This is a genomic window from Blastococcus sp. KM273129 (assembly GCF_021698995.1).
Taxonomy (GTDB): Bacteria; Actinomycetota; Actinomycetes; order Mycobacteriales; family Geodermatophilaceae; genus Blastococcus.
This window is the reverse complement of sequence record NZ_SSXB01000029.1, coordinates 1-43,189: the sequence shown is the minus strand read 5'-3', so window position 1 is coordinate 43,189 and position 43,189 is coordinate 1. Positions and strand designations below refer to the sequence as shown.

Sequence of the window (43,189 nt, the reverse complement as noted above, 5' to 3'; positions counted from 1 at the left end):
GGACGGGCGGGGTGGAGGCGGGCACGCCCCCCATTGTGGCTGACGGCCGGCCCGGCGTCTCCGACCGCACCGCCGCACCGGTGCGGCACCATGGGCGGCGTGCGCTCCTCGCCCCGCCCCGCCGGTGCTCGCCGCTGGCCGCGGACGGGCGGGCAGGAGCCGGCGCCGTCGGTGGACACGACCCCGCTCGGCGTCCCCCGGCCGCAGACGCGGCCGCTGCCCGCGCCAGGGCCCGGGCCGGCGCCCGCACCTGCCCCGCCGAGGGTCACCGTCACCCGGGTCGCCGCCGCCCGCAGCCGCGAGCTGACGGTCGCGGCCGCGCGCCGGGTCCGCACGGCGAGCCGGGCCGACGGCGCCGGCGACAGCGGGCTGACCCACCTGCTGTGGGTGAACGCCCTGCACATGGCCGGCGACGCGATGATCGCCGTCTCCCTGGCCGGGACGCTGTTCTTCGCCGCCACCGCCGACGCCCAGCGCGGCAACGTCGCGCTCTACCTGCTGGTCACCATGGCGCCGTTCGCACTGCTGGCCCCGGTCATCGGCCCGGCGCTGGACCGGCTCCAGCGCGGCCGCCGGTGGGCGCTGGCGGTCTCGCTGGGCGGGCGGGCGGTGCTCGCGCTGGTCATGGCCCGGCACTTCGACGACCTGTGGCTCTACCCGGCGGCGCTGGGCGTGCTGGTGCTCTCCAAGGCGCACAACGTGCTGCGGGCCGCGGTCGTCCCGCGCGTGCTGCCCGGGCCGATGTCGCTGACGTCGGCGAACGCCCGGCTGTCGGTGTTCGGCCTGGTCACGGCCGGCGTCGCCGGGGGGCTGGGCGCCGGGGTGGCCGCGCTGCTCGGCTTCGACTGGGAGCTGTGGGCGACGGCGGCGGTCTTCGTGGCCGGCGCGGTGCTCGCCGTGCGGCTCCCCCGGCACGTCGACGTCCCCACCGGCGAGGAGCCGGCCGACGTGCTCACCACCGCCGAGATCCCGCTGCCCGGCCGCCGGCGGCGGGTCTCCCCGCACGTGGTGCTGGCGCTGCGGGCCAACGCGGCGCTGCGCGGGCTGGGCGGGTTCCTCACCATCTTCGCCGCGTTCCTCGTGCAGGCGACGTTCGCCGACGGGTGGTCGGCGACCCTCGCCCTGGGCGCGCTGGCCGCCGCGGCGGGGCTGGGCAGCTTCACGGGGACCGCGGTCGGGTCGCGGATGCACTCCGCCGCCCCCGACCGGCTGGTGCTGCACGCCGCGTCCGCCGCCGCGGTGGTGACGGTGCTGGCCGCGGTCTTCTACGGGTTCGGCATGGCGGTGCTGGTCGCCGGCGTCTCCGCCGTGGCCAACGCGCTGGGCAAGGTCTCGCTCGACGCGATCATCCAGCGCGAGGTGCCCGAGAGCCTGCGCGCCTCGGCGTTCGCCCGCTCCGAGACGGTGCTGCAGCTGGCCTGGGTCGCCGGCGGGGCGCTGGGCATCGCGCTGCCGCCCACCGGCTGGATCGGGTTCACCGTCGCCGCGGCGCTGCTCGTGCTGGCGGTGGCGCTGATCCTGTGGAGCCTCTACCGCAGCCGCCCCGCGCCGGGGACGGCGGGGGCCCCGGACGCACCGACGACGCCGGTGGGACCGTCGTGGTCGTGAGAACGCCCCGCACCGCCCTGCTGCTCGCCCTCTGCACCGCCGGGTCGCTGACCGCCTGCGCCGGTGAGCCCGCGACCCCGCAGGACCTGCGGGTGCAGGCCGGCAGCCAGGACGTCACCGCCGCGCCGACCCAGTACTGCCTGGACGGCGAGGGGCAGCGCTACAGCACCCGTCCCCCGGTCGTCGAGGTCTCCCCGGACACCACGATCGCGCTGACCGTGCCGGAGGCGATCGCCGAGCGCGGGTGGCAGGTGCAGGTGTTCGACGAGTCGCTGGAGCAGCTGATCGGCGAGGTCGACGTCCCCACGGGCACCGAGACCTTCGAGGGGATCAGCTCCTCCGACGTCGTCCCACCCGCCTTCTACCTGGTGGTCGTCGAGGACGCCGGCGGCGACTGCGGCGAGTTCACCGCGGCCTGGCCGGTCGGCTTCCTGCGCGCCGGCGGCGACCTGGGGAGCTGAGCGGCGCTCAGCCCTCCAGGTCGGTGGCGACCGCGCGCAGCACGGCGGCCACCTTCCGGGCATGGCCCCGGTCGGGGTAGCGGCCGTGCCGCAGCCCCTCGGAGACGTCGTCGAGCAGCTTGATCAGGTCCTCGACGATCGGGACCAGCTCGTCGGGCTTCTTCCGCGCGGCCGCGGCGACGGTGGCCGCCACCGACGGCAGCGGGTCGAGCAGGCGCACCTGCAGCGCCTGGTCGCCGCGGCGGCCGGCGACGATCCCGAACTCCACCCGCTGGCCGGGCTTGAGGTCGGTGCCGGCCGGGAGCGCGTCCTTGTGCACGAAGACGTCGGGACCGTCCTCGCGGGACAGGAAGCCGAAGCCCTTCTCCGCGTTGAACCACTTCACTCTGCCGGTGGGCACGGTGGATCCCTCAGTTCCTCGCTGTGGCGCGGCGCGCTGGCCGGACGGTCGACGCGGCGGGACGCCGCTGCTGGACAGGTTAGCCGCCGCGGCGCCGCCCCGACCTGCCGATTCCGGGCGGGTCCCTACGCTGGGCCGGTGCCCGACCACCCCGACTACCGCTTCACGCTCGCCAACGAGCGCACGCTGCTGGCCTGGCTGCGGACGGGGCTGGCGCTGGTCGCCGGCGGGGTGGCCGTCGCCACCTACGCCCCCGACCTCGGGGTGCGCTGGGGCAGCGCCGCGGTCGCGCTCGCGCTGGTCCTCATCGGGCTGGGCATCGCGCTGGCCGGCTACCGCCGCTGGCAGGCCAACGAGGCGGCGATCGGGGCCGGGCGCGCCCTGCCGGCCAGCCGGCTCGTCCCTGCCGCGGTCGCGGCCGTGGCGGCGGTGGTGGTCGTCGTCGGCGTGCTCGTGGGCGTGGAGGTGCTGCGCGGGTGAGCGGGCCGGTGGAGACCCAGCCCGAGCGCACGGTGCTGGCCTGGCAGCGCACCGGCCTGGGGCTGCTGGCCGTGGCCGGCCTGGTCGGGCACCGGGCGGTCCACCTCGGCCGACCGGCCCTGCTGGTCGTCGCGGGCGTCGCCGCGCTCCTCGGCATCGGGGTGCTCGGCGGGCTGGGGCCGGCCCGCTACCACCGGGTGCAGCAGCGGGTCGCCACCGGGCGCCCCGTCGGGGACCGGGCGGCCGCGCTGGCCGCGACGGCGGCCGTCGTCCTCACCGCCCTCGCCGCGGCGGTCGCGGTGCTCATCCCCGGCTGATGCCCGGCACGATCCCCAGCCGGTCCAGCAGGTGCAGGAAGGCGACGGCGAAGTCGTTCCCCGCCACCTCGCCGGCCACCCGGGCCCAGTCGACCTGCTCGCGCAGCGCCCGGGCCACCGGCAGCAGCCGCGCGAAGTCGCAGTAGTGCTCGTCCAGCGCCATGAGCTTGGAGACGACGATGTCGGTCGGCGCCATGACCGGCATCTGCACCGACAGCACCGGCAGCACCTCCGCCCGGTCGACCAGGTCGGTCTCCACCGGCCGCCCGCAGGTGCGCCAGATGACGTCGACGAAGACGTCGTCCCGTTCCACCTTCAGCAGCCAGTCCTCCGCCGGGTCGACGACCTGCAGACCGGCGTCGGCCAGCGCCTTCGCCGCCCGCTCCGCCTCAGCCGCCGGCACCAGGAAGTCGGCGTCGTGGTCGGGCTCGGGGGCGCCGCGCACCCAGGCGGCGTAACCGCCGCAGAGCGCGAACGGCACGTCGGCCTGCTTCAGCGCGACGGCGGTGCGCTTGAGCAGGTCGCGCACCTGCTCGCGGGGGGACGTCTGCACCCAGCGCCTGCTACCCGCGCGCGCCGCGGGCACACGGAGGGGTAGATCCCCGGGGCAGCGGGGCACAGGGACCGGGTGCGCATCGCGACCTTCAACATCCTGCACGGACGCTCGCTCGACGACGGCCGGGTCGACGTCGACCGGCTGGCCGCGGCGGTGAAGACCCTGGACGCCGATGTGCTCGGCCTGCAGGAGGTCGACCGCGACCAGCCGCGCTCGCTCGGCGCGGACCTGACCGCCGTCGCCGCCGAGGCGATGGGGGCGGTCGACTCGCAGTTCGTCGCGGCCCTCGACGGGACCCCCGGCGGCACCTGGATGGCGGCGACCGGCGAGGAGCAGCCCGGCTCGGCGAGCTACGGGATCTCGCTCCTGTCGCGCCACCCCGTCGTCTCCTGGCGGGTGGTGCGGATGGCCCCCCTGCGGGTGAGCGTGCCGCTGTGGTCCCCGCAGTCCCGGCGTCCCTTCCTGGCCCGCGACGAGCCGCGGGTCGCCGTCGCCGCCGTCGTCGACGGCCCGGCCGGGCGGTTCACCGTGTGCAACACCCACCTGTCGTTCATCCCGCGGTGGAACGGCCACCAGTTGCGGAGCCTGGTGCGGTCGCTCGAGGGCACCGTGGAGCCGCTGGTGCTCATGGGCGACCTGAACATGCCGCCGCGGGCCGCCGCCCGGCACAGCGGGCTCACCCCGATCGCGGAGGCCCCCACCTTCCCGGCACCGCGGCCGTCGCGGCAGCTGGACCACGTCCTGGTGCGCGGCGGCCTGCGCGCGGACGGCCCGGCCGAGGCCGTGCGGCTGCCCCTGTCGGACCACCGGGCGCTCGTCGTCCGGGTCGCGGCCGCCTGAGCGGGGAGCGGTCGCGGTGGCGCACCGTGCAGTGGATCATGACCGCATGCCCGGAGCCGGTCGCATCCTGACGCTGGTCGCCTCGATCGTGCGCACGGTGTTCGCGGTGATCGCCGCGGTCATCGTCGTCCACGCGGTCTTCGTGCTGTTCGAGGCCAACCCGGGCAACGTCCTCGTGCAGTTCGCGGCCGACTGGCGCGAGACGTTCGGCTGGTTCACCCGCGACCTGTTCACGCCGTCGGACCCGGAGGTCGCCGAGGCGGTCAACGCGGCGCTCGCCGCGCTGATCTGGGTGGTCGCGGGCTCGCTGCTGTCGAAGCTGGTCGTCCGGCTGGCGCCCAGCAGCACCGCCGGCGTCTAGGCGTTCCGCACCGCGGCGGCGGACTCCAGTCCCAGCTCGGCGACGGCGACCCGGCGCATCTCCACCTTGCGCACCTTGCCGGTGACCGTCATCGGGAACTCGTCGACGACCTTCACGTACCGCGGCACCTTGAAGTGGGCGAGCCGGCCGGCGCAGAACTCCCGCAGCGCCTCGGCGGTGAGCGGCTCGGCGCCCTCGCGCAGCCGCACCCAGGCCATGAGCTCCTCGCCGTACCGCTCGTCGGGGACGCCGATGACCTGGGCGTCGACGACGTCGGGGTGGGTGTAGAGGAACTCCTCGATCTCCCGCGGGTACACGTTCTCCCCGCCGCGGATGACCATGTCCTTGATGCGGCCGACGATGTTCAGGTAGCCGGCGTCGTCCATGACCGCGAGGTCGCCGGTGTGCATCCAGCGCGCGGCGTCGATCGCCTCCGCTGTCTTCTCCGGCTCGTCCCAGTAGCCGAGCATCACCGAGTAGCCGCGGGTGCAGAACTCCCCGGGCGTGCCGCGTGGGACGGTGAGCCCGGTGACCGGGTCCACGACCTTGACCTCGAGGTGCGGGTGCACCCGGCCGACCGTGGAGGTGCGGCGGTCGAGGTCGTCGTCGGCGCCGGTCTGGGTGGAGACCGGCGAGGTCTCGGTCATGCCGTAGCAGATGGTCACCTCGGTCATGCCCATCTCGGCGACGACCCGCTTCATCACCTCCACCGGGCACGGGGAGCCGGCCATGATGCCGGTGCGCAGGGTGGAGAGGTCGTAGCTCGCGAAGTCGGGCAGCGCGAGCTCCGCGATGAACATCGTCGGGACGCCGTACAGCGAGGTGCAGCGCTCCTCCTGGACCGCGCGCAGGGTCAGCGCGGGGTCGAAGCCGGGCGCGGGGATGACCATCGTCGCGCCGTGGCTGGTGGCCGCCAGGTTGCCCATGCCCATGCCGAAGCAGTGGTAGTAGGGCACCGGGATGCAGATGCGGTCGGCCTCGGTGTAGCCGCAGCCCTCGCCCACGAAGAACCCGTTGTTGAGCAGGTTGTGGTGGGTGAGCGTGGCGCCCTTGGGGAAGCCCGTCGTCCCCGAGGTGTACTGGATGTTGATCGGGTCGTCGGCCGAGAGCTCGGCGGCCCGCTGGGCCAGCCGGCCCCGGTCGCCGGCGCGACCGGCGTCCACCAGCCGCTCCCACTCGGGGGAGCCCAGGAAGACCACCTCGCGCAGCGCCGGGCAGTCGCCCCGGACCTCGGCGACCATCGCGCGGTAGTCGCTGGTCCTGAACTCCGGTGCGCTCACCAGCACCGAGATGCCGGCCTGCTGCAGCACGTAGGCGAGCTCGTGGGTGCGGTAGGCCGGGTTGATGTTGACCAGGATCGCGCCGAGCTTCGCCGTGGCGTACTGGACGAAGACCCACTCGGCGCAGTTGGGCGCCCAGATGCCGACCCGGTCACCCTTGCCGACGCCGAGGGCGTCGAGCCCGAGGGCGCAGGCGTCGACGTCGTCGACGAGCTGCGGGTAGGTCCAGCGGCGGCCCGAGGCGCACTCGACGAGCGCTTCGTGGTCGCCCACCCGCGCTGCCGTCCGATCCAGGTTCGCCCCGATCGTGTCGCCCAGCAGGGGGACCGTGGAGGTCCCGCTGCTGTAGGACGGCAGCGCGGGCGCGGTCACCGCCGCCGGCCCTCGGGGGTCTGGACGCCGGCCCGGTTGGGCTTGTCCGTCGGGTGGGCGTAGCGCAGCCGGTCGGCCGGGAGCGGGAAGCCGTGGTCCTCGCCGAACGGCGACAGGCCGCCGGCGACCGAGGCGGAGAGCTCGGTGATCGGCGGGCCGCCGCCGTCGGACTCGCCCCAGGTGGGTTCCACCAGGTGGGCGTGCTTCTCGTTGCGCTTGGCCATGACGCCTCCGTGTGCGGTAGCGGGTGCACCGCGCGGTGCACTCTTGCCGACATCTTCCCCCGACCGCCCCGCCGGCCGCGCGCCACCGCCCCCCGTGGCGGCGGTGGTGTCGCGGTCAGCGCCCCCGGGTGACGGCCCGGGCCCCGTAGAGGGTGCCCGCTCCCTCCGCGGTGAACACCCACTGCCCCGACCCCACCGGGGCGGCGAGCACGGCGGCACCGTCGAGGGCCTGCACCGCGCGGGTGCGCCAGATCGCTGTGCTCAGCAGCCGCAGCTGCACCGCCTCGTCCCCGCCGTCGGGCTCGAAGGCCAGCACCGCGGGCCCGGCGACGTAGAGCCGCCCGGGGCGCCACGTCGTGCCGGCCAGCGCGCGCCGCCAGCGGCTGGTGCGCAGCAGCGCCCCGCCGCCGACGACGACGGCGGCCAGCCCGCCCAGGACGAGCGCGAGGACGACGAGCCCGGCGCCGGGTACCCGACGGCCCTCCTCCCCGGCCATCGACACGGTGGCGGCGCCGAGCAGGACCCCGAGGACGACGGCGATGGCGCCGCCGCCCAGCCAGCGCAGCGCCCCGACCTGGAGGGCGGCCAGGGCGGTCCGGGTGCCGGGGTCGTCACTCGCCGGGTGCATGGGCACATGCTGGCAGCAGCGTCCGCCGGGACGGCGACGTAGCGTGGACCGGATGTCCACGGAAGCCCCCGCGACGCTCGCCGCCTGGTTGCGCACCCGCAGCGACGAGCAGCTGCGCGCGTTGCTGGCGGCCCGGCCCGACGTCGCCCGCCCCGCACCCTCCGACGTCGTCGCGCTGGCCAGCCGGCTGGCCGTGCCGGTGTCGGTCGACCGCGCCCTCGACGAGCTCGACGCCGCCACCCTGCAGGTGCTCGACGTGGTCCTGCTGGCGCCCACCGACGGGCTGCCGCCCGACGCGCTGGTGGCCGCGCTGCCCGAGGTGCCCGACGAGGTGGTCGAGGCCGCGGTGGAGGCGCTGACCACGCGGGCGCTGCTGTGGGGCGACGACGTCCTGCACGCCCCCGACCCGGTGCGCCGCGCCGTCCGCCACCCCGCCGGGCTGGGCCGCCGGGCGGTCGACCTGCGGCTGCAGCTACCCGCGGACCTGCCGGCCGCCGTCGGCGAGCTCGACCCCGAGGAGCGCGCCGTCCTGGAGCGGCTGGCCGGCGACCGCCCGGTCGGCCACCTCCCGGAGGCGCCCAACGGCGGCGCCACCCCGGCGCGGCGGCTGCTGCAGCGGGGCCTGCTGGCCCGCATCGACGCGCTGAACGTCGAGCTGCCCCGCGAGCTGGGGCTGCTGCTGCGCGGCGACCGCCCCTACGGCCCGCCGCGGCGGCGCCCCGAGCCCGCCGTCGTCGCCCGTGACCCGCAGGTGGTGGACCGGCAGGCCGCCGGTGCGGCGCTGGAGCAGGTCGGGCGGGTCGGCGAGCTGCTGGCGCTGCTGGAGGAGGAGCCGGCCGGGCTGCTGCGCAGCGGCGGGGTGGGGGTCCGTGACCAGAAGCGGCTGGCGAAGGCGCTCAAGGTGGCCGAGCCGGACGCCGCCTGGCTGCTGGAGCTGGCGCACGCGGCGGGGCTGCTCGACGTCGGCGGCCCGCACCGCGACGAGTGGCTGCCCACCCGCGCCTACGACGTCTGGCGGGAGCAGGACCTCGCCGACCGGTGGGCGGTGCTGGCGGCCGGGTGGCTGGGCGCCGTCCGCCTCCCCTCCCTGGTGGGCGTGCGCGACATGGCCGGCAAGGCCGCCAACCCGCTCTCCCCCGACCTCGTGCGGCACACCGCGCCGGCCATCCGCCGGTCGGCGCTGGCGGTGCTCACCGAGCAGCCGCCCGGGTCCGGGCTGGGGGCCGACGAGCTGACCGCGCTGCTGCGCTGGCGCACCCCGCGCCGGGCCGACCGGCTGGCGCCGGTGCCGGACGTGCTGGCCGAGGCCGCCCGGCTGGGCGTGGTCGTGGGCGGGGTGCTCTCCACCGGTGGCCGCGGCCTGCTCGCCGCCGGGGAGGACGGCGCCGCCGACGGCGTGCGCGGGCTGCTGCCCGAGCCGGTCGACCACGTCCTCGCCCAGCCGGACCTGTCGCTGATCGCCCCGGGGCCGCTGGTGGCCGAGCTGGCCGACACCCTGTCGGTCGTCGCCGACGTCGAGTCCTCCGGTGGCGCGACGGTGTTCCGGGTGTCGGACTCCTCGGTCCGGCGGGCGCTGGACGCCGGCTGGTCGGCCGCCGACCTGCACGACTTCTTCGCGAAGGCGTCCCGCACCCCGGTCCCCCAGGCGCTGGACTACCTGGTCGACGACGTCGCCCGGCAGCACGGGCGGCTGCGGGTGGGGGCGATCGAGTCCTACGTCCGCTCGAACGACCACGGGCTGCTCTCCCAGGTGCTGAGCGACCGGCGCACCGCCGCCGCCGAACTGCGCCGGCTGGCCCCGGGCGTGCTGGTGAGCGGGCTGGGGGCCGACGAGGTGCTCACCGTGCTGCGCGAGGCCGGCTACGCCCCGGCCGGCGAGCACCCGGGCGGTGCGGTGCTCACCCGGCCCCCGGCCCGGCCACGCGCCGCCGGCCGCCGCGGGACCGAGCCGGCGGCCGCGCCCCGTCCGCTGACCGCGGCCGACCTGGAGACGACGGTGCGGGAGATCCGCGCCGGGGATGCGGCGCTGGCCGCGCGCCGCGGCGAGGCGGTGCGCCAGGTGCCGGGGGTGACGACGGCGTCGACGCTGGAACTGCTGTCGCGCGCGGTCCGGGAGGGCGTGCCGGTGTGGTTGGGCTACGTGGACGCCCAGGGCAGCGGCAGCCAGCGCGTGGTGCAGCCGGTCTCGCTGGCCGGGGGCTTCCTGCAGGGGTACGACGAGCGACGCGGGGAGAGCCGCACCTTCGCCGTCCACCGGATCACGTCGGTGGCGCTGGTGGAGGACGACGGCGACTGACCCGCGCCGTTCCGTCGGGGGGGGGGGGCGGCCTACCGTGCCGCCGTGACCGAGACGTTCACCGCCGTCCTCTGGGTGCACGACGGCCCGGCCGGGTGGCACTTCCTCACCCTGCCGCCCGAGGTCGCCGACGACGTGCGCGAGGCCGGCGCGGCCGTCCGCGCCGGGTTCGGGTCGGTGCGGGTCACCGCCACGGTGGGCGGCACCTCGTGGCGGACGTCGGTGTTCCCGGACGCGCGCAGCGGCTCCTACCTGCTGCCGGTGAAGAGGCCGGTGCGGGCGGCGGAGGGGCTGCGCGCCGGTGACCGGGTGGTGGTCCAGCTCGCCGTCAGCCGGGATCCGGCACCGCGACGCGGCGGGTGAGCATCCGGCCCAGGACGACCTACCTGTCGGCGCCGGCCCCTGGATCGGGGCGCGGCTGCGGGCCGGGCATGCTGCCCGGGTGATCGACGGCCCCCCGAGCATCCAGGAACGACTGGTCCCCACGCTGACGTGCTTCGGCTGCGGCCCGGCCAACGAGCGCGGCCTCGGGCTGCGCAGCCACCCCGGCGGGGACGCCGTCACCGCGACCTTCACGCCGTGGCCCGAGCACGACAACGGCCTGGGGTACCTCACGGCGGCATCATCTCCACGCTCCTGGACTGCCACAGCGCCGCTGCCGTGCTGCACGAGGCCGACGTGCGCGGCTGGGGGCCGCTGCCGGGAGCGGCGCTCGCGTACGTGACCGCGGGGCTGGACGTGCGGTACCTGCGCCCGGCCCCGCTCACCGAGCCGGTGGAGCTGCGGGCGGTGGTCACCGAGGCGGGCCAGGGGCAGATGACCGTCGACGTCGGGCTGCACTGGGACGGCAAGCCGCGGGCCACCGCGGTCGCGCTGTGGAAGCGCTGGCGGCTCCGCGCCTGAGCGCCGGCGTCTCCGTGCCGCCGTCGTCTCGATCCGGGACGGAAGGACCCGTCGTCCCCCGGCGTTACCGTGGAGAGTCCGGCGCGCCCGCCCGCGCCGCAGTTCCCGAGCGAAGGATGCGTGCGCGTGCCTGACGGCCCCCTGATCGTCCAGTCGGACAAGACGCTGCTGCTGGAGGTCGACCACCCGCTGGCCCGCGACTGCCGCGCCGCGATCGCCCCGTTCGCGGAGCTGGAGCGCTCCCCGGAGCACGTGCACACCTACCGGGTGACGCCGCTGGCGCTGTGGAACGCGCGCGCCGCCGGGCACGACGCCGAGCAGGTCGTCGACGCGCTGGTGCGCTACTCGCGCTACCCGGTGCCGCACGCGCTGCTGGTCGACGTCGCCGACACGATGGACCGCTTCGGCCGGCTGACCCTGCAGAACAACCCGGTCCACGGCCTGGTGCTCACCAGCTCCGACCGCGCGGTGCTGGAGGAGGTCATCCGCTCGAAGAAGGTCGCCCCGATGCTGGGCGCCCGGCTCGACGCCGACAGCGTCGTCGTCCACCCCTCGGAGCGGGGCCGGCTGAAGCAGGCGCTGCTCAAGGTGGGCTGGCCGGCGGAGGACCTGGCCGGCTACGTCGACGGGCAGGCGCACCCGATCTTCCTGGAGCAGGACGGCTGGCACCTGCGTGACTACCAGCAGGAGGCGGTCGACGGCTTCTGGGCCGGCGGCTCGGGCGTCGTCGTCCTCCCCTGCGGCGCCGGCAAGACGCTGGTGGGCGCCGCGGCGATGGCCGAGGCGAAGGCGACCACGCTGATCCTGGTGACCAACACCGTCTCCGGGCGGCAGTGGAAGCGCGAGCTGCTGGCCCGCACCACGCTGACCGAGGACGAGATCGGCGAGTACTCCGGCGAGCGCAAGGAGATCCGGCCGGTCACGATCGCGACCTACCAGGTGATCACCACCCGCCGGAAGGGCGAGTACCGGCACCTGGACCTGTTCGACGCGCAGGACTGGGGCCTGATCGTCTACGACGAGGTGCACCTGCTGCCGGCGCCGATCTTCCGGCTGACCGCCGACCTGCAGTCCCGGCGCCGGCTGGGGCTGACCGCGACGCTGGTGCGCGAGGACGGGCGGGAGGACGACGTCTTCTCGCTCATCGGGCCCAAGCGCTACGACGCCCCGTGGAAGGACATCGAGTCCCAGGGCTACATCGCGCCGGCCGAGTGCGTCGAGGTGCGGGTCGCGCTCGACGACGAGGAGCGGATGACCTACGCCGTCGCCGAGCCCGAGGAGCGGTACCGGATCGCGGCGACGGCGAAGTCCAAGCTGCCGGTGATCCGCCGGGTGCTGGACCGGCACCCCGACGAGCAGAAGCTCGTGATCGGCGCCTACCTCGACCAGCTCGAGGAGCTGGGTCAGGCGCTGGACGCCCCGGTGATCCAGGGCTCGACGACCAACCGGGAGCGGGAGAAGCTGTTCGACGCCTTCCGCGCCGGCGAGGTGAAGACGCTGGTGGTCTCGAAGGTCGCGAACTTCTCCATCGACCTGCCCGAGGCTGCCGTCGCGGTGCAGGTGTCGGGCACGTTCGGGTCGCGCCAGGAGGAGGCGCAGCGTCTCGGCCGGGTGCTGCGGCCCAAGGCCGACGGGCGGCAGGCGCACTTCTACACCGTGGTCAGCCGCGACACCCTCGACAGCGAGTACGCCGCCCACCGGCAGCGCTTCCTCGCCGAGCAGGGCTACGCGTACACGATCGTCGACGCCGGTGACCTGGCCGGCCCGGGCGAGGTCAACGGCCCCGACTGGGTGGACGAACCGGCCGACTGAGCGCTGAGCACCGGCCGACCTGCCGACCCGCACCCGAGACGTCAGTACGGCGGTGGCGTCGTCGAGGCCGCCAGACCGCTGGGCGTGGTCACGGTGAGGGTGCCGTCGGGAGCGAGGTGGTGCTGGCAGCCCGGGGCCTGGTGCTTGCCCCGGTGGTGCGGGGTGCAGTAGCCGACCAGGTTGGCCGCGCTCGTCTCGCCCTCGGGCCAGGGGCGATCGTGGTCCAGTTCGCCGCGCCTGGGGACCGGTCGACGGCAGCCGGGTTGCCGGCACCGGCGGTCGCGGGCGCGCAGGAACCGGTCGAGCCGCGCGCCGGGCCGATAGCCGTCGGTCGGCGGCGGAGCGCCCAGGCCCGGTAGGCCGCTCAGGTCGTGGGTGCAGCTCGCCCCGGCCCGCCGGCACGCGCTGTCGCCGCACCGGGAGCGCCGACGGAGCTCGTCGGCGTCGGTGAGCGCCACCAGCGCGCCGGTCAACTCGTCGACCAGGGCGATCCGCGGGCGGTCGACCAGTCCCCCGCCACCGGTCCGGTCGAGCAGCTCGGCAAGCGCGCGCCGCTGGGCGTCGATCGCGGCACCGAGCGCGCCGAGCGCGTCCGGCGCCGAGGAGGACCGCCCCGCCGAGCTGTCCCGCCAGGCCGCCTCGTCGGTCGAGTCGGCCACCTCGGCGGCGTCCACGGCGCGGCGCGCCTTCCCCACCGCCCGCTCCAGGTCGAGCAGGACCGCTCCTGCGGCCTCGATCGCGCGGTCGGCCGCCGCCCACGAGCCGGGCTCGGGCGCGGGGGCGTCGGCGAGCGCACGCCCGGAAGCGGGAGCGGGCGGACGCCCGCCCGCATGGGCGTCCTCGAGCTCGGGGGATGGTCCGGGTTCCGGTTCGAGCCAGGGTTCGGGTTCGGGACCAGGCTCCGTCCACGGGCCGTCGTCGGCACACCAGGCCGGCTCCACCCACGGGAGCAGATCGATCTCAGCCGGCATCGCGTTCCAGCGCGCCGACTCCGCCAAGAACCTTACCTGGACCTCCGGCGGCGGGTCCTCCTCGCCGCCCCACTCCTGCAGGACGAGGGCCTCGGTGGCCGCCCACCAGTCGGCGAGCTGCTCCTCCTCGCTCGGGTACCAGTCCGCAGCACGCGCGCCTGGGGACACCGTCGGCTCGGCATCAGGGGCGTTGCCCCCGGCGGGCGCCACGGTGGGGCCACCGGTCGTGCCCGCAGCGGGAACCGGATCGCTTTCCGAGGGAGTGGTCGCATCCGCAGCGGTGTCTGCGTCCGCGGCGGGGGAAGGTTCCGGCGCGGCGGGAGAAGGTTCCGGCGGAACGGCCACCTCCGGAGCCGGGACGTCGGGGACGAGGCCGAATGCGCGAGCCAGGGCCCGCACCATCTCGGCCGGCACCACCTGGCCGTTGACCTCCCCCGGCTGGTCGCCACCGAGCAGGGTGCGCACGCCCGCCACCAGGGCGAGCTGGGCCTGCACGGGCGGCAGGCCGTTCTCGCCCGGCCGCAGCACCAGGTCGAGCAGGCAGTCGGCCATCTTCTGACCGCGGGTGCGCTGGTCGTCGGGCGTGGTCTCCAGGGCGTCGGCATAGCGGCCGAGCGCGTCGAGGAGCGCCTGGGCCTCCGGCACGGAGAGCAGCGCGCTGAGCACCGCCGTCCCGTCGGTGGTGCCTGGCCGGACCGAGATCCCGCGCTCGCGGAGCGCGCGGGTCAGCCGGCCGGCGGCGTCCCGGGCATCCCGGCGGAGCACCACCCGGCGGGCCTTGTCGCCCAGCTGGGCGGGGGTGGTGACCCGCCCGGCCGCCCAGGCGAGCAGCTCGGCCTCCACCTCGGCGCGGATCTTGGCGTCGGCGATCGGCGCGACGGTGCCGAGCATCGGCCACAGGTGCCCCTCGTGCAGCAGCCCTGCCTCGAGCGCGTCCAGCGTCCGCGGCAACCGGTGCACCAGCGTGAGGGACCGGGTGAGCAGCGCCTCGGCCGCCTGCGAGGTGCGGGACAGGCCGAGGACGAGCTCCTGCGTCGCCCACTCGCTGACGCCGGACAGCACCTCCGCACGCGACGCCCGGCGGTCGGCGCTCATGGCGCCCGGTTCGCCGGGCTGGCGGTCAGCTGAGGAGGGCCGGGTCGCGGCGAACTCGGCGATCGCCCGCGCGCGCAGCGCGGTCTGACGGGCGATCTGGCGGTCGGCGGCCTGGACCACCGCCAGCGGGCCGGTGGCCCACCCGGCCGCCGGCGCCACTGGCTCCGTGACCCCTGCCCGCTCCTCATCCACCATGGATCGAACATACGTTTGACCTCTGACAGTTCCGGCGTCAGCGAGCCCGCAGGTCCAGCCCCATCAGCACCTCGTCCCGGCGGTCGTCCACGCCGATCTGGAGCGCACCGGGCCAGCACCCGGTCACGGTCCACCCGTGACGGCCGTAGAACGACTCCAGGCCCATCCCGCCCCGCACCTCGAGCCGCAGCGCGTCCAGACCGAGGTCGTCCCGTGCCGCACGGGCCACCTCGCCCATCAGCGCGCCACCGACCCCCGACCCCCGGGCGGCCGGCGACGTCTGGACGTGCGTCACCCGGGCCCAGTGCGCGGCGACCGGGTCGGCGTTGCCCGTGAGGACCAGCCAGCCGGCCACCCCGCCGTCGCTGAGCGCGACGAGGAGCCTGCGCAGCCGCGGGTCGAGCCCGGAGCCCAGGCGGTCGACCACCGGCGCGACGACGTCGTCGTCCACCGGGACCTGCCGGGCGAAGCCGACCGCTCCCCCGCCGTTGACCACGTCCCGCCAGCAGCTGACCAGGTCCGCCCGCAGGGACGGGCTCACCTGGTCCGGCGCGGTCAGCCAGCGGAGCGGGGGCACCGGCGGCGGCTGTCAAGCCCTCACGATGCGGCCGGGGGCGCCTGGGGACACCGGGGCCCGCGGGAGTGACGAGCCGGTCCGTTCGGGCCATGACAGTCACCACAGCAGCCGGACCGCGGTCCACGAAAGCGCTGGTCAACGGCTCGCCGGGAGGCCGCCATACGTGGCGACGGCGGGGGCGCGCCGGAGGGGCCCGTTGGGCGTGTTGCCCGGCCGCCGATCAGAATGGGCCCCGACATGGCGACTGCAGCAGCAGCGGCGGCCCGGGCCCCGCAGACGACCAGCCGACCGCTCCGGGCATGGCAGCAGGCCGCCCTCGCGCAGTACGAGGAGGCCGCCCCCAAGGACTTCCTCGTCACCGCTACGCCGGGCGCCGGGAAGACGACGTTCGCCCTGACGCTGGCCGCCCGGTTGCTCTCGCGGCGGGAGGTCGCCCGCGTGGTCGTCGTCGCCCCCACCGACCACCTGCGGCTGCAGTGGGCCGAAGCCGCCGATGCGATGGGCATCGTCCTCGACCCGAACCTCACCAACGCCGTCGGCCCGGTGCGCGCCGGCACCCAGGGGTACGTGACCACCTACGCCCAGGTGGCCGGCAAGCCGATGCTGCACGCCGCCCGCGCCACCGCCGTGAAGTCGCTGGTGATCCTCGACGAGGTGCACCACGCCGGCGACGGCCTCTCCTGGGGCGAGGCGGTCGAGGAGGCCTACGGCATGGCCGCGCGCCGGCTGTGCCTCACCGGGACGCCGTTCCGCACCAAGCCCGACGAGCGCATCCCCTTCGTCCGGTACGAGGAGGACACCTTCGAGGGCGAGGCCGGCGGCCTGGTCAGCCGCGCCGACTACACCTACGGCTACAAGGAGGCGCTGGCCGACAACGTCGTCCGCCCGGTCGTCTTCGCCGCCTACACCGGCACCTCGCGCTGGCGGAACTCCGCCGGGGAGGTCGTCGCCGCGTCGCTGAGCGAGGCCGGCACCAAGTCGGTGGAGATGCAGGCCTGGCGCACCGCGCTGGACCCCAGGGGCCAGTGGGTGCCGCACGTCATCGCCGCGATGGACGACCGGATCACCCACCTGCGCGAGGAGGGCGGCATGCCGGACGCGGCCGGCCTGATCCTCGCCAGCGACCAGGACGACGCCCGCGACTACGCGAAGATCGTGCGGCGGGTGACCGGCAAGGCGCCGGAGCTGATCCTCTCGGACGACCCGAAGGCGTCGAAGAAGATCGAGCGGTTCGCGACCGGCTCGGCCCGCATCGCCGTCTGCGTCCGCATGATCTCCGAGGGCGTCGACGTGCCGCGCGCCGCCGTCCTCGCGTGGATGACCTCCTACCGGACGCCGCTGTTCTTCGCGCAGGCGGTCGGCCGCGTCGTCCGGTCCCGCTCCCCGCACGAGTCGGCGACGGTGTTCCTCCCCGCGGTGCGCCCGCTGCTGACGCTGGCCGCCTCCATGGAGGAGCAGCGCAACCACGTCATGCCGCCGCCGAAGACGGTCCAGGGCGACGAGCTCGACCTCGAGCCGCTGCCGCCCAAGGAGAAGGACCCCGACGGCATGAAGCAGTGGGAGGCCCTGGAGGCCGACGCCCGCTTCGCGCACGTCCTCCACGGGGGGACGGCGCACACCGGCGAGGGCCGCGCGGCGACCGTCGTCGCACCCGAGGAGGAGGACTTCCTCGGCATCCCGGGCCTGCTCACCCCCGAGCAGACGGCGTCGCTGCTGGCCAAGCGGGACGAGGAGCTGCGGCTGCGCATCGCGCAGAGCCACCGGGACGACGCCGACGACTTCATGGTCGTCGAGGACCACCCCGACGAGGACGACGCCGGCCGCTCCTGGCGCGATGCGGCGGAGCTGCGCCGGGAGATCAACAAGCTGGTCAACCGCGTGGCGGCGCGCACCTCGCAGCCGCAGGCCGTGGTGCACACGCAGCTGCGCCAGCAGGTCCCCGGCCCCCCGTCGGCGTCCGCGTCGGTGGATGTCCTCCGAGCCCGCCGGGAGCGCCTCCGCACGATGCTCTGACCGAGGTGTGGGCGGTAGCTGCCCGACGGGCCTCCTGATCTGCGGTCACCGCTCAAGGGCCACCGCTCGGGTCCGCCGGCGCTTCGGGCCGGAGGCACACCGGGAGTACCGTCTCCCGATGGAGACGGTAGAGGTGCACGGCCTCCGCCTGGCATACCGCCGTACCGGCCACGGGCCAGCCGTGGTGTTCGTCCACGGCGGCGCCGAGGACGGTCGCGCCTGGACACCGCAGCTCGACGCGCTCTCCCGCGAGTTCACGGTGATCGCCTGGGACGAACCCGGCGCCGGGCGATCCGAGGACATGCCGGACCAGTTCGGCCTCTCCGACTACGCCGACTGCCTCGCGGGGATGATCCGCGCGCTCGGGGTCTCGCCCACCTCGCTCGTCGGCCTCTCATGGGGCACGACCGTGATCCTCGAGCTGTACCGACGGCACCCCGCGGTGATCCGGAGCATGGTGCTGGCTGACGGATACGCCGGGTGGCGGGGTTCGCTGGGCGCCGAGGAGGCCGACGCCAGGTTGGCCCTCGTGCGCGCCGCGCTGACCGAGCCGGCCGAGGCATTCGATCCGACCCTGCCCGGGCTCTTCGCGGGTGATCCACCCCCGCCTTTCGTGCCGCTCCTGAACGCGATGGCGGCGGACGTCAGACGCCGCAGCATGTTGATCGCCCTCACCGCTATGGCACGGCCGATCTCACCGACGTCCTGCCGACCGTCCAGGTGCCCACCCAGTTGATCTGGGGCGCCCTCGATGCGCGGTCGCCGCTGTCGGTGGCACGCGAGTTCGAGCGCCGGATCCCTGGAGCTCGCCTGGCGGTCATCCCCGATTGCGGACACGTCAGCAACCTCGAGGCACCGCACCTCTTCAACGAGATCGTTCGCGGCTTCCTCGACAGCCAGCGCTGACGGCCGAGCCGCCGGGCAGGGGGGCGCGATGGGGGGGCACGCCCGGTGACACCGCGCGCACCGCAGCCAGGTGGCGTCCGCTGTGCCGCGAAGCCGCTGCGTCGCGCCCGCGCCCCTCCGAGGTCCGCTCGCCGCGATCGGTCAGGGCACCGGCAAGAGCCCGCGCTGGGCGGCGATGGCCACGGCCTCGGTGCGGCCGTTCGCGCCCAGCTTCGCCAGGATGTTGCTGACGTGCACGCTGGCGGTCTTCTCGCTGATGTAGAGCTCCGCGCCGATCTGCCGGTTGGTGCGGCCCTTCGCCAGCAGCGCCAGCACCGACTGCTCCCGCGGGGTCAGCACCGCGGCCGGGTCGACCAACCGCACCCCGGGCAGGTCGACGTCGAGCCGGCCCCGGCGGACCAGCGCCTCGACCGCCTCGCGCAGCGGCGTGGCACCCAGCCGGACGGCGACCTCGTGCGCCGCGCGGGCCTCCACCGCGGCGCCGGCCCGGTCGTCGGTGGCCAGCAGCGCCTCGGCCAGCCGCCGCCGCGACCGCGCCTGCTCGTAGACGTGGCCGTAGCCGAACGCCTCGGCGGCGGCCTGCCACAGCTCGGGCGCGGCCTTCCCGGCCAGGCGGGCGTGCTCGGCATCGACCCGCGCCCGCCACGCGAGGCCCTCGACACCCATCCCGCCGACCGACCGCTCGAACACCTCGACGGCCGACCGGGCGATCTCCACGAGCTCCTCGCCGCGGTGCACCCACCCGTCCGCCGTCACGCGGTCCCCCACCAGCCGGGCGGCGGCCGCGGCATCGGCAACCGCGCCCAGCGCCGTGGCGACCAGCCGCAGCACGCCCAGGTGGTCGAACCGCCACACCTCGCGCAGCCGGGCGCTGGTCGCGATCGCGACGTCCACCGCCCGCGCCGCGTCGCCCGCCCAGGCGGCCAGGTCGATCTCCGCCGCGCCGGTGACCAGCGAGAGCAGGTAGTGGGCGTTGACCCGCTCGACCAGCGACCGCGCCCAGGCCAGCCGGTCCCGTGCCGCCGGGTCACCCCGGCCGACCAGCACGAGCAGCGCGGCGGCGCGCACGTGCGCCGCCATCTCGGGCACCCGCGCCAGCGCGTCGGCCTCGGCCAGGCTCGCGTCCCACTCCCCCACCGTGTACAGCGCCGTCACCCGCAGGTGCCGCAGCCCGGCCGGGTAGGTGGCCCACTCGACGCCCAGCGCCCGGGCCCGCTCGGTCGCCTCCCCGGTGAGGGCCACCGCGCCCGGCACGTCCCCGGCCTCGAACCGGTCGACGGCGAGGTTGAACCAGGCCCGCATCTCGACGTCGACGTCGCCCGAGCGCCGCCCCCGCTCCAACGCCTCGCCCAGCCGACGCCGCACCCCCTCCACGTCCGCGGCCGGCCGGGACCGCACCTGCGAGACGGCGGTGTCCGACCAGGCGGCGTCCAGGCCGAGGACGTCGGCCGCCGCGAGCGCCTCCTCCGCGGCCGCGTCGCCCTCGGCGAGGAGGTTGAGGCTGAAGCACATGCGCGCGTGCGTGGCCGCCGCCCACGTGCGCAGCTCCGACGGCGGCTCGGCCGGGACCAGCGCCATCGCCGCGCTGCTCTCCCGGTAGCCGCCGGTGTGGTCCTCGATACGCACCAGGGCCTGGGCGAGCGTGTAGTGCAGCCGCGCCCGGGTCCCCGGGTCGCCGTCGGGCCCCACCAGCTCCAGCGCGGCGCGCAGCAGCCCCGCGGCGCGGTGCAGCTCGCCCGACGTGCGGGCCGCGGCGGCCGTCTCCACCAGCAACGCCACCTGGTCGCGGCCGGCCCGCCCGGCCGCGTCGGGCACCGCCGGCCACAGTGCGAGCGCTGCCTCGAGGTGCTGCAGCTGCTCGGCGGGCGCGCCGACGGCGCACGCGTCGGACGCCGCCTCCAGCGAGGCGCTGAACGCGCCCGGCAGGTCGTTGCTCTCCCGCGCGTGGTGCGCCCGCTCGGCGGCGGTGCCGGCGTCGGCGTGCGCGGCCAGGTAGCCGGCGATCGCCGCGTGCAGCCGCACCCGCTCGCCGGGCAGCAGGTCGGTCAGCACGGCCTCCCGCAGCAGCGCGTGCCGGAAGCGGTAGCGGCCGTCGTCGGAGACGACGAGGAGGTGGTGGTGCACCACCTCGGCGAGCGCCCGCTCCAGCTCGTCGGGCGCCAGCTCACCGATGGCGGCGACCAGCTCGTGGCGCACCCGCCGCCCCGCCACCGCGGCCACCCGCAGCACCCGCTGGGCGGCCGGGGACCGCTGCTCCACCCGCGCCAGCAGGACGTCGGCCAGCGCGAGCGGTAGCGCCTCGCCCTGCAGCCCGGCGGCCAGCAGCTCCTCGGCGTAGAAGGCGTTGCCCTCGGCGCGGGCGACGACGTCCTCCACGGCGCTCTGCGGGAGGTCGGCGCTCGCCAGCCCGCGGACCAGGTCGCCGACGGCCGCGTCGGGCAGCGGCGCGAGGTCGAGGCGCTCGACGCCCGGCAGCCGCACCAGCTCGGCCAGCAGCGGGCGCAGCGGGTGCCGGCGGTGCAGGTCGTCGGCGCGGTAGGAGGCGACGACGGCGACCGGCTCGTCGACCAGCCGGGCCAGCAGGTAGCGCAGCAGGTCGCGGCTGGACCGGTCGGCCCAGTGCACGTCCTCGAGGACGACGAGCAGCGGGCCTGCGGCGGCGAGCTCGCACAGCAGCGCGGCGACCGACTCGAACAGCTGCAGCCGCCCGTCGTCGACCGGCTGCGGCGCGGCCCGGTGCGGCAGCGGGCGGCCGAGGTCCAGTCCCTCGCCCGGCGGCGGCACGGGGACGACCGCGCCCGGGTGGCCGGCGAGGAAGCCGGTCAGGACCGGGTTCGCCCGGGCCGCCGGCACCAGCTCGGGGTCGGCGGCGAGCGGGCGGAGGAGGTCGACGAAGGGCAGGTAGGGCAACCCGACGTCGCCGAGGTCCACGCAGTGCCCGGTGAGCACCCGCAGCCCGCGCGCGGCCGCCTCCCGGCCCAGCTCGTCGAGCAGGCGGGTCTTGCCGACGCCGGCGTCGCCGGCCAGCAGCGTCGCGCACGCCCGGCCGGCGGCGGCCCGCTCCACCTGCGCGAGCAGGCGGGCGAGCTCCTCGGCCCGGCCCACCAGCGGGGCGTCGTCCCAGCGTGACACGGCTGGGATCGTGGCACGCGGGGGTGACCGATCGCGGCCGGTCCCACCCGGCCGGGGTGCGCTCAGCGCGAACGCCGGTGCCGGCGGAGCCAGGAACCCCGCCGGGTGCCGGTGGTGCGGCCGATCCCCTGGAGGACCTCGCGGCGGTAGGCGAGCTCGGCCTCGAGGCCGGGGTTGGGGTAGGTCATCGTCGTCCCTCTCTCGTCGGTGGTGACACGAGGAACGGTCGTGCTGAGGCCGGGGGCCGGGCATCGGGCGGTCACGCCGTCCGCGGTGGGGACGCACACCTAAGGGGCCCTCAGCCGCCACCCGTCAGGGTGACACCGGGGCCGGGACGCGGTTGACCGGCCGGCTCGCGGGAACCGCTGCCCTCGCGAGCCGGCGCCCCGCCGGCCGCCACCGGAGGAGTTCGTCATGCGACTCGGAACCGCCATCGTGCTGCTCGCCCTCGGCGCGATCCTCACCTTCGCCCTGCGCGTGGACGTCAGCGGCGTCGACCTGCAGGTCGTGGGCTGGATCCTGATGATCGTCGGAGCGCTCGGGATCGTCCTCGAGCTCGCCGTCTGGGGGCCGCGCCAGCGCCGGGTGACCCGGACCGACGCCTACGGCGACCCGGGTGGTGCACCGGCCCGCCGGAGCACCACGGAGGAGACCTACTGAGCGACGCGCGGACGACGAGAGCCCCGCCCGGGCAGGGCGGGGGCTCTCGTCGGTTCAGGTCCGGACCGGATGACGGCCGCCTCGCGGCGATAAGCACAACACGGCTCCAGGCCCCCCGACCGAGGTCGGGGCGGTAGTCCGTGAAGGCGTAACCAAATGGCACCCGGGGGCACGATGCACCCGGCCCGGACTCGTCCCACCGTACGCGCCGGACGTACCGGCGTCATGTCGCGGGACGTGGCCGTGGACACGGGCTCAGCGCCGGTGGGGACGGCACCTGGCCGCGGTGCGACGCGGAGCGTCACGGGTCAGTTGAACCCGCGCTCGTCCTGCTTGAGGGCCGTGTCGACGGTCAGCGCCGCGGCGATGACCATGCTCGCCAGCGGCTCGGGCAGGCGGTAGTGCACCAGGACGACGTAGCGGTCGGCCGTGGTGAACATGGTGCGGGCCAGGCCCTCCCACTTCTTGGTGATCCGGGCGATCTCGACACCGGCGGCGTCGGTGATGGCGAAGTCCCACGCCCGCCAGTTCTCCGCCTGGATCGCCCCGACCAGCGCCCCGTCGGCCACCAGGTCGAAGCGGATCCTCCCGAACACGTTGGCCTGCACGATCTCGCCGACCGGCGCCCCGTCGGGTCGCTCGACCACCACCCGCGACCTCACCAGCTTCGCCGGCCGGGTGAGCACCAGCACCGGCCCGCGGGCGTCGCGCACCTCCAGCCGGTGGGTCAGGAACTGGTCGAGGTTCGAGACGAAGCGGACGGCCTTGCGGAGCCCGCTCTGCCCGACCTGGACGACGGCACCGATCTGCTGCCCGTTCCCGTCGAGGACGGCGTACTCGTTGGTGAGCTCGACGAGCTTGGTCCTCTGGTTCACCAGGAGGACCGGCTGGTCGTACAGCGACGGCCCGGCCGCCGGCGGCGGCGCCGCGGGCTGCTGCACGTGCTCGCTCCAGCCCTGGCCGTCCCACCACCGGGTGCCGGGGCCGCCGGCGGGATCGGGGTACCAACCGGGCGGCGGGGGCTGCGTCACGGCGGTGAACCTAGCGCCGCTGCCCCGCGGGGCCGCGCGGCCGGCGTGCCAGACTCCGAACCGTGGCCGAGCTGACCGACGTGGAGGCCCGCGTCCTCTCCGCCGTCGACGAGCAGTGGGCGGTGGACCGGCTCGCGGCGATGATCGCCGTCCCGTCGGTGGGCGGCTCGGCGGCCGAGAGCGAGGTGCAGCACCTGCTCGCGGGCTGGCTGGACGAGCTGGGCTGCGACGTCGACTGCTGGCCGGTCGACCTCGCGGAGGCGGCGACCGCCGCCGACGCCCCCGGCCAGGAGGTCGTGCGCACCGAGGCGTGGGGCGTGGTCGGCACCACCGGCGGCGAGGGCACCCCGGCGCTGGTGCTCTCCGGGCACACCGACGTCGTCCCGGCCGGCGACCCGGGCCTGTGGGCCGGCGACCCCTTCGTCCCCCGGTTCGCCGACGGCGCGGTGCACGGGCGCGGGGCCTGCGACATGAAGGCCGGCGTCGTCGCCACGCTCGCCGCCGTGCACGCCCTGCGGACGGCGGGGGTGCGGCTGGCCCGGCCGCTGGCCGTGCACGGCGTCGTCGGCGAGGAGGACGGCGGCCTGGGCGCCTGGGCCACCCTGCGCCGTGGCCACACCGGCGAGCTGTGCGTGATCCCGGAGCCGACGGCGCAGGCCGTGGTGACCGCGCACGCCGGCGCGCTCACCTTCCGGCTGGAGGTCACCGGCCACGCCGCGCACGCCGCCATGCGCGACCGCGGGGTGAGCGCCGTCGAGCTGTTCGCGCACGTGCACGCCGCGCTGCGGGAGCTGGAGGCGGAGCGGCAGCGCGACGCCGACCCGCGCTTCGGCGACGCCCGCTTCCCGTACGGCATCTCCATCGGCCGGGTCCGGGCCGGCGACTGGGCGAGCTCGGTGCCCGACCGGCTGGTGGCCGAGGGGCGGTACGGGGTGCGCATCGGCGAGCCGGTGGAGGCGGCGCGCGCGGCACTGGAGACCCGGCTGGCGGAGGTCTCGGCGGCGCACCCGTGGCTGGCCGGGCACCCGGTGCGGCTGACGTGGGTCGGCGGCGCGTTCGCCAGCGGTCAGCTGCCGGCCGGGCACCCGCTGCTGCCCGCCGTGCGGGCCGCGGTCGTCGACGCCGGCGGGCCGCCACCGGTCGAACGCGCCCTGCCCGCGGGCACCGACCTGCGGCTCTACGCCGCCAGGGGCGTCCCGACGCTGCACTACGGGCCGGGTGACCTCCACCTGGCGCACGGCCCGCAGGAGCAGGTGCCGGTCGCCGAGCTGGTCACCGCTGCCCGGGCGTTCGCGCTGCTCGCCCTGCGCACCTGCGGGGTCCGGTGAGCGGCCCGGTCGGGTTCGAGGCCTGGGCCGCGCTGGCCGGGGACTCCCCCATCTCGCGCACCGAGTGGGCCGCCGTCGTCGCCGCCTGGAGCGAGCCGCACCGCCGCTACCACGACCTCGCGCACCTGGCGGCCGTGCTCGGGCTGGTCGAGCGGCTCTCCGCCGACGCGCCGGACCCGGCCGCCGTCGCCCTGGCCGCCTGGTACCACGACGTCGTCTACGACCCGCTGCGCGCCGACAACGAGCAGGTCAGCGCCGACCGCGCCCGGGCCGGGCTGCGTGGCCTCGTGCCGGAGGAGCGGGTGGAGGAGGTCGCCCGCCTGGTGCTGCTCACCGCCGCGCACGACCCCGAGCCGGGCGACGTGAACGGTGCGGCGCTGTGCGACGCCGACCTCGCCGTCCTCGCCGCGCCCCCGGCCGCGTACGCGGGCTACGCCTCCGCGGTGCGCGCGGAGTACGGGCACCTCTCCGACGAGGACTTCACCGCCGGGCGGATCGCGGTCCTGGAGCGGCTGCTCGAGCTGCCCCGCCTCTACCGGCTGCCCGCGGCCGCGGAGTGGGAGCAGCCGGCGCGCGCGAACCTGACCGCGGAGATCACCCTGCTGAGGCAGCGGGCCGGCGAGGCTTCCGGAGCCTGAGCCCCGCCGCGAGCAGCCGCTGCAGCAGCTCCCGGGAACCCACCGGCAGCGCCCCCGCGGCGACCGCGACCTCGTAGAGGTCCGCGGGGACGTCGTAGTGGTCGCCCTGGAACGCCCGGCGCGGGATGCCCAGCTCCACGGCGACGAAGGCGTGCAGCTCCTCGTAGGAGACGTCGCTGACCAGGTGCGACCACATCCGCCCCCGCCACGGCCACACCGGGGAGTCGATCAGCACCGCCACGGCGAGCAGTGTGCCGGGCCGCGACTAGCGTCTGCCCGGTGAGTGCAGAGATCCGCTGGGGAATCGTCGGGCCGGGCCGCATCGCGGAGAAGGTGGTGGAGGACTTCGCGGTCGTCGACGGCGCCCGCGCGGTCGCCGTCGCCTCCCGGTCGCAGGAGCGCGCCGACGGGTTCGCCGCGCGGCACGGCCTGGAGCGGGCCTACGGCTCCTACGGCGAGATCCTGGCCGACCCCGACGTCGACGTCCTCTACGTCGCCACCCCGCACCCGCACCACCACCAGTTCGCGCTGGCCGCGCTGCGCGCGGGCAAGGCGCTGCTGGTGGAGAAGGCGTTCACCGCCACCACCGCCGGGGCCGCCGAGGTGGTCGACCTCGCCCGGGAGAGCGGCACCTTCGTCATGGAGGCGATGTGGACCCGGTTCCAGCCGGCCGTCGCCAGGCTGAACGAGCTCGTGGCCGACGGCGCGATCGGCGAGGTGCGCTCGGTGCAGGCCGACCTCGGCGTCTCCCGCGAGTACGACCCGGTCGACCGGCTGTTCGCGCTGGAGCTCGGCGGCGGAGCCCTGCTCGACCTGGGGGTCTACGTCGTCTCCTTCGCCCAGATGCTGCTGGGCACGCCCGACCGCGTGGTCGCCACCGGCTCGCTGTTCCCGTCAGGAGCCGACGCGGAGGCGGCGATCCTGCTGGGCTGGGAGGACGGCCGCAACGCCGCGCTCACCACCTCGCTGAAGTACGCCCTGCCCGGGACGGCCCGCGTGGTGGGGACGACGGGCTGGATCGACGTCGTCCCCCGCTTCCACCACCCGCAGACGATCGTGCTGCACCGCGACGGCGCCGAGCCCGAGGAGATCACCCGCCCGCAGACCGGCGCCGGGTACGCGCACGAGCTGGCCGAGGTGACCGGGTGCCTGCGCGCCGGCCGCACCGAGAGCCCTGCGATGCCGCTGGCCGACACGCTGGTGGTGCAGGACGTGCTCGGGCAGGCCGCCGACCAGCTCGGGGTGCGGCACGCCGAGGCGGTCGACGTCCTGTGATCGTGGTGACCGCGGCCGGCGGGTCCACCGGCACCGCCGCCGTCCGGGCCCTGCTGGCGCGCGGCGAGCAGGTGCGCGCCGTCGTGCCGTCGCGGAAGCCGCGGCCGGAGCTGGACGCGCTCGGCGCCGAGGTGGTCGTGGGTGACCTCACCGGCGACCTGTCGGACGCGCTGGCCGGTGCGGACGCCCTGTACCTGATCTGGCCGAACTTCGACCCGGGCGAGGCCGCCGGGGCCCCCGCCGTGCTCACCGCGGCCGCCCGCGCAGGGGTGCCCCGGCTCGTCTACCACTCGGTGCTGCGCCCGCAGGCCCGCGCGATGCCGCACCACGCCGCCAAGGACCTCGTCGAGGAGGCGCTCGACGAGGCCGTCGCGGGCACCGGGGCGCGGTGGCGGGTGCTGCAGCCCTGCGCGTACGCCGACAACCTCGACGGGCAGCTGCCCGGGGCGGTCGACAGCGGAGAGCTGCGCAGCCCGTGGGGCCTGGAGCGGGCGCAGTCCTTCGTCGACCTCCGCGACGTCGCCGAGGCGGCGGCCGTGCTGCTCACCGAGGACGGGCTGGACAGCGGCACCTTCGAGGCAGTGGGCCCCGAGGCGCTCACCGCCCCGGACGTCGCCGCGCTGCTCGGCGAGCGGGCCGGCCGGCCGGTCACCGCGGTCGACGTCCACGCCGAGGACGACGGGACCTACGCCGGCCGCTGCCGCACCACCATGTTCGACTGGTACCGGGCGCACGGCTTCACCGGCAGCCCGCGCGTGCTCGCCGCGCTGCTCGGCCGGGCGCCGCGCACGTTCGCCGAGCACCTCGCCGAGCGGGTCCCGGCGGGCGCCTGACCGTCCCCCGACCGGGTGGCTCGCCTGCAGCTGCCACCGCCACCTGCCGATGGGGAACGGGAACGGCCGTACCGACGGCCATCCTCCCGAGGGGACGACACCCATGGCACTGCTCGAAGGTCTGGCCGCGCTGGCGGCGAAGTTCGCCGGCGCGAGCACGGTCGCCCAGGTGGCGACCGGCGTCGGCATCGCCACCGCCGGCGTCACCGGCGCCGGCGCCGTCGGCGTCCTGCCGACGCCGGTGCAGGACGCCGTCGCCGGCACGGTGGAGACGGTGACGCCGTTCGAGCTCCCGAGCTCGGACGACGACGCCACGACCGACGGCGCCACGGACGTCGACGTGGAGGCGACCGAGGACACCGCCGACCCGGAGGTCGTCGACGACGGGGACACCGAGGACGGCGCGCCCGAGGACGGGACCACCGAGGACGGGACCACCGAGGACGGCGCGCCCGAGGACGAGACCACCGAGGACGAGACCAGCGCGGAGGAGACCGGGCTCCGCGGCCTGGACAACGCCATCGCGCACGCCGACGAGCACGCCCAGGGAGCACTGGCGACGGCTCAGGCCCGCCAGGCGGCCCACGACACGGAGAAGGCCGCACGGGACGCGGCCCGGGAGGCGGAGAAGGCCGCCCGCGACGCGGCGAAGGCCACCCGCGGCGTCCCCACCCCGGTCGAGGAGCCGGTCGAGCAGGCTGACGGCGCCGGCACCGCGCAGCCCGCCGACCAGGGCCGGGGCAAGCAGGGGCGCGGCGGCAACTGACCGGTCGGGTCAGCCCGGGGGGACCTCCACCGGTGCCCATGCCAGGCCCGTCGCCTCGGCGGCCGTGGGCACGCGGGTGGGCGTCCCCCCGGCGCGGCGCACCGCCTCGGCGAAACGCACCGCGTCGATGACCGCGGCGCAGCCGGGGTCGTTGTTGAAGTAGACGAGGACGTCGTCGTCCCCGTGGGCGGCCACCACCCGGTCGGCCCACAGCTGCAGGGTCTGCGGGCGGTACCCCCAGCCCTCGAACCCGTGGTGCAGCCGCAGGTAGCCCCAGCCGGTGGTCCGCCAGAGCGGCGCCACGGGGCGCTCGTCGCGGTCGGCCCAGCACAGCGCCGCGCCGTAGCGCTCCAGCAGGGCGCGCACCTCGTCGGTCCACCAGGACTCGTGCCGCGGCTCGACCGCCACCCGGGCGCCGGCCGGGAACTGCGCCAGGCAGTCGCGCAGCAGCTCCGGGTCGGCCTTCAGCGTGGGCGGCAGCTGCAGCAGGACCGTGTCCAGCTTGGGCCCGAGCCCCTCGGCGCGGCCCATCAGGCGGGCGACCGGCTCCTCGGGCTCGCGCAGCCGCTTGATGTGGGTGAGGAAGCGGCTGGCCTTGACCGCCCACCGGAAGTCCGGCGGGGTGCGCTCGCGCCACTTCTCGAACGTCTCCCGCTCGGGCAGCCGGTAGAACGCGTTGTTGCTCTCGACCGTGGCGAAGTGCTGGACGTAGTGCTCCAGCCAGAGGCGCTGGGGCAGCTTGGGCGGGTAGAAGGCGCCGCGCCAGTCGCGGTACTGCCACCCCGAGGTCCCGATGATCACCGCCACGGGGAGCGGCTACCCGGCGCGACGGGGCCTGAACGTCGGCTGCGGGGGCCGGGCGCCGCCCTCCCCTTTTGGGGGGTGCCCGGCCCCCACCCCTCGGCTGCCTCGCGCCACCCGGCTCCACAACCGTGAGCACGTTCCCTCGACCGAGGCGACCACTGCTCACTGCGGAGACAGCCATGACCAGGACAGGACCGACCACCGAGCGTGGTCGCGGAGGAGGGACCGGACCGGTGTCCTCCTCCGCGGCCGGAGCGCTCCGCACCCCCACCACCAGAGCCCGCCGCGCCGCGCTGGCGGGCGGCCTCGCCGTCGTCACCGCCGCGGGGGTCGTGACGACCCTCGCCGGTGTGGCGAGCGCCGGCACGCCGCCGACCGGGCCGGGCAACATCGAGGTCTTCCCCGATCGGGACATGATCGCGATCGAGGGCTACACCGCCCAGGCCGGCCAGACCGCGACCGTCACCGTCCGGCGCGGCGGCCAGGTCGTCGGGACCGCCACCGGCGAGGTCGACAACACCGGCTTCCGGGAGTGGAACCACGACTCGGCGAGCTGCTTCACCGACGTCACGCCCGACCTGCAGGCCGGTGACGAGGTGTCGGTGTCCTTCAGCGGGTCCCCCCTGGTCGACGGCATGACGGTCAGCTCGGCGCAGATCACCGAGATCACCGCCAGCGACCCGGTCGAGGGCAACGCCAACTCCGTGACGATCAGCGGCACCTACGGCCCCGAGGTCAGCCTCGACCGCTTCGCCGTCGAGGTGGTCAACCCGACCATGCGGGACGAGGGCGCCATCGGCGAGCGGGCCATCGGCTGGAGCCCCAACGAGGTGCCCGACGAGGTCCCCACCGGCTACACGGTCTCCGGCACCGCGGCGAACGGCGAGTTCTCCGTGACGTTCGCCGACATGTCGGCCTCGGACCAGCAGCTGGTGTTCGAGGGCCAGGCGGTCGCGCTGAGCTGGATGGCCGACGCCACCACGGTCGAGCAGCAGCTGGGCCTGACCCTCTCCGAGTACGGCCTGGCCAGCGGCGGTGCCCCCGGCTGCCCGCCCGGACCGGACGGCGCGAAGCCCCCGGTCAGCGAGTACTCCACGGTGTGGAACGCCGACGGGACCGCGGCCACGGTCACCTGGGCCGCCGCGACGCCGGTCCTCGGTGGCGACGCGGTCACCGGCTACAGCGTGACCGCCGTCGACCAGGCCACCCAGCGGCAGGAGGGCTACCGCGTGGGTGCTGACGCCACCCAGGTCGTCCTGGACGGGCTCACCGGCGGCGCGCTGTACGACATCGAGGTCCGCTCGATGGTCGGCACCGAGATGGGCGCTCCCTTCGCCCTCGCCGGCACCACCTCGCCGCCGCCCCCGGACGGCGGGACCGACACCACCCCACCCGTGCTGACCACCGACCCGGTGCTCGACCCGGCCACCGCGGTGATCGCGCCCAACCGGACCCTGACCCTGTCCGCGGACGAGGGCACGATCTACTACACGGTCGACGGTTCGGCGGTCACCACGGAGGAAGGCGGCAACGTGCCGTCCTCCACGGCGGTGCTGTACCAGCAGCCGATCCCGATCACGGCCGACAACACCGCCGTCGCCATCGCGGTGATCGACGCCGCCGGCAACGCCACGCACGCCTCCGGCCTCGTGTCGCCCGCCCCGGTCGCCGAGGCGGTCACGCCCACGGGCTTGGCCATCACCAGCACCAGCGGCGCGGGTCCCGACCCGGCCGCACCGCAGGGCCGGGTCAGCCTCGGCTGGAACCCCGTTCCGGACGCGGTGTCCTACCGGGTGCGGGTGTTCCTGCGCACCGATGCGACGGCCACGACGGCACTCACGGTCACGCCGATGCCCGAGCACGACGTCATCGTCACGGGCACCACGGCGGACGTCACTGGCCTGGCCAAGAGCGCGGACGGCCAGCGGTACCTGTTCCGGGTGCAGTCCCGCACCGGGACGACGACGCCGTACAGCACCTTGTCGGCGCCGGTGAACCACCGGGTCGTCGGTGACGACATCGCGATCGGGCTGGCCCAGTTCCGGACCGGCGACGAGTTCCGGATCGACGGGTCGGGCACCGTGCCCGGCGCGACGATCACGGTGCACCGCACCAACACCGCGGGCACCGGGCCGGCGCTCAACCCGATCGCCGGGTACCCGACCGGTGTCGTCGGTCCGATCGAGGCCCCCGAGGCCGTCGGCGCCTGGGCGATCACCGTCGACCCGGCTCCGGCGACCGCGCCGACCGAGATCTGGGTCAAGTCGAGCGAGGGCGGGGTCTCCGGCCCCTTCCCGGTCGAGGTGCGCTGACCCGTCGCACATCCCGGGGGCCCGTCACCACACGGTGGCGGGCCCCCGGCCTTGTGCTGGGGTGACCACGAGCTGCGGCACATCGGGCTCCGACGCCTCGTGCGCCGACCGATCTGGCGCCTCTCGTGCGGCGGCCGCCCCGAAGACGCCGACAGGGGCCGGCCCGCTCGCGCGGACCGGCCCCTGCCGGAGGTGGTGCTAGGTGGTCGGACTCAGAAGTCCATGCCGCCCATGCCGCCGTCGCCACCGGGCATGGCCGGAGCGGACTTCTCCGGCTTGTCGGCGATGACGGCCTCGGTGGTGAGGAAGAGCGCCGCGATGGAGGCGGCGTTCTGCAGCGCCGAGCGGGTCACCTTGGCGGGGTCGATGATCCCGGCGGCGACGAGGTCCACGTACTCGCCGGTGGCGGCGTTGAGGCCCCAGCCGGTCTCCGAGTTGCGGACCTTCTCCGCCACGACGCCGCCCTCGAGGCCGGCGTTGATGGCGATCTGCTTCAGCGGCGCCTCGAGCGCGACGCGCACGATGTTGGCACCGGTCGCCTCGTCGCCCTCGAGCTCGAGCTTGTCGAACGCGACGGCCGTGGCCTGCGCGAGGGCGACGCCACCACCGGCGACGATGCCCTCCTCGACGGCGGCCTTGGCGTTGCGCACCGCGTCCTCGATGCGGTGCTTGCGCTCCTTGAGCTCGACCTCGGTCGCGGCGCCGGCCTTGATGACGGCGACGCCACCGGCCAGCTTGGCCAGGCGCTCCTGCAGCTTCTCCCGGTCGTAGTCGGAGTCCGACCGCTCGATCTCGCTGCGGATCTGGTTGACCCGGCCGGCGATCTGGTCGGTGTCCCCGGCACCCTCGACGATCGTCGTCTCGTCCTTGGTGACGACGACCTTGCGGGCGCGGCCCAGCAGCTCGAGGCCGGCGGTGTCGAGCTTGAGGCCGACCTCCTCGCTGATGACCTGGCCACCGGTGAGGATGGCGATGTCGCCGAGCATGGCCTTGCGGCGGTCACCGAAGCCCGGCGCCTTGACGGCGACGGACTTGAAGGTGCCGCGGATCTTGTTCACGACCAGGGTCGCGAGGGCCTCGCCCTCGACGTCCTCGGCGATGATGGCCAGCGGCTTGCCCGACTGCATGACCTTCTCCAGCAGCGGGAGCAGGTCCTTGACCGAGCTGATCTTGCTGTTGACGACGAGCACGTACGGGTCGTCGAGGACGGCCTCCATGCGCTCGGCGTCGGTGACGAAGTAGGGCGAGATGTAGCCCTTGTCGAAGCGCATGCCCTCGGTGAGCTCGAGCTCGAGGCCGAAGGTGTTGCTCTCCTCGACGGTGATGACGCCTTCCTTGCCGACCTTGTCCATCGCCTCGGCGATGAGCTCGCCGATGGCGGGGTCGGCGGCGGAGATCGACGCGGTGGCGGCGATCTGCTCCTTGGTCTCGACGTCCTTGGCCGTGGAGAGCAGGTACTCGCTGACCGAGGCGACGGCCTTCTCGATGCCCTTCTTGAGGGCCATCGGGTTGGCGCCGGCGGCGACGTTGCGCAGACCCTCGCGCACGAGAGCCTGGGCGAGCACGGTGGCGGTGGTGGTGCCGTCACCCGCGACGTCGTCGGTCTTCTTCGCGACCTCCTTGACGAGCTCGGCCCCGATCTTCTCCCACGGGTCCTCGAGCTCGATCTCCTTGGCGATGCTCACACCGTCGTTGGTGATCGTGGGGGCGCCCCACTTCTTCTCCAGGACGACGTTGCGGCCCTTGGGGCCGAGGGTCACCTTGACGGCGTCGGCGAGGGTGTTCATGCCCCGCTCGAGGCCGCGGCGCGCCTCTTCCTCGAAGGCGATCATCTTGGCCATGTGGTGATGTCCTCCATGCGTTGATCGCTGCACGGCCGGGTGCGGCGCCCGCGACGGACGACACCAGCGGTGCGGGCGCTCCTTCGGCCCGCGCGCCGGTGCCTCACCGACCGACCTGATTGGCACTCAAAGGGTACGAGTGCCAGGCCCGAGTCTGGCACTCGGGGCGGGTGAGTGCAAGGAACGCCGGAGGCCCGGCCCCCCGCTGGGGGGACCGGGCCTCCGATCGGTGCTGCTGGGTGGTCCTCAGGCGCTACGGACGGCGTCGGCCTGGGGGCCCTTGGCACCCTGGACGACCTCGAACTCGACGCGCTGACCCTCGTCGAGGCTCTTGTACCCGTCCATCTGGATGGCCGAGTAGTGGACGAAGACGTCCTGGCCGCCGTCGACGGCGATGAAGCCGAAGCCCTTCTCGGCGTTGAACCACTTCACGGTGCCCTGTGCCACGTGTGCTCCCACGTTTCGTGCGTGCGGACGGTCCCTCTGGATCGGGAGACCGGGCCTAGCTCTTCCGCCCGCATATCACGAACATGGAACTGGATCCGCGCGAGAAGGTACATCAGCGGCGGCCGGGCGCAAGAGCTTCCCCGCCATCGTGTTGCCGGATCGGGCGACCGCGGCCTCAGCCGATGAGCCCGGCGGCCCGCACCGACCTGAGGGAGGGGTCCACCCGGTGCGTCGGGCCGACGACGGGCTCGAGCGGGTCGAGGGTCTTCAGCCCCTCCCCCGTGTTGAGGACGACGGTCTCCTTCGCCGGGTCGAGCCGCCCGCTCTCGACCAGCGTGCGGAGCACCGCGACGGTCACCCCGCCGGCGGTCTCGGCGAAGATGCCGGTGGTGCGGGCCAGGTCGCGGATGCCCTGGACGATCTCGTCGTCGCCCACCCGCGCGACCGCGCCGCCGGTGCGCCGGATCGCGTCGAGCGCGTAGGGGCCGTCGGCGGGGTTGCCGATGTTGAGCGACTTCGCGATCCCGGTGGGCTTCACCGGCTTGACGACGTCCCAGCCGTTGTCGAACGCGGTGGCGATCGGGTCGCAGCCGGCCGACTGCGCGCCGAAGATCGTCCACTCGGTGGCCTCGACGATGCCGGCCGCCGCCAGCTCGCGGAACGCCTTGTCCACCTTGGTGAGCAGCGAGCCGGAGGCCATCGGGATGACCACCTGGGCCGGGATGCGCCAGCCCAGCTGCTCGGCGATCTCGTAACCCATCGTCTTGGAGCCCTCGGCGTAGTAGGGCCGGACGTTCTGGTTGACGAAGGCGGTGTCCTCGAACTCGTCGGTCTCGCCGAGCTCGCTGGTCAGCCGGTTGACGTCGTCGTAGGAGCCGTCGACGGCGACCAGCGTCTGCCCGTAGACCGCCGACTGCACGACCTTGCCGGGCTCCAGGTCGCTCGGGATGAAGACGAACGAGGGCAGGCCGACGCGGGCGGCGTGCGCGGCCACGGAGTTGGCCAGGTTGCCGGTGGAGGCGGCGGCGATCTTCTTGTAGCCCAGGCCCTTGGCGGCGGTCGCGGCGAGGCTGACGACGCGGTCCTTGAAGGAGTGGGTGGGGTTGGCCGAGTCGTCCTTGACCCAGAGCCCGCCGGTGAGGCCGAGCTCGGCGGCGAGGCGGTCGGCGCGGACCAGCGGGGTCATCCCCGGGTCGAGCGAGACGCGGTCGGCCGGGTCCTGGCCCACGGGCAGCAGGGCCACGTACCGCCAGATGTTCTGCGGGCCGGCCTCGATCTGCTCGCGGGTGACGGCCTTCATCAGCTCGGGGTCGTAGTCGACCTCCAGCGGGCCGAAGCACTCGGCGCAGGCGTGCTGGGCGATGAGCCCGAACGTGGCGCCGCAGTTGCGGCAGACCAGCCCGCGCGCGGGACAGGGGGGCACCGGGCCGCCGGCAGCGGAGTCGGCCTGGAGCGATCCGGGAGCGGTGAGGGTCATGCGACGACTACCTCCTCATCTTCCCCGCTGCGGGCCGTCGAGCCGCGCGGGACGGAATTGGCACCTCCCGCCCGTCGCGCGGAGCGCGGCAGGCGGCGGTTGCCGGGGCTTCGTCGGGCCGTGTCCCTCTGCCCCTCTGGATGAGTGAACGGGGTGGACTCTACCCAGTCGCGGCGCGCGCCCGGCGGCGGGACAGGATGGGCCGGTGAGCGCGCGCGTCGTCTACACCGACCTCGACGGCACGATGGTGGGCCCGCGGGGCTCCTTCTGGCACACGGCGGGACGGGACCTCACCGACGGGCCGGCCGGCGCGCTGCTGGACCTGCACCGGGCGGGGACGGCGTTGGTGCTGGTCAGCGGCCGCACCTACGAGCAGGTGGTCGAGGCCGCGCGGATCTTCGCCGCCGACGGCGCCATCGCCGAGCTGGGCGCCACCATCGGCTGGGGCTCCGGGCGGAACACCCACCGGCTGCGGGGCGCGCTGCCCGAGGAGTACGGGGAGCGCACCCCGATGGACGTCATGGCCGAGCTCGGCGTCGTCGAGGACCTGGTCGCCGCGCACCCCGGGCGGCTGGAGTGGCACGCGCCGTGGCACGCCACCCACGCCACCGACGCGCTGCTCCGCGGCCGGGTGGACGCGCTCGCCGTGGACGCGTGGCTGGCCGAGCGCGGGGCCGGCTGGCTGACGCTCAAGGACAACGGCGCGATCCCCGCCGCACCGTGGATGGGGCTGGCCGAGGAGGCCGCCCCGCCGCGGGTCTACCACCTGATGCCGCGCGGCATCTCCAAGGGCGCGGCGATCGCCTGGGACCTGGAGCGCCGCGGGCTCTCCCCCGACGACGCCGTGGCCATCGGGGACAGCGTCAGCGACCTGGACATGGCGCCGGCGGTGGGCCGGCTGTGGATCACCGCGAACGGGGCCGCCGTCGACGGCATGGCCGAGGCGCTGGCCGCCGTCCCCAACGCCTCGGTGACCGCCGGGGCCATGGGCGAGGGCTGGGCCCAGGCGGTGCGCGCGTCGCTGTGAGCGGGCCGCCGCCGGGCCTGGAGCCAGGGGTGACCCGGCCCCAGCAGCGCTCTGCCCACTCCGGCGGGGCAGAGCGCCACTCCCGCGGGGAGGACGCCCGGCGGGGAGGGGCCGTCAGCCGGCCCGGGGCTCGCGGCCCGGCCGCGCGCAGGGACGGTGTCGCCCGGTGGGGCGGCAGCTACGACGTGACGTCGCGGCGGGCGAAGTGGCGGAAGCCCAGGGCGGTGAAGACGGCGGCGTAGACCAGCGCCTGCACCACCCCGCGGAACAGGTCCCCGGAGTCCACCGGCGTCTGCAGCAGGTCGGTCCACGCGTAGGCCTCCGCGAGCGGGAACCAGTCGCGGATCGCGCCGAGCTGCTCCACCTCGTCGAGGATCGCGAAGACGACGACGGTGAACACGGCGCCACCGACGGCGGCCAGGGGCGCGTCGGTGATCGTGGAGAACCAGAAGGCCAGCGCGCCGACGGTGAGCAGGTGCACCGCCAGGTAGCCCAGCATGCCGGCCAGCCGCAGCATGCCCTCGCCCTGGTCGATGCCGACGCCGACCGGTGTGGTGATGTCGCCGAAGCCGAACGCGATGCCCCCGGCCACCACCGAGACCACCGCGAGCGTCAGCAGCGCGCCGACCGCCTGCACGAACGCGGCGAGCCACTTCTGCCGGAGCAGCCGCGCCCTCGGGACCGGGGTGGCCAGCGCGTACCGCAGCGACCCCCACTGCGCCTCGCTGGCGACGGTGTCGCCGAAGACGAGCGCGTAGACGACGACGAGGAAGAAGCCCGTGGTCGCGAAGAGCACGAACAACGTGAAGTTCAGCCCGCTCGCCGTCGCGACGTCGACGAGGTTGATCCGCGCGTTCTCCGCGGCCTCCTCGTCGGCCCCCAGCTGCAGGGCGGCGATCAGGACCAGCGGCAGCGCGGCCATCAGCGCGAAGACGCCCAGGGTGCGCCGGCGCTTGAACTGCCGGCGCAGCTCGACCGGGAGCCGCAGGGTCCGCTCCGGCCGGTACCCGGCGACCGCCCCGGTCGGCTGCACGTGCTGCTCGGTGCCCGTCGTCATGACTCCCCCACCAGCGCCAGGAAGGCGTCCTCCAGCCGGCGACGCGGCGTGAACTGCTCCACGGCGACGCCCGCCGAGACCAGCGCCTGCAGCACGTCGGCCCGCCGCACGCCGTCGAGCTCGGCCACCAGGCCGTCGTCCGTGCGGCCGGCGGTCACGCCGGGCAGGCCCGACAGGACGGCGACCGCCCGGTCGGTGTCGGCGTCGTCGGCCAGGCCGACCAGCACCGAACCGCCGGCACCGACGATCTCCTCGACGGTGCCCTGGGCGATCTTCTGCCCCTTGGCCATCACGACGACGTGGCTGCAGGTCTGCTCGATCTCGCTCAGCAGGTGGCTGGAGACGATGACCGTGCGGCCGGTGGCGGCGTAGTTGCGCAGCACCTCGCGCATGGCGTGGATCTGCGGCGGGTCGAGCCCGTTGGTCGGCTCGTCGAGCACCAGGAGGTCGGGCAGGCCGAGCATCGCCTGGGCGATCGCGACCCGCTGGCGCATGCCCTGGCTGTACCGGCGCACCGGCCGGTCGATCGCCGCGCCGAGGCCGGCGACCTCGATCGCCTCCTCCATGTGCGCGTCCTCGGCCGGGCGGCCCGTGGCGGCCCAGTAGAGGGTCAGGTTGTCCCGGCCGGAGAGGTGCGGTTGCAGGCCGGTGCCCTCCACGAACGAGCCCAGCCGGGACAGCACCGGGGCACCGGGGCCGGCGGCGTGCCCGAAGATGCTGATCCGGCCGTCGGTGGGCCGGATCAACCCCATGAGCATGCGCAACGACGTCGTCTTCCCGGCCCCGTTGGGCCCGAGCAGGCCGAGCACCTGGCCGCGCCGCACCTCGAAGGAGAGGTCGCGGACGGCGACGAAGCCGTCCTTGTACGCCTTGGTCACGCCGGTGAAGCGCAGGGGGACGTCCTCCCCGTCGGGCTCCACCTGCGAGATCCGCCGGTCGCGGCGCCTGCCCCACCAGCGGGCGGACAGCCAGCCCAGCAGCCCGAGGCCGGCGAGGACGGCCAGCAGCACCCACCAGCGGGAGGCGCCGGTCGGGGCCTCGCTGCGGCCTTCCACTTCGGGGGCGGCCAGCGTCGCCTCACCCGCGGAGACGCCGTTGGGGGCGGTGTCCGAGGCCAGCCCGACCGAGTAGACCGCCGCCTCGGCCGGCAGCGCGAAGGCCTGGTCGGTGGAGGAGACCAGCACGCGCATGGTGTGCCCGGTCTCGAAGCGGTGCACGATGCCCGGCAGCGTGACGCTGACCCGCGTCGGGGCGGTCGGGTCGGTGGAGACGCCGGTGAGCGCGAGCGGCGCCACCAGCCCGCCGGGCAGCGTGGTCGCGCCGTCCGGGCCGACGTCGTAGAGCTTGGCGAAGAGGGTGGCGCTGCCGCTGGGCGAGGCCACCGCGAGGTCGATCGTCGAGGCGCCGACGACCTCGACCGGGGCCTCCAGCGGGGCGCTGTCGAACGCGGCGAACTGGCCGGGGATCTCCGCGGTGCTGCCGCCGAGCGCGGAGGTCAGCGCCCCGAGCCCGGGCAGCGTGGTGAGCGCGGCGGGCGTGCCACCGGCGGGGGTGACGACGGGCTGGACGGGGCCGGAGACGGTCACCGCCCGGCGGGTGGCCGGCTCGGCGCCGTCCAGCCCGGGGTAGACCTCGGCCGCGACGGCCCGGCCGCCGCCCTGGACCCGCCCGACCGTGGTGCCCAGGCCGGTGGGGGCGGGGAACTCGAACCCCGTGCCGGGGTCCTCGCCCTGCCCCCGCAGGTGCCAGTCGAACCAGCCGGCGACGTGGTCGCGCAGGTCCTGCACCTGCCCGTCCGACGACGAGGCGTCGTGGCCGCCGGCGAACCAGACCACCTTGACCGGGGTCCCGTCCGCGGCGATCCCCCGCGCGTTCGCGTCGGCCTGGCCCAGCCCGAACAGCGAGTCCTGGGTGCCCTGCACCAGCAGCGTCGGCACGTCGATCCGGTCGAGGACGCCGGCCGGGCTGCTGCGGTCGAGCACCGCGGCGACCTCCGGCGTCAGCGTGCCGGTGGAGGCGGCCGCCTGGTAGGCCTCGCACACCTCGAGGCGGAAGCGGCCGCAGGTGAGCAGCAGCTCGGCGGCCTCCGGGTCCGCGGCGGCCTGCTCGAGCAGCCGCTCGGGCAGGCCGGCGGGCAGCGCGCCACCGCCGGCCCCACCGGCCCCGCCGCCGAGGGCGTCCAGCAGGCCGCCCGAGGCCGAGCCGATCCCGAAGAACAGCCCGGACCACAGCTGCTTGTAGACGCCGGCCGCCTCCGTCTGCGGCACCGCGGCGACCGTGTCCGCGACGAGGTCGCCGGTCTGGGACGGGAAGAGCGACGCGGTCAGCGAGTGCCAGGTGATCTGCGGCGCGATGGCGTCGACCCGCTCGTCGTAGGCCGCGCCGAGCAGGGCGAGCGCCCCGCCGTACGAGCCGCCGGCCACCCCCACCCGCGGGTCGCCCTCGGCGTCGAGCTCGACCTCCTCGCGCTCGGCCAGCAGGTCGAGCAGCGTGGAGAGATCGGCGATCTCGTAGCGCGGGTCGTTGAGCCCGATCCGCCCGGTGCTCTCCCCGAAGCCGCGGGCCGAGTAGGTGAGGACGACGTACCCGCGGTCGGCCAGGTCCGCCGCGTCGTCGGCGACCGAGCGCTTGCTGCCGCCGAAGCCGTGCGCGAGCACCACCGCCGGCGCGGGCTCGTCGGTGCCGGGCAGGTACAGGGTGGTGTCGAGCTCGACGGCGTCCTCGCCGGAGCCCGAGGGCACCCGGGCCTCCTCCGTGCGCACCTCGGCGGCGCCCGCCGGGGGCGCGAGCGCGAGCAGGCCGGCCGGCAGGGCGAGGGCGAGCAGGGCGGCGGCCGCGGCGCGCGCACCGGGGCGCGGGCGGGGACGCACGAGCCCGCGGAGGGAACGCACGACGGGCCCAACGGCCGGGGGCCGTCCGGTGTTCCGGGGAGCGGCCCCGGCCCGGGTCAGGGCTGCCAGTTGCCCGTGGCGACGATGACCAGCCCCGGCGCCGGGACGTCGGCCACCTCGAAGAAGCGCGGCGCGGGGCCGGCGAGCTCGGGGAACTGCTCGATCAGCTGCAGCGCCGCCTGGCGCTGCTGCTCGTCGCCCTCGGTGAAGTACACGGTCGTCGCCGAGACGTCGGTGCCCGGGTAGGCGCCGACACCGGGCGACTCCCAGCCACCGGCGACGACGGCGCCGGAGATCTTGGCGGCGAGGCCGGTGATTCTCGTGGCGTTGAGGACGGTGACCGGGACCCGCACCGGGGTGGTGATCGCCGGCTCGACGACCACGGGGCTCTCCGGCAGCGGCGGGAGGGCGGCGGTCGGGACGGCGACGGTCGGGACGCTGGCGGGAGCGGGCGCGGCCGCGGCGGCCTCCTCCTTCTCCGGCGCGGTGACCGTGTAGACACCGAGGACCGCGCCGGCGACGACGGCCATGGCGACCAGACCCTTGAGCACGCGGCGCGGCTTGCGCTCGGGCTCGTCGTCGAAGAGCACCTCGGGGGTGCCGTTGCGCCTGGCCGCCTTGCGGCGCGCGGCGTCGGCAGCCTGCCGCTCGGCGCGGTAGGCGGCGCGGCCGCCCTTGACCTCCGCCCCGCCCGGCGCGGGAGCCGCCACCTCGGCGTCGAGGTCGTAGCCGTCGTCGTCGTGGCCGTCGTCGTCGTGGCCGTCGTGGCCGAGGTCGTCGTCGGAGGCGGCGTCGGCCCGCCGCGCGCTGATGTCCCGCTCGGGGATCGCCGTCGTGGCCGGCGACTCGAGGACCGCCGGCGCGAGCCGCGAGCGGCCGGTGTCGTCGGTGCGCGAGGGCTTGGTCCAGTCGCCGTAGGAGGACGACGGCGCGCCGGACGGGGTGGTCTGCCGGGGCACGCGGGGGACGCGCGGCACGGGGGCGCTGCGGCCCGACCCACGGGTCGGGCCCGTGGTGGCCAGCGGCTCGTCGTCGACCAGCAGCGCCGTCGGGCCCGCGGGAGAAGCGGCCGGTGCCGGGGCGGGCGAGGGCACCGCGCGGAACGGGGCGGCGCTGGTCTGCGGGCCCGGGACGCCCGCGGCGCGGGGGGTGACCGGCGCGGGACCGGCGGCGGCACGCGCGGCGGCCGGCACGGGCGGCAGCGGCAGCCGGGAGCGGGAGACCTGGTGCCCCGCCTCGCCGGGAGCACCGGCCACGACGTCGCGCCGGGGGCCGCGGCGATCGCGCCCGGGGGCAGTGGGGTGGTCGCTCAGGCCGGCACCGGGGAGGGAGCCGTCCGGGGCGTCGGTGCGGCGCCGCCCGGCGGGCGGCGACACGTGCCCCTGCGCCACTCCGTCACTGCCTGACGCCGCGTGCCTGCCCACGGTGAGCAAATCTAATCCATGTCATTCCCGTTGCCCAGGATCTGCGGCGAGCGCGTCCGACGCCGCGCCGTCCGCAGCCGGCGCAGGCGCCGGACCAGGAGCGGGTCGGCCGCCAGCGCCTCCGGCCGGTCGACCAGGGCGTTGAGCGCCTGGTAGTACCGGGTCGGCGTCGTGTCGAACAGGTCGCGGATCGCCGTCTCCTTGGCCCCGGCGCGCCGCCACCACTGGCGCTCGAAACCGAGCATCTCGTGCTCCCGCCGCGACAGGCCGGCGGCGCCGGCCGGCACGGGCCTGTCCCCTGACCCGTCGACCCGGGGCGGGGAGACCACGGGGGCTGGGTCGCTGTGCATCGTCGGACCATCTCCTGAGCTGCTCCGCCGGCCGGGCGCTCCCGGCGGCTCGGGCACGACGGTAGCGCCGTCCACCGACGTTCCCGGCCCACGCGCCGCGGCGGACCCGGCAGCGCCGTCAGGGGGTGGCGACCACCGCGTCGCGGGCCGCCCGGCGCGCCCCTGCCCGGGCGTGCCGCCACGTGTCGGCGGTGAAGACCGCCAGCGCCACCCAGACGATGACGAAGCCGGCCAGCCGGGCCGGCGGCATGGGTTCGTCGTAGACGAAGACGCCGATCGCCAGCTGCATCAGCGGGGTCAGGTACTGCAGCAGCCCCACCGTCGAGAGCGGGATGCGCCGGGCCGCTGCGGCGAACAGCAGCAGCGGCACCGCCGTCGCCACCCCGGCGCTGGCCAGCAGGAAGGCGTGCCCGGTGCCGGCGTTGGCGAACGTGCCCGTGCCCCCGGCGTGCAGCACGGCGAGGACGGCGCCGGCCGGGATCGCCACCAGCGTCGTCTCCAGGAACAGCCCCGGAGCCGCCTCGATGCGGACGAGCTTCTTCATCAGCCCGTACAGGCCGAAGGAGAGCGCCAGGCCGAGGGCGATCCACGGGGGGCGCCCGTAGTCGACGGTGAGGACCACGACGGCGACGGCGGCGATGCCGACGGCGACCCACTGGAGGGGCCGCAGCCGCTCGGCGAACACCACCACGCCCAGGAGCACGCTCACCAGCGGGTTGATGAAGTAGCCGAGCGAGGTCTCCACGACCTGGCCGGAGTTGACCCCGTAGACGTAGATCAGCCAGTTGGTCGCGATCAGCACCGCCGCGCCGGCCAGGACGAGGAGCGTGCGCGGGCTGGCGACGGCGGCGCGCACGTGCCCCCACCGGCGGACGGCGGTCAGCAGCAATGCCACGAACAGCAGCGACCAGAGCACCCGGTGGGCCACGATCTCCAGGCCGCCGGCGGGCTCCAGGAGCGGGAAGTACAGCGGGAAGATGCCCCAGAGGGCGTAGGCGCCGAGGCCGGAGACCACCCCCAGGCGACGCTCGTCCACGGCGGCACCGTACGCCCGCGCCCGGGACCGGCCGCAGCCGACCGGACGGGCCTACCGTTTCAGCGTGAGCTCTCAGCGCCCCGGCCCCCTGCAGTGGGTCTGGTACGCGTACGGCGGTGGGTTGCCCCGCGAGCTGGCGCCGTGGGTCCTGGAGGACACCACCCGCAGCACCTGGGTGTGGCGGCAGCTGGCCCGGGCGGTGGTGCAGCTGCTGCCCCTGATCGTGGTCTGCCTGCTGCTGGTCCCCGTCCCGCTGGCCTACCGGGTCGCCGCGGCCGGCGGCGGGCTGCTGCTCGGCCTGCTGTTCTCGCTGGCCTACATGGTCGAGACCACCGAGCACCGGGTGGTGAAGGCCGGCTACCCGCCGGGGACGGCGGGGCGCCTGCGCGCGGAGCGGGCCGAGCGGGCGCGGGTGGAGCGGCTCTCCCCCTACCGGCGCGACGGCGCGGGGAGCTTCGACTGAGCCGACGAGGGTGTCTGAGTTGAGGACATCGTGCACACCTGTCTCGGGACATCGTTCACACCCTGAGGTGAGGGGTGTGCGATGGGAATGCCGCAGCTGGTC

General features: G+C 75.6%; 41 protein-coding genes, 1 pseudogene and 1 riboswitch. Of the genes and pseudogenes, 22 read left to right on the top strand and 20 right to left on the bottom strand.

All coding sequences use genetic code 11. The features are described from left to right. The first annotated feature begins 99 nt into the window (after nt 1–99). Together E9565_RS10625 and E9565_RS10620 are read left to right on the top strand one after the other, a co-directional pair. On the top strand, nt 100–1,608 hold the full coding sequence (locus E9565_RS10625) for an MFS transporter (RefSeq protein WP_236834996.1): 1,509 nt from the start codon (nt 100–102) through the stop codon (nt 1,606–1,608). Beyond that, a complete protein-coding gene (locus E9565_RS10620; protein WP_236824870.1) occupies nt 1,605–2,069 on the top strand; it encodes a DUF2771 family protein in 465 nt (154 codons plus the stop codon). Before E9565_RS10625 ends, E9565_RS10620 begins: the two co-directional genes overlap by 4 nt. Nucleotides 2,070–2,286: 217 nt before the next feature. On the opposite strand, the pseudogene E9565_RS10615 reads toward E9565_RS10620, so the two are convergent. Then, nucleotides 2,287–2,469 (bottom strand): annotated as a pseudogene (locus E9565_RS10615) (cold-shock protein); the annotation flags it as partial. A 138-nt stretch (nt 2,470–2,607) separates the two neighbouring features. Here E9565_RS10615 and E9565_RS23200 point away from each other — a divergent pair. Together E9565_RS23200 and E9565_RS10605 are read left to right on the top strand one after the other, a co-directional pair. After that, on the top strand, nt 2,608–2,949 hold the full coding sequence (locus tag E9565_RS23200; protein ID WP_236824871.1) for a DUF202 domain-containing protein: 342 nt from the start codon (nt 2,608–2,610) through the stop codon (nt 2,947–2,949). Continuing rightward, nucleotides 2,946–3,266: a DUF202 domain-containing protein gene (locus E9565_RS10605; protein ID WP_236824872.1), complete on the top strand. Its 321-nt coding sequence runs from the start codon at nt 2,946–2,948 to the stop codon at nt 3,264–3,266. The genes E9565_RS23200 and E9565_RS10605 overlap by 4 nt, the downstream gene beginning before the upstream one ends. On the opposite strand, the gene E9565_RS10600 is transcribed toward E9565_RS10605, so the two are convergent. Continuing rightward, the gene (locus E9565_RS10600) at nt 3,253–3,819 is read right to left on the bottom strand and encodes a nucleotidyltransferase family protein (protein ID WP_236824873.1); all 567 of its coding nucleotides are present in this window, start codon (nt 3,817–3,819) and stop codon (nt 3,253–3,255) included. The genes E9565_RS10605 and E9565_RS10600 overlap by 14 nt on opposite strands. Nucleotides 3,820–3,894: 75 nt before the next feature. Here E9565_RS10600 and E9565_RS10595 point away from each other — a divergent pair, with 75 nt between their 5' ends. Together E9565_RS10595 and E9565_RS10590 are read left to right on the top strand one after the other, a co-directional pair. Continuing rightward, nucleotides 3,895–4,662: an endonuclease/exonuclease/phosphatase family protein gene (locus E9565_RS10595; RefSeq protein ID WP_236824874.1), complete on the top strand. Its 768-nt coding sequence runs from the start codon at nt 3,895–3,897 to the stop codon at nt 4,660–4,662. 46 nt (nt 4,663–4,708) lie between these two features. Next, a complete protein-coding gene (locus E9565_RS10590; protein WP_236824875.1) occupies nt 4,709–5,023 on the top strand; it encodes a hypothetical protein in 315 nt (104 codons plus the stop codon). Here the strand turns inward: E9565_RS10590 and E9565_RS10585 are convergent. From E9565_RS10585 to E9565_RS10575, 3 genes are all read right to left on the bottom strand, one after another. Continuing rightward, on the bottom strand, nt 5,020–6,675 hold the full coding sequence (locus E9565_RS10585; protein WP_236824876.1) for an AMP-binding protein: 1,656 nt from the start codon (nt 6,673–6,675) through the stop codon (nt 5,020–5,022). The two genes, E9565_RS10590 and E9565_RS10585, sit on opposite strands and share 4 nt — an antisense overlap. Beyond that, nucleotides 6,672–6,899 (bottom strand): hypothetical protein, encoded by a 228-nt coding sequence (locus E9565_RS10580; protein ID WP_236824877.1) that lies wholly within the window; start codon nt 6,897–6,899, stop codon nt 6,672–6,674. Before E9565_RS10580 ends, E9565_RS10585 begins: the two co-directional genes overlap by 4 nt. A 115-nt stretch (nt 6,900–7,014) precedes the next feature. Next, the gene (locus tag E9565_RS10575) at nt 7,015–7,527 is read right to left on the bottom strand and encodes a hypothetical protein (RefSeq protein WP_236824878.1); all 513 of its coding nucleotides are present in this window, start codon (nt 7,525–7,527) and stop codon (nt 7,015–7,017) included. 52 nt (nt 7,528–7,579) lie between these two features. On the opposite strand from E9565_RS10575, the gene E9565_RS10570 reads away from it, so the two are divergent. From E9565_RS10570 to E9565_RS10555, 4 genes are all read left to right on the top strand, one after another. Then, nucleotides 7,580–9,823 carry a helicase C-terminal domain-containing protein gene (locus E9565_RS10570; RefSeq protein WP_236834994.1) on the top strand — a complete coding sequence of 748 codons (2,244 nt, stop codon included), beginning with the start codon at nt 7,580–7,582 and terminating at the stop codon, nt 9,821–9,823. A 45-nt stretch (nt 9,824–9,868) separates the two neighbouring features. Further along, entirely contained in the window at nt 9,869–10,186 is a 318-nt protein-coding gene (locus tag E9565_RS10565) for a DUF1905 domain-containing protein (RefSeq protein WP_236824880.1), read from the top strand. Between the two features lie 216 nt (nt 10,187–10,402). Next, nucleotides 10,403–10,726, top strand: coding sequence for a PaaI family thioesterase (locus E9565_RS10560; protein ID WP_236834992.1), 324 nt, complete (start codon nt 10,403–10,405; stop codon nt 10,724–10,726). 126 nt (nt 10,727–10,852) lie between these two features. Beyond that, a complete protein-coding gene (locus E9565_RS10555) occupies nt 10,853–12,538 on the top strand; it encodes a DNA repair helicase XPB (RefSeq protein WP_236824882.1) in 1,686 nt (561 codons plus the stop codon). 41 nt (nt 12,539–12,579) lie between these two features. Here E9565_RS10555 and E9565_RS10550 read toward each other — a convergent pair whose 3' ends face one another. Both E9565_RS10550 and E9565_RS10545 read right to left on the bottom strand, forming a co-directional pair. Beyond that, nucleotides 12,580–14,799: an HNH endonuclease signature motif containing protein gene (locus tag E9565_RS10550; RefSeq protein WP_236834991.1), complete on the bottom strand. Its 2,220-nt coding sequence runs from the start codon at nt 14,797–14,799 to the stop codon at nt 12,580–12,582. Nucleotides 14,800–14,836: 37 nt separating this feature from the next. Beyond that, a complete protein-coding gene (locus E9565_RS10545) occupies nt 14,837–15,376 on the bottom strand; it encodes a GNAT family N-acetyltransferase (protein ID WP_236824884.1) in 540 nt (179 codons plus the stop codon). Nucleotides 15,377–15,613: 237 nt separating this feature from the next. Here E9565_RS10545 and E9565_RS10540 point away from each other — a divergent pair, with 237 nt between their 5' ends. The 3 genes from E9565_RS10540 to E9565_RS23535 all read left to right on the top strand — a co-directional run bounded on the left by E9565_RS10540 (nt 15,614) and on the right by E9565_RS23535 (nt 18,295). Beyond that, nucleotides 15,614–17,389 carry a DEAD/DEAH box helicase gene (locus E9565_RS10540; RefSeq protein ID WP_236824885.1) on the top strand — a complete coding sequence of 592 codons (1,776 nt, stop codon included), beginning with the start codon at nt 15,614–15,616 and terminating at the stop codon, nt 17,387–17,389. A 118-nt stretch (nt 17,390–17,507) separates the two neighbouring features. After that, entirely contained in the window at nt 17,508–18,125 is a 618-nt protein-coding gene (locus E9565_RS10535) for an alpha/beta fold hydrolase (protein WP_374201733.1), read from the top strand. Next, nucleotides 18,110–18,295 (top strand): alpha/beta fold hydrolase, encoded by a 186-nt coding sequence (locus E9565_RS23535; protein ID WP_374201732.1) that lies wholly within the window; start codon nt 18,110–18,112, stop codon nt 18,293–18,295. Before E9565_RS10535 ends, E9565_RS23535 begins: the two co-directional genes overlap by 16 nt. A gap of 141 nt (nt 18,296–18,436) precedes the next feature. Here E9565_RS23535 and E9565_RS10530 read toward each other — a convergent pair whose 3' ends face one another. Both E9565_RS10530 and E9565_RS22425 read right to left on the bottom strand, forming a co-directional pair. Continuing rightward, nucleotides 18,437–21,427 carry an AAA family ATPase gene (locus tag E9565_RS10530; protein WP_236824887.1) on the bottom strand — a complete coding sequence of 997 codons (2,991 nt, stop codon included), beginning with the start codon at nt 21,425–21,427 and terminating at the stop codon, nt 18,437–18,439. Between the two features lie 62 nt (nt 21,428–21,489). Then, entirely contained in the window at nt 21,490–21,615 is a 126-nt protein-coding gene (locus E9565_RS22425) for a hypothetical protein (protein ID WP_255714284.1), read from the bottom strand. Between the two features lie 226 nt (nt 21,616–21,841). Here E9565_RS22425 and E9565_RS10525 point away from each other — a divergent pair, with 226 nt between their 5' ends. Next, entirely contained in the window at nt 21,842–22,087 is a 246-nt protein-coding gene (locus E9565_RS10525) for a DUF6458 family protein (RefSeq protein WP_236834989.1), read from the top strand. Between the two features lie 308 nt (nt 22,088–22,395). Here E9565_RS10525 and E9565_RS10520 read toward each other — a convergent pair whose 3' ends face one another. Next, nucleotides 22,396–23,118 carry a phospholipid scramblase-related protein gene (locus E9565_RS10520; RefSeq protein ID WP_236834987.1) on the bottom strand — a complete coding sequence of 241 codons (723 nt, stop codon included), beginning with the start codon at nt 23,116–23,118 and terminating at the stop codon, nt 22,396–22,398. A 62-nt stretch (nt 23,119–23,180) separates the two neighbouring features. Between E9565_RS10520 and E9565_RS10515 the strand changes: the two genes are divergently transcribed. Beyond that, entirely contained in the window at nt 23,181–24,446 is a 1,266-nt protein-coding gene (locus E9565_RS10515) for an ArgE/DapE family deacylase (protein WP_236834985.1), read from the top strand. Beyond that, entirely contained in the window at nt 24,443–25,084 is a 642-nt protein-coding gene (locus E9565_RS10510; RefSeq protein WP_236824891.1) for a metal-dependent phosphohydrolase, read from the top strand. The genes E9565_RS10515 and E9565_RS10510 overlap by 4 nt, the downstream gene beginning before the upstream one ends. On the opposite strand, the gene E9565_RS10505 is transcribed toward E9565_RS10510, so the two are convergent. Then, on the bottom strand, nt 25,041–25,325 hold the full coding sequence (locus E9565_RS10505; protein ID WP_236824892.1) for a DUF4031 domain-containing protein: 285 nt from the start codon (nt 25,323–25,325) through the stop codon (nt 25,041–25,043). The genes E9565_RS10510 and E9565_RS10505 overlap by 44 nt on opposite strands. 38 nt (nt 25,326–25,363) lie before the next feature. Between E9565_RS10505 and E9565_RS22420 the strand changes: the two genes are divergently transcribed. The 3 genes from E9565_RS22420 (at nt 25,364) to E9565_RS10490 (ending at nt 27,958) form a co-directional block, all read left to right on the top strand. After that, nucleotides 25,364–26,359, top strand: a complete 996-nt coding sequence (locus tag E9565_RS22420; protein WP_236824893.1) for a Gfo/Idh/MocA family protein — start codon at nt 25,364–25,366, stop codon at nt 26,357–26,359. After that, nucleotides 26,356–27,192, top strand: coding sequence for an SDR family oxidoreductase (locus tag E9565_RS10495; RefSeq protein ID WP_236834983.1), 837 nt, complete (start codon nt 26,356–26,358; stop codon nt 27,190–27,192). Before E9565_RS22420 ends, E9565_RS10495 begins: the two co-directional genes overlap by 4 nt. A 103-nt stretch (nt 27,193–27,295) precedes the next feature. Further along, nucleotides 27,296–27,958, top strand: coding sequence for a hypothetical protein (locus E9565_RS10490; protein ID WP_236834981.1), 663 nt, complete (start codon nt 27,296–27,298; stop codon nt 27,956–27,958). A 9-nt stretch (nt 27,959–27,967) separates the two neighbouring features. Here E9565_RS10490 and E9565_RS10485 read toward each other — a convergent pair whose 3' ends face one another. Further along, complete coding sequence (locus tag E9565_RS10485; RefSeq protein WP_236834979.1) at nt 27,968–28,765, bottom strand: DUF72 domain-containing protein; 798 nt, start codon at nt 28,763–28,765, stop codon at nt 27,968–27,970. Between the two features lie 230 nt (nt 28,766–28,995). On the opposite strand from E9565_RS10485, the gene E9565_RS23195 reads away from it, so the two are divergent. Beyond that, on the top strand, nt 28,996–31,074 hold the full coding sequence (locus E9565_RS23195) for a chitobiase/beta-hexosaminidase C-terminal domain-containing protein (RefSeq protein ID WP_236824898.1): 2,079 nt from the start codon (nt 28,996–28,998) through the stop codon (nt 31,072–31,074). Between the two features lie 212 nt (nt 31,075–31,286). Here E9565_RS23195 and groL read toward each other — a convergent pair whose 3' ends face one another. The 3 genes from groL to thrC all read right to left on the bottom strand — a co-directional run bounded on the left by groL (nt 31,287) and on the right by thrC (nt 34,839). Then, nucleotides 31,287–32,915, bottom strand: coding sequence for a chaperonin GroEL (gene groL / locus E9565_RS10475; protein ID WP_236824899.1), 1,629 nt, complete (start codon nt 32,913–32,915; stop codon nt 31,287–31,289). Nucleotides 32,916–33,161: 246 nt separating this feature from the next. Further along, the gene (locus tag E9565_RS10470) at nt 33,162–33,362 is read right to left on the bottom strand and encodes a cold-shock protein (protein ID WP_040337424.1); all 201 of its coding nucleotides are present in this window, start codon (nt 33,360–33,362) and stop codon (nt 33,162–33,164) included. 175 nt (nt 33,363–33,537) lie between these two features. Then, nucleotides 33,538–34,839: a threonine synthase gene (gene thrC / locus E9565_RS10465; protein ID WP_236834977.1), complete on the bottom strand. Its 1,302-nt coding sequence runs from the start codon at nt 34,837–34,839 to the stop codon at nt 33,538–33,540. A gap of 12 nt (nt 34,840–34,851) precedes the next feature. Continuing rightward, a riboswitch (SAM riboswitch) is annotated at nt 34,852–34,986 on the bottom strand. Between the two features lie 58 nt (nt 34,987–35,044). Between thrC and E9565_RS10460 the strand changes: the two genes are divergently transcribed. Further along, nucleotides 35,045–35,866: an HAD hydrolase family protein gene (locus E9565_RS10460; RefSeq protein WP_236824901.1), complete on the top strand. Its 822-nt coding sequence runs from the start codon at nt 35,045–35,047 to the stop codon at nt 35,864–35,866. A gap of 178 nt (nt 35,867–36,044) precedes the next feature. Here the strand turns inward: E9565_RS10460 and E9565_RS10455 are convergent, their stop codons facing one another. From E9565_RS10455 to rarD, 5 genes are all read right to left on the bottom strand, one after another. Next, nucleotides 36,045–36,923, bottom strand: a complete 879-nt coding sequence (locus E9565_RS10455; RefSeq protein WP_236824902.1) for an ABC transporter permease — start codon at nt 36,921–36,923, stop codon at nt 36,045–36,047. Beyond that, nucleotides 36,920–39,793, bottom strand: a complete 2,874-nt coding sequence (locus E9565_RS10450) for an alpha/beta fold hydrolase (RefSeq protein WP_236824903.1) — start codon at nt 39,791–39,793, stop codon at nt 36,920–36,922. The genes E9565_RS10455 and E9565_RS10450 overlap by 4 nt, the downstream gene beginning before the upstream one ends. Before the next feature lie 77 nt (nt 39,794–39,870). Then, a complete protein-coding gene (locus tag E9565_RS23190; protein ID WP_236824904.1) occupies nt 39,871–41,190 on the bottom strand; it encodes a LytR C-terminal domain-containing protein in 1,320 nt (439 codons plus the stop codon). A gap of 59 nt (nt 41,191–41,249) precedes the next feature. Beyond that, nucleotides 41,250–41,525: a DUF3263 domain-containing protein gene (locus tag E9565_RS10440; RefSeq protein ID WP_236824905.1), complete on the bottom strand. Its 276-nt coding sequence runs from the start codon at nt 41,523–41,525 to the stop codon at nt 41,250–41,252. Nucleotides 41,526–41,706: 181 nt separating this feature from the next. Then, entirely contained in the window at nt 41,707–42,624 is a 918-nt protein-coding gene (gene rarD / locus E9565_RS10435; protein ID WP_236824906.1) for an EamA family transporter RarD, read from the bottom strand. Between the two features lie 64 nt (nt 42,625–42,688). Between rarD and E9565_RS10430 the strand changes: the two genes are divergently transcribed. After that, on the top strand, nt 42,689–43,087 hold the full coding sequence (locus E9565_RS10430) for a DUF5313 family protein (RefSeq protein ID WP_236824907.1): 399 nt from the start codon (nt 42,689–42,691) through the stop codon (nt 43,085–43,087). Nucleotides 43,088–43,189 lie beyond the last annotated feature (102 nt).

What these genes read in the sequence shown, in the direction of transcription:
- E9565_RS10540 (WP_236824885.1), top strand. Translation starts at nt 15,614, where the DNA reads ATGGCGACTGCAGCAGCAGCGGCGGCCCGGGCCCCGCAGACGACCAGC.
- E9565_RS10490 (WP_236834981.1), top strand. Translation starts at nt 27,296, where the DNA reads ATGGCACTGCTCGAAGGTCTGGCCGCGCTGGCGGCGAAGTTCGCCGGC.
- groL (WP_236824899.1), bottom strand. Translation starts at nt 32,915, where the DNA reads ATGGCCAAGATGATCGCCTTCGAGGAAGAGGCGCGCCGCGGCCTCGAG.
- E9565_RS10570 (WP_236834994.1), top strand. Translation starts at nt 7,580, where the DNA reads ATGTCCACGGAAGCCCCCGCGACGCTCGCCGCCTGGTTGCGCACCCGC.
- E9565_RS10535 (WP_374201733.1), top strand. Translation starts at nt 17,508, where the DNA reads ATGGAGACGGTAGAGGTGCACGGCCTCCGCCTGGCATACCGCCGTACC.
- E9565_RS10575 (WP_236824878.1), bottom strand. Translation starts at nt 7,527, where the DNA reads ATGCACCCGGCGAGTGACGACCCCGGCACCCGGACCGCCCTGGCCGCC.
- E9565_RS10550 (WP_236834991.1), bottom strand. Translation starts at nt 14,799, where the DNA reads ATGGTGGATGAGGAGCGGGCAGGGGTCACGGAGCCAGTGGCGCCGGCG.
- E9565_RS10455 (WP_236824902.1), bottom strand. Translation starts at nt 36,923, where the DNA reads ATGACGACGGGCACCGAGCAGCACGTGCAGCCGACCGGGGCGGTCGCC.
- E9565_RS10590 (WP_236824875.1), top strand. Translation starts at nt 4,709, where the DNA reads ATGCCCGGAGCCGGTCGCATCCTGACGCTGGTCGCCTCGATCGTGCGC.
- E9565_RS10525 (WP_236834989.1), top strand. Translation starts at nt 21,842, where the DNA reads ATGCGACTCGGAACCGCCATCGTGCTGCTCGCCCTCGGCGCGATCCTC.
- E9565_RS10580 (WP_236824877.1), bottom strand. Translation starts at nt 6,899, where the DNA reads ATGGCCAAGCGCAACGAGAAGCACGCCCACCTGGTGGAACCCACCTGG.
- thrC (WP_236834977.1), bottom strand. Translation starts at nt 34,839, where the DNA reads ATGACCCTCACCGCTCCCGGATCGCTCCAGGCCGACTCCGCTGCCGGC.
- E9565_RS22425 (WP_255714284.1), bottom strand. Translation starts at nt 21,615, where the DNA reads ATGACCTACCCCAACCCCGGCCTCGAGGCCGAGCTCGCCTACCGCCGC.